67 protein-coding genes (2 of these 67 only partly in view) are annotated in these 55,568 nt (G+C 51.2%); 56 read left to right on the top strand and 11 right to left on the bottom strand.

The window, feature by feature from the left end:
* From HMPREF9162_RS05145 to HMPREF9162_RS05035, 23 genes are all read left to right on the top strand, one after another.
* Positions 1–1,230 carry the 3' portion of a DEAD/DEAH box helicase gene (locus HMPREF9162_RS05145; RefSeq protein ID WP_009438361.1) on the top strand. The gene continues 135 nt to the left of window position 1, outside the view, so only the last 1,230 of its 1,365 coding nucleotides appear in the window; its start codon lies beyond the left edge, outside the window; its stop codon occupies positions 1,228–1,230.
* A complete protein-coding gene (locus HMPREF9162_RS05140; RefSeq protein ID WP_037350275.1) occupies positions 1,220–1,432 on the top strand; it encodes a hypothetical protein in 213 nt (70 codons plus the stop codon). Before HMPREF9162_RS05145 ends, HMPREF9162_RS05140 begins: the two co-directional genes overlap by 11 nt.
* Positions 1,429–1,845: a hypothetical protein gene (locus HMPREF9162_RS05135; protein WP_037350250.1), complete on the top strand. Its 417-nt coding sequence runs from the start codon at positions 1,429–1,431 to the stop codon at positions 1,843–1,845. Before HMPREF9162_RS05140 ends, HMPREF9162_RS05135 begins: the two co-directional genes overlap by 4 nt.
* A 147-nt stretch (positions 1,846–1,992) precedes the next feature.
* Positions 1,993–2,349: an HNH endonuclease signature motif containing protein gene (locus HMPREF9162_RS11910; RefSeq protein ID WP_037350248.1), complete on the top strand. Its 357-nt coding sequence runs from the start codon at positions 1,993–1,995 to the stop codon at positions 2,347–2,349.
* A 111-nt stretch (positions 2,350–2,460) separates the two neighbouring features.
* Positions 2,461–3,021, top strand: coding sequence for a P27 family phage terminase small subunit (locus HMPREF9162_RS05125; protein WP_009438345.1), 561 nt, complete (start codon positions 2,461–2,463; stop codon positions 3,019–3,021).
* Positions 3,022–3,034: 13 nt separating this feature from the next.
* Entirely contained in the window at positions 3,035–4,300 is a 1,266-nt protein-coding gene (locus tag HMPREF9162_RS05120) for a site-specific DNA-methyltransferase (RefSeq protein WP_009438414.1), read from the top strand.
* Positions 4,300–4,839 carry an N-acetylmuramoyl-L-alanine amidase gene (locus HMPREF9162_RS05115; RefSeq protein WP_009438400.1) on the top strand — a complete coding sequence of 180 codons (540 nt, stop codon included), beginning with the start codon at positions 4,300–4,302 and terminating at the stop codon, positions 4,837–4,839. Before HMPREF9162_RS05120 ends, HMPREF9162_RS05115 begins: the two co-directional genes overlap by 1 nt.
* A gap of 2 nt (positions 4,840–4,841) precedes the next feature.
* Positions 4,842–5,123 (top strand): hypothetical protein, encoded by a 282-nt coding sequence (locus HMPREF9162_RS05110; RefSeq protein ID WP_009438578.1) that lies wholly within the window; start codon positions 4,842–4,844, stop codon positions 5,121–5,123.
* A 117-nt stretch (positions 5,124–5,240) separates the two neighbouring features.
* Positions 5,241–6,074 (top strand): hypothetical protein, encoded by an 834-nt coding sequence (locus HMPREF9162_RS05105; protein WP_009438392.1) that lies wholly within the window; start codon positions 5,241–5,243, stop codon positions 6,072–6,074.
* Complete coding sequence (locus tag HMPREF9162_RS05100; protein ID WP_009438455.1) at positions 6,058–6,294, top strand: DUF4314 domain-containing protein; 237 nt, start codon at positions 6,058–6,060, stop codon at positions 6,292–6,294. The genes HMPREF9162_RS05105 and HMPREF9162_RS05100 overlap by 17 nt, the downstream gene beginning before the upstream one ends.
* Positions 6,291–6,467, top strand: a complete 177-nt coding sequence (locus HMPREF9162_RS05095; protein ID WP_006306644.1) for a DUF5049 domain-containing protein — start codon at positions 6,291–6,293, stop codon at positions 6,465–6,467. Before HMPREF9162_RS05100 ends, HMPREF9162_RS05095 begins: the two co-directional genes overlap by 4 nt.
* Before the next feature lie 160 nt (positions 6,468–6,627).
* The gene (locus tag HMPREF9162_RS05090; protein WP_037350273.1) at positions 6,628–6,906 is read left to right on the top strand and encodes a hypothetical protein; all 279 of its coding nucleotides are present in this window, start codon (positions 6,628–6,630) and stop codon (positions 6,904–6,906) included.
* 95 nt (positions 6,907–7,001) lie between these two features.
* On the top strand, positions 7,002–9,110 hold the full coding sequence (locus tag HMPREF9162_RS05085) for a terminase TerL endonuclease subunit (RefSeq protein WP_009438459.1): 2,109 nt from the start codon (positions 7,002–7,004) through the stop codon (positions 9,108–9,110).
* Positions 9,111–9,225: 115 nt separating this feature from the next.
* On the top strand, positions 9,226–9,552 hold the full coding sequence (locus tag HMPREF9162_RS05080; protein ID WP_009438373.1) for a hypothetical protein: 327 nt from the start codon (positions 9,226–9,228) through the stop codon (positions 9,550–9,552).
* A gap of 99 nt (positions 9,553–9,651) precedes the next feature.
* Positions 9,652–10,905, top strand: coding sequence for a phage portal protein (locus HMPREF9162_RS05075; protein WP_009438391.1), 1,254 nt, complete (start codon positions 9,652–9,654; stop codon positions 10,903–10,905).
* Positions 10,895–11,590 (top strand): head maturation protease, ClpP-related, encoded by a 696-nt coding sequence (locus HMPREF9162_RS05070; protein WP_009438505.1) that lies wholly within the window; start codon positions 10,895–10,897, stop codon positions 11,588–11,590. Before HMPREF9162_RS05075 ends, HMPREF9162_RS05070 begins: the two co-directional genes overlap by 11 nt.
* A gap of 16 nt (positions 11,591–11,606) precedes the next feature.
* On the top strand, positions 11,607–12,782 hold the full coding sequence (locus HMPREF9162_RS05065; protein ID WP_009438550.1) for a phage major capsid protein: 1,176 nt from the start codon (positions 11,607–11,609) through the stop codon (positions 12,780–12,782).
* A gap of 75 nt (positions 12,783–12,857) precedes the next feature.
* On the top strand, positions 12,858–13,133 hold the full coding sequence (locus HMPREF9162_RS05060; RefSeq protein WP_006306686.1) for a head-tail connector protein: 276 nt from the start codon (positions 12,858–12,860) through the stop codon (positions 13,131–13,133).
* Complete coding sequence (locus HMPREF9162_RS05055) at positions 13,134–13,472, top strand: phage head closure protein (protein ID WP_009438503.1); 339 nt, start codon at positions 13,134–13,136, stop codon at positions 13,470–13,472.
* Positions 13,465–13,863 (top strand): HK97 gp10 family phage protein, encoded by a 399-nt coding sequence (locus tag HMPREF9162_RS05050; RefSeq protein WP_037350244.1) that lies wholly within the window; start codon positions 13,465–13,467, stop codon positions 13,861–13,863. Before HMPREF9162_RS05055 ends, HMPREF9162_RS05050 begins: the two co-directional genes overlap by 8 nt.
* Positions 13,860–14,222 (top strand): DUF3168 domain-containing protein, encoded by a 363-nt coding sequence (locus HMPREF9162_RS05045; RefSeq protein WP_009438352.1) that lies wholly within the window; start codon positions 13,860–13,862, stop codon positions 14,220–14,222. The genes HMPREF9162_RS05050 and HMPREF9162_RS05045 overlap by 4 nt, the downstream gene beginning before the upstream one ends.
* Before the next feature lies 1 nt (position 14,223).
* Positions 14,224–14,823: a major tail protein gene (locus tag HMPREF9162_RS05040; RefSeq protein ID WP_009438504.1), complete on the top strand. Its 600-nt coding sequence runs from the start codon at positions 14,224–14,226 to the stop codon at positions 14,821–14,823.
* Positions 14,824–14,834: 11 nt separating this feature from the next.
* Entirely contained in the window at positions 14,835–15,149 is a 315-nt protein-coding gene (locus HMPREF9162_RS05035; RefSeq protein WP_009438328.1) for a hypothetical protein, read from the top strand.
* A 20-nt stretch (positions 15,150–15,169) separates the two neighbouring features.
* On the opposite strand, the gene HMPREF9162_RS12865 is transcribed toward HMPREF9162_RS05035, so the two are convergent.
* On the bottom strand, positions 15,170–15,292 hold the full coding sequence (locus tag HMPREF9162_RS12865) for a hypothetical protein (protein WP_256359070.1): 123 nt from the start codon (positions 15,290–15,292) through the stop codon (positions 15,170–15,172).
* Between the two features lie 43 nt (positions 15,293–15,335).
* Between HMPREF9162_RS12865 and HMPREF9162_RS05030 the strand changes: the two genes are divergently transcribed.
* The 14 genes from HMPREF9162_RS05030 (at position 15,336) to HMPREF9162_RS04965 (ending at position 28,295) form a co-directional block, all read left to right on the top strand.
* Positions 15,336–17,888, top strand: a complete 2,553-nt coding sequence (locus HMPREF9162_RS05030; RefSeq protein ID WP_009438399.1) for a hypothetical protein — start codon at positions 15,336–15,338, stop codon at positions 17,886–17,888.
* Positions 17,860–18,201, top strand: a complete 342-nt coding sequence (locus HMPREF9162_RS05025) for a hypothetical protein (RefSeq protein WP_009438470.1) — start codon at positions 17,860–17,862, stop codon at positions 18,199–18,201. The genes HMPREF9162_RS05030 and HMPREF9162_RS05025 overlap by 29 nt, the downstream gene beginning before the upstream one ends.
* A gap of 2 nt (positions 18,202–18,203) precedes the next feature.
* The gene (locus HMPREF9162_RS05020; protein WP_009438552.1) at positions 18,204–18,617 is read left to right on the top strand and encodes a hypothetical protein; all 414 of its coding nucleotides are present in this window, start codon (positions 18,204–18,206) and stop codon (positions 18,615–18,617) included.
* A gap of 10 nt (positions 18,618–18,627) precedes the next feature.
* Positions 18,628–19,536, top strand: coding sequence for a hypothetical protein (locus HMPREF9162_RS05015; protein ID WP_009438356.1), 909 nt, complete (start codon positions 18,628–18,630; stop codon positions 19,534–19,536).
* Positions 19,533–21,224, top strand: a complete 1,692-nt coding sequence (locus HMPREF9162_RS05010; RefSeq protein WP_009438427.1) for a hypothetical protein — start codon at positions 19,533–19,535, stop codon at positions 21,222–21,224. Before HMPREF9162_RS05015 ends, HMPREF9162_RS05010 begins: the two co-directional genes overlap by 4 nt.
* Entirely contained in the window at positions 21,221–21,442 is a 222-nt protein-coding gene (locus HMPREF9162_RS05005) for a hypothetical protein (protein ID WP_037350243.1), read from the top strand. Before HMPREF9162_RS05010 ends, HMPREF9162_RS05005 begins: the two co-directional genes overlap by 4 nt.
* A gap of 4 nt (positions 21,443–21,446) precedes the next feature.
* The gene (locus HMPREF9162_RS05000; RefSeq protein WP_037350241.1) at positions 21,447–22,520 is read left to right on the top strand and encodes a hypothetical protein; all 1,074 of its coding nucleotides are present in this window, start codon (positions 21,447–21,449) and stop codon (positions 22,518–22,520) included.
* A gap of 2 nt (positions 22,521–22,522) precedes the next feature.
* Positions 22,523–22,915, top strand: a complete 393-nt coding sequence (locus tag HMPREF9162_RS04995; RefSeq protein WP_037350271.1) for a holin family protein — start codon at positions 22,523–22,525, stop codon at positions 22,913–22,915.
* 108 nt (positions 22,916–23,023) lie between these two features.
* Positions 23,024–23,209: an SHOCT domain-containing protein gene (locus HMPREF9162_RS04990; protein WP_009438368.1), complete on the top strand. Its 186-nt coding sequence runs from the start codon at positions 23,024–23,026 to the stop codon at positions 23,207–23,209.
* Positions 23,210–23,243: 34 nt separating this feature from the next.
* The gene (locus HMPREF9162_RS04985; protein ID WP_009438493.1) at positions 23,244–24,737 is read left to right on the top strand and encodes a recombinase family protein; all 1,494 of its coding nucleotides are present in this window, start codon (positions 23,244–23,246) and stop codon (positions 24,735–24,737) included.
* Positions 24,722–26,293 (top strand): recombinase family protein, encoded by a 1,572-nt coding sequence (locus HMPREF9162_RS04980; RefSeq protein WP_009438423.1) that lies wholly within the window; start codon positions 24,722–24,724, stop codon positions 26,291–26,293. The genes HMPREF9162_RS04985 and HMPREF9162_RS04980 overlap by 16 nt, the downstream gene beginning before the upstream one ends.
* Before the next feature lie 111 nt (positions 26,294–26,404).
* Positions 26,405–27,520: an IS30 family transposase gene (locus HMPREF9162_RS04975; protein WP_315305524.1), complete on the top strand. Its 1,116-nt coding sequence runs from the start codon at positions 26,405–26,407 to the stop codon at positions 27,518–27,520.
* A 148-nt stretch (positions 27,521–27,668) separates the two neighbouring features.
* On the top strand, positions 27,669–28,040 hold the full coding sequence (locus HMPREF9162_RS04970) for a cupin domain-containing protein (protein ID WP_009438478.1): 372 nt from the start codon (positions 27,669–27,671) through the stop codon (positions 28,038–28,040).
* 27 nt (positions 28,041–28,067) lie between these two features.
* Positions 28,068–28,295 (top strand): hypothetical protein, encoded by a 228-nt coding sequence (locus HMPREF9162_RS04965; protein ID WP_009438430.1) that lies wholly within the window; start codon positions 28,068–28,070, stop codon positions 28,293–28,295.
* Between the two features lie 179 nt (positions 28,296–28,474).
* Here HMPREF9162_RS04965 and HMPREF9162_RS12935 read toward each other — a convergent pair whose 3' ends face one another.
* Positions 28,475–29,035 (bottom strand): IS5 family transposase, encoded by a 561-nt coding sequence (locus tag HMPREF9162_RS12935; protein WP_371067611.1) that lies wholly within the window; start codon positions 29,033–29,035, stop codon positions 28,475–28,477.
* A 61-nt stretch (positions 29,036–29,096) separates the two neighbouring features.
* Positions 29,097–29,471: an IS5/IS1182 family transposase gene (locus HMPREF9162_RS12930; RefSeq protein WP_009438579.1), complete on the bottom strand. Its 375-nt coding sequence runs from the start codon at positions 29,469–29,471 to the stop codon at positions 29,097–29,099.
* A gap of 171 nt (positions 29,472–29,642) precedes the next feature.
* Here HMPREF9162_RS12930 and HMPREF9162_RS11905 point away from each other — a divergent pair, with 171 nt between their 5' ends.
* The 3 genes from HMPREF9162_RS11905 (at position 29,643) to HMPREF9162_RS11900 (ending at position 31,651) form a co-directional block, all read left to right on the top strand.
* A complete protein-coding gene (locus tag HMPREF9162_RS11905) occupies positions 29,643–29,960 on the top strand; it encodes a helix-turn-helix transcriptional regulator (RefSeq protein WP_009440323.1) in 318 nt (105 codons plus the stop codon).
* 82 nt (positions 29,961–30,042) lie between these two features.
* Positions 30,043–31,056: a permease gene (locus HMPREF9162_RS04955; protein ID WP_009438537.1), complete on the top strand. Its 1,014-nt coding sequence runs from the start codon at positions 30,043–30,045 to the stop codon at positions 31,054–31,056.
* 223 nt (positions 31,057–31,279) lie between these two features.
* Entirely contained in the window at positions 31,280–31,651 is a 372-nt protein-coding gene (locus HMPREF9162_RS11900; protein ID WP_071586902.1) for a thioredoxin family protein, read from the top strand.
* Between the two features lie 247 nt (positions 31,652–31,898).
* Here the strand turns inward: HMPREF9162_RS11900 and HMPREF9162_RS04940 are convergent, their stop codons facing one another.
* Positions 31,899–32,834 (bottom strand): LysR family transcriptional regulator, encoded by a 936-nt coding sequence (locus tag HMPREF9162_RS04940; protein WP_037350233.1) that lies wholly within the window; start codon positions 32,832–32,834, stop codon positions 31,899–31,901.
* 122 nt (positions 32,835–32,956) lie between these two features.
* Between HMPREF9162_RS04940 and HMPREF9162_RS04935 the strand changes: the two genes are divergently transcribed.
* Positions 32,957–33,769: an MBL fold metallo-hydrolase gene (locus HMPREF9162_RS04935; protein ID WP_009438464.1), complete on the top strand. Its 813-nt coding sequence runs from the start codon at positions 32,957–32,959 to the stop codon at positions 33,767–33,769.
* 152 nt (positions 33,770–33,921) lie between these two features.
* Positions 33,922–35,019: a YifB family Mg chelatase-like AAA ATPase gene (locus tag HMPREF9162_RS04930; RefSeq protein WP_009438388.1), complete on the top strand. Its 1,098-nt coding sequence runs from the start codon at positions 33,922–33,924 to the stop codon at positions 35,017–35,019.
* A 247-nt stretch (positions 35,020–35,266) separates the two neighbouring features.
* Here HMPREF9162_RS04930 and HMPREF9162_RS04925 read toward each other — a convergent pair whose 3' ends face one another.
* The 7 genes from HMPREF9162_RS04925 to HMPREF9162_RS04890 all read right to left on the bottom strand — a co-directional run bounded on the left by HMPREF9162_RS04925 (position 35,267) and on the right by HMPREF9162_RS04890 (position 44,191).
* On the bottom strand, positions 35,267–36,172 hold the full coding sequence (locus HMPREF9162_RS04925) for an ORF6N domain-containing protein (protein WP_009438456.1): 906 nt from the start codon (positions 36,170–36,172) through the stop codon (positions 35,267–35,269).
* 59 nt (positions 36,173–36,231) lie between these two features.
* On the bottom strand, positions 36,232–38,742 hold the full coding sequence (locus tag HMPREF9162_RS04920) for a DEAD/DEAH box helicase (protein WP_009438541.1): 2,511 nt from the start codon (positions 38,740–38,742) through the stop codon (positions 36,232–36,234).
* On the bottom strand, positions 38,739–40,745 hold the full coding sequence (locus tag HMPREF9162_RS04915; RefSeq protein ID WP_217490384.1) for a site-specific DNA-methyltransferase: 2,007 nt from the start codon (positions 40,743–40,745) through the stop codon (positions 38,739–38,741). Before HMPREF9162_RS04915 ends, HMPREF9162_RS04920 begins: the two co-directional genes overlap by 4 nt.
* Before the next feature lie 112 nt (positions 40,746–40,857).
* Positions 40,858–42,510 carry a DUF2326 domain-containing protein gene (locus HMPREF9162_RS11735; protein ID WP_009438463.1) on the bottom strand — a complete coding sequence of 551 codons (1,653 nt, stop codon included), beginning with the start codon at positions 42,508–42,510 and terminating at the stop codon, positions 40,858–40,860.
* Positions 42,494–42,727 (bottom strand): ABC-three component system middle component 7, encoded by a 234-nt coding sequence (locus HMPREF9162_RS04905; RefSeq protein ID WP_037350231.1) that lies wholly within the window; start codon positions 42,725–42,727, stop codon positions 42,494–42,496. The genes HMPREF9162_RS11735 and HMPREF9162_RS04905 overlap by 17 nt, the downstream gene beginning before the upstream one ends.
* Positions 42,711–43,733, bottom strand: coding sequence for an ABC-three component system protein (locus HMPREF9162_RS04900; RefSeq protein WP_009438393.1), 1,023 nt, complete (start codon positions 43,731–43,733; stop codon positions 42,711–42,713). Before HMPREF9162_RS04900 ends, HMPREF9162_RS04905 begins: the two co-directional genes overlap by 17 nt.
* A gap of 242 nt (positions 43,734–43,975) precedes the next feature.
* Positions 43,976–44,191 (bottom strand): helix-turn-helix transcriptional regulator, encoded by a 216-nt coding sequence (locus tag HMPREF9162_RS04890; RefSeq protein WP_037350230.1) that lies wholly within the window; start codon positions 44,189–44,191, stop codon positions 43,976–43,978.
* 644 nt (positions 44,192–44,835) lie between these two features.
* Between HMPREF9162_RS04890 and HMPREF9162_RS04885 the strand changes: the two genes are divergently transcribed.
* From HMPREF9162_RS04885 to HMPREF9162_RS04825, 14 genes are all read left to right on the top strand, one after another.
* Positions 44,836–45,399, top strand: coding sequence for a sigma-70 family RNA polymerase sigma factor (locus tag HMPREF9162_RS04885; RefSeq protein WP_037350229.1), 564 nt, complete (start codon positions 44,836–44,838; stop codon positions 45,397–45,399).
* A 79-nt stretch (positions 45,400–45,478) separates the two neighbouring features.
* On the top strand, positions 45,479–46,690 hold the full coding sequence (locus tag HMPREF9162_RS04880; protein WP_009438489.1) for a DEAD/DEAH box helicase: 1,212 nt from the start codon (positions 45,479–45,481) through the stop codon (positions 46,688–46,690).
* A complete protein-coding gene (locus tag HMPREF9162_RS12700) occupies positions 46,597–46,926 on the top strand; it encodes a helicase-related protein (RefSeq protein WP_371067610.1) in 330 nt (109 codons plus the stop codon). Before HMPREF9162_RS04880 ends, HMPREF9162_RS12700 begins: the two co-directional genes overlap by 94 nt.
* Positions 46,927–46,938: 12 nt before the next feature.
* The gene (locus HMPREF9162_RS04875) at positions 46,939–47,373 is read left to right on the top strand and encodes a hypothetical protein (RefSeq protein ID WP_009438324.1); all 435 of its coding nucleotides are present in this window, start codon (positions 46,939–46,941) and stop codon (positions 47,371–47,373) included.
* Between the two features lie 17 nt (positions 47,374–47,390).
* Entirely contained in the window at positions 47,391–48,158 is a 768-nt protein-coding gene (locus HMPREF9162_RS04870; RefSeq protein ID WP_009438527.1) for a hypothetical protein, read from the top strand.
* A gap of 92 nt (positions 48,159–48,250) precedes the next feature.
* On the top strand, positions 48,251–50,155 hold the full coding sequence (locus HMPREF9162_RS04865; protein ID WP_254655353.1) for a bifunctional 3'-5' exonuclease/DNA polymerase: 1,905 nt from the start codon (positions 48,251–48,253) through the stop codon (positions 50,153–50,155).
* A 2-nt stretch (positions 50,156–50,157) separates the two neighbouring features.
* Positions 50,158–50,586: a DUF4406 domain-containing protein gene (locus HMPREF9162_RS04860; protein WP_037350227.1), complete on the top strand. Its 429-nt coding sequence runs from the start codon at positions 50,158–50,160 to the stop codon at positions 50,584–50,586.
* Position 50,587: 1 nt separating this feature from the next.
* Complete coding sequence (locus HMPREF9162_RS04855) at positions 50,588–53,080, top strand: phage/plasmid primase, P4 family (RefSeq protein ID WP_009438444.1); 2,493 nt, start codon at positions 50,588–50,590, stop codon at positions 53,078–53,080.
* A gap of 209 nt (positions 53,081–53,289) precedes the next feature.
* Positions 53,290–53,553, top strand: coding sequence for a VRR-NUC domain-containing protein (locus HMPREF9162_RS04850; protein ID WP_217490383.1), 264 nt, complete (start codon positions 53,290–53,292; stop codon positions 53,551–53,553).
* Positions 53,554–53,557: 4 nt separating this feature from the next.
* Positions 53,558–53,908 (top strand): hypothetical protein, encoded by a 351-nt coding sequence (locus tag HMPREF9162_RS04845; protein ID WP_009438432.1) that lies wholly within the window; start codon positions 53,558–53,560, stop codon positions 53,906–53,908.
* A gap of 1 nt (position 53,909) precedes the next feature.
* Positions 53,910–54,314 carry a DUF1492 domain-containing protein gene (locus tag HMPREF9162_RS04840; protein ID WP_009438487.1) on the top strand — a complete coding sequence of 135 codons (405 nt, stop codon included), beginning with the start codon at positions 53,910–53,912 and terminating at the stop codon, positions 54,312–54,314.
* 158 nt (positions 54,315–54,472) lie between these two features.
* Positions 54,473–54,829: an HNH endonuclease gene (locus HMPREF9162_RS11895; RefSeq protein WP_037350225.1), complete on the top strand. Its 357-nt coding sequence runs from the start codon at positions 54,473–54,475 to the stop codon at positions 54,827–54,829.
* A gap of 112 nt (positions 54,830–54,941) precedes the next feature.
* Positions 54,942–55,502, top strand: a complete 561-nt coding sequence (locus HMPREF9162_RS04830; RefSeq protein ID WP_009438332.1) for a P27 family phage terminase small subunit — start codon at positions 54,942–54,944, stop codon at positions 55,500–55,502.
* Between the two features lie 13 nt (positions 55,503–55,515).
* Positions 55,516–55,568: the start of a site-specific DNA-methyltransferase gene (locus tag HMPREF9162_RS04825; protein WP_009438546.1), read on the top strand. The gene runs 1,213 nt beyond the window's last position; the window shows 53 of its 1,266 coding nt (coding positions 1–53); its start codon is at positions 55,516–55,518; the stop codon falls past the right edge of the window.

Raw genomic sequence — 55,568 nt, 5'->3', positions numbered from 1 at the left:
GACTTCTTCGAGATCGGAAAGGTACTTGTTATCGCTCCTCTGCGCGTGGCGCGTGACACATGGCCGTCGGAGATCGCAAAGTGGGAGCATACGAGAAATATCTGCGTCTCTGTGGTTATGGGAACACCGAGGGAACGGACGGCCGCACTCATGCAACATGCGGATGTGTATATTATCAACCGAGAAAATGTAAAGTGGCTCATCGAAGAAAGCGGCGCATCAATGAATTTTGATATGATCGTCATTGATGAACTCTCATCGTTCAAATCTCATCAGGCGAAAAGGTTCCGTGCACTCTTGAAGCTGCGTCCCACGGTCAAGCGGATCGTAGGGCTTACGGGAACACCGTCGGCAAATGGGCTTATGGATCTCTGGGCTGAGTTTCGTCTTCTGGATATGGGCAAGCGGCTCGGCAGATTCATCTCCCATTACCGCAATGACTTTTTCCTTCCCGACAAACGGAATCAACAGATGGTGTTCAGCTATAAGCCACGCGAGGGTGCGGAGGATGAAATCTACCGTCGGATTGAGGATATCACGATTTCCATGCGTTCAAAGGATTATCTCAAAATGCCGCAGATCATTTCAAATAGCGTGTGTGTCGCTATGGAGGAGCATGAGCGGGATCTCTATGATCGGATGAAGCAGGACATGGTGGTTGCCCTTGGTGGTACGGAGATTGATGCCGTTAGTGCGGCGGCACTTTCCGGAAAACTCCTCCAGATGGCAAACGGAGCGGTTTATACGGAGAACGGGAAGTCCGTGCATTTGCATGACCGCAAACTGGATGCATTGGAAGACCTCGTTGAGAGTGCGAATGGAAAGCCCGTACTCGTTGCGTATTGGTATCGGCATGACCTTGAGCGTATCAAGGAGCGGCTGCCCGTTCAAGAGATTCGCTCGAGCGCAGATATTGAGAATTGGAACGCAGAAAAAATCTCTGTCGCCGTGATTCACCCAGCATCGGCGGGACACGGACTGAATCTTCAATTCGGCGGCTCGACGCTCATCTGGTTTGGGCTTACATGGAGTCTGGAACTCTATCAGCAGACCAATGCACGGATCTATCGGCAGGGACAAAAAGGAACTGTGGTCATCCACCACATCATAACGGTGGGAACAATTGATGAGAATGTCATGCAGGCTCTCGGGCGAAAGAACAAAACGCAGACGGCACTCATTGATGCCGTCAAAGCAAATCTGGAGGTGGCTTCCCATGATGAACTGTGAGGTTCTTGCCAATGCAATCATCGAACAGACGGCGAAAGACTATCGGTGGGCGCGGACGGCTCTCGGCAAAGACCCGGAGAATGTTGCAGCGGCAGCGATGCGCTCTGAGACGGAGCGGTTTTTTCGCTCCGCATGGTTTGGTCAGTTGACGAGTATAAACGGAGAGTGGCTTCTTCAACAGTTAGAGAGGGAATTTGCATGACCGCAAAGGAATATCTCAGTCAGGCATATCGTATTGATCAACGGGTCAACAGCAAGCTCCGCCAAGTGAACTCCCTGCGTGATCTTGCTACCAGAGCCACGTCCACAATGGGAACGGAGCCTGTCAGTGGCACGAGAAATGTTCATCGCTTGGCGGATACCATCGACAAGATTGTCGACTTGGAGAATGAGATCAACGATGACATCGACCATTTGGTAGATTTGAAACGTGAGGTTATGGCGACCATTAGCAAGGTGCAGGACACCAATGCGCTCATGCTGTTGGAGCTTCGGTATCTCAGCTTTATGTCGTGGGACGAAATTGCGGGCGAGATGCACTATACTTCCCGCTGGGTGCATATTCTCCATTCCAAAGCGCTCACTGCTGTGGATAAGATTCTTGCAGGGAAATGAAATCACGTAAAAAGACTTCACTATAATTCTCTTGAGTTCCGGTGTTGACATGGTAAAATGGTGTCATGAAAAGTATGCTTAAAGGCTCGACCTCCAATGGGAGCAATCCCGGCGGAGGTTTTTTCATGCCGCAATGGAGGTGAAGCGATGCCGAGAAAGCCGAAACGTCCCTGCCGCATGACGGGCTGCCCGAACCTGACGGATCGAAAAAGCTGTTACTGTGAGGCCCACGAGAAAGTCGTGCAGCGACATTACGAGCATTTTTCCCGTGGCTACGATCAGCACGAGAGGTACGGCGGAGCATGGCGCAGGATTCGTGATCGACACTTGGCGGGGGATCCGTTCTGCGAGCAATGCAAAGAGCAGGGCAGATACGTTCTCGCGGCACTCGTGCATCATATTCGACCTCTCGCCGACGGCGGCACGCACGATGAGAGCAACTTGATGTCGCTCTGCGTATCCTGTCATGAGCGGATTCATCAGCGCGGCAGAGGCGACCACTAGCCCCCTAGGGGGCGGTCAAGTCTCTAAAACCGCGCCGTTACTGGACCGGGGAGGGGGCGCACGCACAAAAACGTCGGTTCAAACGGGGTATTAAAGGAAGGGGGCGGGAAGATGGCGCGTGACGGTACAAATCGCGGCGGACGGCGCATCCGGGCGGGAGACAAACCCGAAGCACTCGCAGATAAAATCGCGGGCGGGCGCACAGCACACATGATGGAGTTCCCGATGATGGAACTGGGCGGCACAGACCTTGTGGATGCCGCCGACCTCTACGGCGAGGAGATGCCGAATCCGAGCGAGTACCTGTCGGCGCGTCAGCGGAATGGAAAGCCGCTCGGTGCAGACGAGATTTTCCGCGAGACGTGGCTGTGGCTCAAGGAGCGCGGCTGTGAGCGTCTCGTGAATCCTCGCCTCATTGAAAGCTACGCGCAGGCATTTGCCCGCTTCATCCAGTGTGAGGAAGCAATGAGTCAATACGGGCTCATTGGCAAGCATCCGACGACAGGTGGAGCGATTGCAAGCCCCTTTGTTCAAATGGGACAGGCGTTTCAGAAGCAGTCCAATCTGCTCTGGTATGAGATATTTGACATCGTAAAGCAGAACTGCACCACCACATTCAGCGGATCGCCGCAGGAGGATCGGATGGAGCGGCTGTTGCGCTCGAGGAAGTAAGGAGGGAAGTCATTTGAACAAAACAACATCGGAGATGAAGCTCGTTCCAATTGAGAGACTCGTTCCGTATGCCAACAACGCACGGACGCATTCGCCGGAGCAGATCAACAAGCTGCGCGGCAGTCTGCGTGAGTTTGGATTCGTCAGTCCCGTCATCATTGACAAGGACTACGGCATCCTCGCAGGACATGGGCGCGTTATGGCCGCACGGGCAGAGAACATCGAGCAAGTTCCGTGCGTATTCGTCGACCATCTGACCGAGGCGCAGAAGAAGGCATACATCCTCGCAGACAACCGTTTTGCACTAGATGCAGGATGGGATGAAGATATGCTGCGCGTTGAGATGGAAGCGTTGCAGGGGATGGACTTCGACATCTCACTCACGGGCTTTGACGAATTCGAGATTGCCGACCTGCTCTCACTGGATGACGGTGAAGCACAGGAAGATGACTTCGATGTGGATGCAGAACTGGAAAAGCCGTGTATCGCTCGGTTGGGCGATGTCTGGCATCTCGGCAAGCACCGTGTCATCTGCGGAGATTCCACTCTGCCGGGGACATACGAGCGACTGCTCGGTAGTGAGAAGGTCAATCTCGTCTGCACGGACCCGCCGTATTTTGTGGCTCTGGAAAGTTCCTCCGGGAAGATCAAGAACGACGATCTGAATGACAAGGACGCCTACGAGTTCCTCAAATCTGCCTTTATCGCCTTTCACTCGGCGATGGCGACGGACGCATCCATCTACGTTTTCTACGCAACAGCAAAAGCCCGCATCTTTCATGACGCTTATGAGGATGCGGGCTTTAAAGTTGGTGCGGGACTCGTTTGGAAGAAAGACCGCCTTGTCCTCACACGGACGGACTGGAAATACATCCACGAGCCAATCATCTGGGGATGGAGGAAGGACGGACGGCATAGGTGGTACGGCGATCAGAAGCAGACCACTGTCTTTGCATTCGATCGCATCAAGGACTCGAAGAAGGACGGATGCGGACATCCGTCCTCGAAGCCCGTTCCGCTCATCGCGTATCTCGTCAAGCAGTGTACACAGACGAATGGTATCGTTCTCGACGGATTCCTTGGTTCGGCATCGACACTGATTGCCTGTGAGCAGTTGAACCGTATCTGCTACGGCGTGGAACTTGAGCCGAAATTCGTGGATGTCGCTGTCGAGCGATACATTCAGAGCAAAGGCGGGAATGCCGAGGATGTGTTTTTGGAACGTGACGGTGAGCGCATTCCGTATGCGGATGTGTTAAAAGCGAAGGAGGAATCGTGATGCGTGTGTTTTTGAATCCGGGTCATGCACCGAACGGGAATCCAGATCCCGGTGCGTTTGGGTATGGGCTGCGAGAGTGTGATGTGGCAAAGAACGTCGCTGACCTTGTTGCGGGCTATCTGAGTGCCGCAGGTGTCGAGGTGGTCGGCAACTTGCAGTCCGATAGTCTGCATGAGGTCGTATCGGCCTCCAACCGTGTGGATGCCGATGTGTTTGTCTCCATTCACTGCAACGCCTGTAACGGCACGGCAAACGGAACGGAGGTCTGGCACTACTACGGAAGCGGAGAGGGAGAGAAACTGGCACAGTGCATCCAGAATCAGATTGTGGATGCACTCGGAACCGTGGATCGCGGCGTGAAGGGGGCAAAGCCCGGTGTCAACGGTCTGTACGTTCTGAGCAACACCGATGCGGTCGCTGTGCTCGTGGAACTTGCGTTTATCGACCATGCGGGTGACGCAGAGCTTCTGCGTTCGCAGCAGGATGAATTTGCCCGCGCCATTGCGCGTGGGGTAACGGACTATGAAGGAGAGTGTTGAAGATGAAACTGGAACACATTCAAAACGAACTGAAGAATCATGTGGGAGATTTCGTGCGGACGGAGGCGAAGGAAGCGACCGTCCTATGGCTGCATGAGAAGGGGCTTCCTGCGGCGCGTGAAGTGTCGGCGGCGTATACGGCGGCACTGAAAGAGAGTGCCGAGAAGGAGTCAGGATGGTGCAGATTCCGTGACCGCATCTTCCTGCCGCTTGTCATTGACGGGGCGATCTGGATGACGGGCAAGATGCTCGAGCGGATGACTGCTCCTCATTCTGTGAAATGATAATACTCTGTGGTTTATCTCACTGAGGCTATGGTGTATACAACACAATCCGCTTGCTAATTCTTCCCATACGAGTGATGAATGTAATGACCAAAGTTCATAAAGGAGGTTTTCAAAATGAAGGTCAATTACAACATCCAGAAGGAAGAGCGCAAGGCGATGGTCGGGATCGTCGGCAAGGTGCTTGAGACGAAGCCCACATACTGCGGCGCACCGAGCTTTTCCTACAAGGTCGGTGCGTTCGAAATCACGAAGGACGGCATCCTTTGCTTCGATGATGCCGCAGACGAAGCGACTGTTACGCGTGTGCGCACGGCACTACGCGAGGCAGGTTTCACGTCCGAGGATGGGGAGAACGAGGCTTTCTGCGGGGACACAGGGGCGAATGAGCCGAGCCGACCGGAAGCGGCGGTGGAAGAGCCTAGCGAAGTTGATCCGGCAGAGGATAAGCTGACACCAACAGAAACGCCGGCAGAAGTTACTGCGATGGAGGAAGCTGTCGTTGCAGCAACCGATGAGGACAACCTTTCCATCAGTCTCCCACGCAGCCTTTTCACCGAGACGGCACTGAAGAATCTGGACGCACTCCTTCGGAGCAAGGGGCGGCTGATTCGCCACGCCTTTGACATCAAAGAGGCAACCTACACACTCATCGATGACCGCATCACCTTTGCATGGCTACACGGCACAATCACCGACGAGACGGCAAAGGCATACGCCGAGTTTATCAGTAAGCTCTGCGAGATGGCACGGACGCAGAAGCGCGTCACGGCAAAGGAGAAGATCGTGGACAACGAGAAATACGCATTCCGCTGTTTCCTCCTGCGCCTCGGCATGATCGGCAGCGCCTACAAGGAGAGCCGCAAGATCCTCCTGCAGAACCTCATCGGCAGCAGCGCGTTCAAGAGCGGACATCGGAAGGAGGCTGAAGATCATGCGGTTTCCGAGTAGAGAGCAGATTGCCGCACTTCGAGAGCGGTACCCGCACGGGACGAGAGTGGAACTCCTCTCGATGGACGATCCGCAAGCCCCGCCGACGGGGACGAGGGGCGAGGTCATGGGCGTCGATGACGCGGGACAGCTTCTCGTTCGGTGGGAGACAGGATCGTCACTGAGCCTGATCCCCGGTGTGGACTCTTTCCACATCGTGCAGAAAGGCGACAGATCATGAACGAGAAGGTTGTTTCCCAGATCATGGACATCCGCAACTCCGGGCGGGTGAATATGTTCGACGTCCCCAGAGTTCAGCGGATGGCGTTCGAGATGGGGTTCTACGAACTGGTCTGCTTCATCGAGGAAGACCGTGCGACGTATGTACGATTTATCCTCACGGGTGAAAAATAGCTTACGATTCTAGGGATTTAGCACAGCCTTTCGGGGCTGTGTTTCTCTCGAAAAATAAGTGTAGTTTATTCAAAATACGACTTGCTATATTCTGCGTTTAGAGGCATATATGTACATGACCAAAGGGAACAACCTACACACAGAAAGCGAGGAACACAAAATGAGAAACGCAGAAGCAAGATGGCCGAAGACCACCACGATGGAGCACCTCGATGAGATGCGGTTCGGAACGAGCGGCGCGATCCTTCGCTACGGCGAGCAGATCCTTGTCGTCGGGATGGAATGCTGGGGCTTCCACGCAGCCGTCTACGAGATGGTCGAAACGCCAGAGGAGACAGGCTTCGCGGACATTGAATGCCGCTTGAACCTTGTCGAAGCCGCCACCGAGCTTTTCGAGGACGGCGGTCACGCGATGGCTTGGTGCATGAAGCGCATCTAAGCCACGCCGAACAACAAAACAGCCCTTCGGGGCTGCTTCTCGTTTCTGTGTTTTTGAGTCGCTGACGGCGGCTCTTTTTTGATGGGGGTGATTGCTTGCGGAAACTGACGGACTACAAGCCGACAAAGTTCATGGCAGAGGAATCGCACTATGACAAAGCCGCTGCGGACTATGCTGTGGGCTTTATCGAGTGCCTGTGCCATACGAAGGGGACGTGGGCAGGAAAGCCCTTCGAACTCATCGACTGGCAGGAGCGCATTATCCGAGACATTTTCGGAATTTTGAAGCCGAGCGGGTATCGCCAGTTCAACACGGCGTATGTTGAGATTCCCAAGAAACAGGGAAAACAGTTGGCACTCAATACGAAAATCCCGACACCGAACGGATTCACTACAATGGGTGATATTCGTGTGGGAGATACCGTTTTTGACGAAAACGGACAGCCCTGCCGAGTTGTCGCCAAGAGCGATGTGGATGATACGGAGCAAGCCTATCGATTGACCTTCCGCGACGGATCGTCCATCGTGGCAGGGGAGCGGCATCTCTGGAATGTGGATTACATCATCGGTGAGCCGCGCTCCGTACTTTGGACAACGGGCGAAATCTACCGTCGGACGATGGAATATCGCGAGCGATATAGGGGGAATGCAAAAGATGTGCATCGCTCTGTTATCCGTATCCCTGCGGCAAAGACGCTGCAGATCGAGAAAAGAAACCTGCCCGTCACTCGCTCCTGTTTTCATTATCTGGCAGACATTGTGCCGCTCTCAGAGAGAGTCCCCATGCAGTGCATTCAAGTGGACAGCAGAAGCCATTGTTATCTGGTAGGGGAATCCTTCGTTCCAACGCACAACAGCGAACTTGCCGCCGCCGTTGCACTTCTTCTTTGCTGCGGCGATGGGGAGGAGCGTGCCGAGGTGTATGGCTGTGCTGCTGATCGTCAGCAAGCAAGCATCGTATTCGAGGTCGCAGCAGATATGGTGCGGATGTGTCCCGCACTCGGCAAGCGGGTGAAGATCCTCGCCTCCCAGAAGCGGATGGTGTATCTGCCGACGAACAGCTTCTATCAGGTGCTTTCGGCAGAGGCGTACTCGAAACACGGCTTCAATATACACGGGGTTGTGTTTGACGAGCTGCATACACAGCCGAACCGCAAGCTCTTTGACGTTATGACGAAAGGCTCCGGCGATGCGCGTATGCAGCCGCTCTACTTCCTCATCACTACGGCGGGGACGGATACGCAGTCCATCTGCTACGAGACACACCAGAAAGCAAAGGATATTCTCGAAGGGCGAAAGATTGATCCGACCTTCTATCCCGTGATCTACGGAGCGAAGGAGGATGAGGATTGGACAGACCCGGAGGTCTGGAAACGATCGAATCCGTCGCTCGGGATTACAGTCGGCATCGACAAGGTACAGGCAGCCTGTGACTCTGCACGGCAGAATCCCGCCGAGGAGAACAGCTTCCGTCAGCTGCGTTTGAATCAGTGGGTGAAGCAGTCTGTACGGTGGATGCCGATGGATAAGTGGGATGCGTGCGCCACACCTGTGGATGCCGAGTCCTTGGAGGGGCGCGTCTGCTACGGCGGTCTTGACCTTTCCTCCACGATGGATATTACGGCATTTGTTCTTGTATTCCCTCCGACGGAGGAAAATGAGCCGTTTGCCGTGCTTCCGTATTTCTGGATTCCCGAGGAGAACATTGACCTGCGTGTGCGGCGTGATCATGTGCCGTATGACGTGTGGGAGAGGCAAGGTTTCCTGCAAACGACAGAGGGAAATGTGGTTCACTACGGATTCATCGAGATGTTCATCGAGAAACTGGGTGAGAAGTACAATATCCGCGAGATTGCCTTCGACCGATGGGGCGCGGTGCAGATGGTGCAGAACCTTGAGGGCATGGGATTCATCGTTGTTCCATTCGGGCAGGGCTTCAAGGATATGAGCCCGCCGACCAAGGAACTGATGAAGCTGACCTTGGAAAAGACAATAGCGCACGGCGGGCATCCCGTCATGCGCTGGATGGCAGACAACATCTTCATTCGCACCGACCCTGCGGGGAACATCAAGGCAGATAAGGAGAAATCTATGGAGAAGATCGACGGTGTGATCGCACTTATCATGGCACTGGATCGTGCGATCCGTTGCGGGAATGATACGTCGGAATCGGTGTATGAGAGCCGTGGTGTGTGGGTGTTTTAGGGCGATCGTATACACTCTTTATCTTCACATATGGCCTTGCTATTTTGCCGATAGTACGGGAATATACACATACCGAAAGGGAAAACCGAAGAACCAAGAAACGGAGGAAAAGAAAATGACGAAGAAGGAAATTGCCGAGATCATCGAGAGCAAGGCCGCCGCATACGGATTCGCGATGCAGGAAAACACGATGGGCTGGGCGAACGAAAGCGACCGCGACACCTGCATCCGCATCGAGATTCGCAAAGAAACGGATTACGAGAAGACGGATTGGGAAGCCCGCAAGGTTTTCCGAGACATCAAAGCCAATGCCAGCATTTGCCAGATGGGTGGAAATCCCACGCCGGAGGAGCTTTTGAAAGCCGCCGACGAGATTGCGCGGGGCGCGAAATTCACAGCCGACATCAACAGCATGGGGCTTTCCTGCATCGAAAACTTCTAAACCGAAATGAGGGAGTGCCGCTCGGAAGGGCGGTGCTCTTACTCTCATCATCTTCTGTGGCGAGATTTTTTACATGCCGTTTTGGAAATGGAGGATTCCATGAACCTATTTAGCAAACTCTTCCGTTCGCGGGACAAGCCTACGAATCATCTTGGCGGCTTGTCCTTTTTGTTTGGGCAGACGGCGGCGGGCAAGGCAGTCAACGAACGGACGGCAATGCAGACGACGGCAGTATACGCCTGTGTCCGCATCCTCGCTGAATCCATCGCGGGACTGCCGCTCCACGTATATAAATATAAAGGGCAGGGCAAAGAGCGCGTGCCGGAACATCCGCTGTACTTCCTGCTCCACGATGCACCGAATCCCGAGATGACCTCCTTTATATTTCGCGAAACATTGATGAGTCACCTTCTTTTGTGGGGAAATGCCTATGCACAAATTTTGCGGGATGGCAGGGGGTGTGTTCTCGGACTCTATCCGCTGCTCCCGGACAAGATGGAGGTCAGCCGTGACAGCCACACGGGGGAACTCTACTACACCTATATGCGAAGCACGGAGGAGAATCCGAATTTTGCGGACAAGGGGCAGATTCGTCTGCGACGTGAGGATGTGCTGCATATTCCGGGACTCGGCTTTGACGGACTTGTCGGCTATAGCCCAATCGCTATGGCAAAGAACGCCATCGGCATCGCTCTTGCAACGGAAGAGTATGGCGCGGCATTCTTCAAGAATGGAGCGCGTCCGGGTGGCGTACTCGAACATCCGGGGGTGCTCAAAGACCCGTCAAAGCTGCGAGAGAGTTGGCACGCCGTCTACGGCGGTACGATGAACACGGGCAGGATCGCCGTCCTCGAGGAGGGCGTGAAGTATCAGCAGATTGCCATACCGCCCGAGGAGGCGCAGTTCCTTGAAACGAGGAAGTTCCAGATTGACGAGATTGCACGGCTCTACCGTGTACCGCCGCATATGGTCGGAGACTTGGAGAAATCCTCGTTTTCGAACATCGAGCAGCAGTCCTTGGAGTTCGTCAAATACACCTTGAATCCGTGGGTAATGCGATGGGAGCAGTCGCTTCAAAAAGCATTGCTGACGGAGAAGGAGCGGAAGGATTACTTCATTCGTTTCAATGTGGATGGGTTGCTGCGCGGGGATTACAAGAGCCGTATGGAAGGCTATGCCATCGGGCGGCAGAACGGATGGCTCTCGGCGAACGACATCCGCAGTCTTGAGGACATGAACCCCATCGAAGCGGACGAGGGTGGCGATCTCTATCTCATCAACGGGAATATGACGAAACTGAGGGACGCAGGGTTGTTTGCCGCTAGGCAGAAGGGAGTAAGTGATGAAACGTAAATTTTGGAACTGGGTACGGAACGAAGGAGAGAAGCGAATCTTGCTTCTTGATGGTGAAATCTCGGACGAAACGTGGTGGGGCGATGAAGTCACACCTCAGATGTTCCGCTCCGAGCTTCACGCTGCCGAGGGAGATGTTGACCTTTGGATCAACTCACCGGGCGGGGATTGTTATGCGGCAGCACAGATCTACAATATGCTCATGGAGTATAAGGGGAATGTCGCCGTCAAGATTGACGGGATTGCCGCCTCTGCTGCTTCCGTCGTTGCGATGGCAGGATCAACGGTTGAGATGTCGCCCGTAGCCACCATTATGATTCACAATCCGATGACCGTTTCCATCGGAGACACACATGAGATGGAGCGGACAATCACGTTCCTCTCTGAAATCAAGGAGAGTATCATCAACGCCTACGAACTCAAGACGGGACTTTCCCGTGCAAAGATTTCACGGCTGATGGATGCCGAGACGTGGATGAATGCAAAGAAAGCAGTGGAACTTGGATTTGCAGATGCCGTTCTCTATGCGGACGCACAGCGCCCTGTGACCGATACGGCAGACGGGCTGATCTTCTCCCGTGCCGCCGTCACGAACTCTCTGCTCTCGAAATTCGGGCAGGGAACACCATCAAACAATGTCGATGTAGAGCCTCTGAAAAGACGGCTCTTTTCTATTTCACACTAACGGAGGGAAAAAGATCATGGATAAGATCATGGCAATGCGCGAGAAGCGTGCAGAAATGTGGGAACAGGCAAAGCAGTTTCTGGATTCTCACGAAAAGGACGGGCATCTCACAGCCGAAGATGCCAAGGCGTATGAGCAGATGGAGAACGAGGTGCTTGCGCTCGGGAAGGACATCGAGCGCATGGAACGTCAGGCGATTCTCGACGCGCAGCTCGCAAAGCCTGTGACAGCGGCGATCACCAACACTCCGGGGGCAGGATTGTCTTCTGAAAAGACGGGACGTGCAAGCGAGGCATACCGTGCGGCAATGCTCAAGGCACTGCGTACGAATTTCCGGCAGGTGGAGAACGTCCTGCAGGAAGGCGTGGATGCAAACGGCGGCTATCTCGTACCCGAGGAATACGATCAGCGTCTCATTGACGTTCTGAATGAGGAGAACGTCCTGCGCCCGCTTGCGACGGTAATCACCACGAGCGGGGAGCATAAGATCAACATTGCCGCCACAAAGCCCGCCGCATCGTGGGTTGAGGAGGGCGCACCTCTGACTTTCGGTGAGGCGACCTTCGACCAGATCGTCCTCGACGCGCACAAGCTCCACGTTGCGGTCAAGGTGACGGAGGAGCTGCTCTATGACAACGCCTTCAAGCTTGAAAACTATCTCATCGAACAGTTCGGCAAAGCACTCGGCAACGCCGAGGAGGACGCGTTCCTGAATGGCGACGGGACGCACAAGCCGAAGGGACTCCTTGCCTCCGCAAAGACATCCGTCACCACAGCGGCGGCAGACCTCAAAGCGGATGAACTTGTGACACTCGTCTACAGCCTCAAGCGTCCCTACCGCAAGAATGCGGCGTTCATCGTCAACGACCAGACGCTTGCAAGCATCCGCAAACTCAAGGATGCCAACGGAGCGTATTTCTGGCAGCCATCCTACCAGATGGGCGAACCGGACCGTCTGCTCGGCTATCCCGTGTACTCTTCGGCATATATGCCTGCTGTCGAGGCGGGCAAGACTGTCATCGCATTCGGAGACTACTCCTACTACAACATCGGCGACCGTGGGACACGTTCCCTGCAGGAACTCAAGGAGCTGTTTGCAGGCAACGGCATGGTCGGCTACGTCATGAAGGAGCGCGTGGACGGCAAACTCGTTCTTGAGGAAGCCGTGCAGACGCTCAAGATGAAGGGTTGATGTATGGAATCCCTGATAAATTCAGCAACAATTTGACGGAATTTCGTTTTTGCGGCAAAGAGGGGAGGTGGTTCTATGCTTGTGCCGCTTGCAGCAGTCAAGCAGTATCTTAGGATTGACGGCGATGAGGAAGATGATCTCCTCACACACTTTACGGAGACAGCAGAACAGATTTGTACTGCATTACTGCGCGTGAAGAAACTGTCCAAGGTCGAAGATCAGGCGATTGTGCGCGTTGCAATCCTCTATGCCGTATCCTATCTCTATGAACACAGAGAGGAAGCGGATCACAGAGGGCTTGCGCTGACACTGCGCTCTCTGCTCTTCGGTGTGCGGAAGGAGGTCTTTTAGGTGAGAGTGTCGATGAGTGAACTGCGTCATCGAATCTCCATCCTGCGCCCTGTGACAGATACGGATGATGAGGGGAATATCTGCTCCTCTTCTGTGCAGGAGATTTCAAAGGCCTGGGCACTCGTTCTGCCCTTTGCGGAAAAAATCTCCGATGGCTATGCGGAGAAGGTGCAGGAGGTGGATTACCGCATTGTGATCCGCTACCGCACGGATGTCCGAGTGACGGATCGTATCCATTGGGATGATAAAACGCTCATACCTATCGCGCCGCCGTATCCGCTTGGTGGAAAGAAACGGTGGCTTGTCATAGAATGCAGGGAGTTGGTGGAAGATGGCTAGATACCGAGGATTCGTCTCTGCCGAGAAGATATTGTCCGAGCTTGGCGCAGAGGCGACGGCTGCAGCAAAGGCAGCACTCGCACATGGCGCGGATGATGTGGTCGCGGAGGCAAAGAACCGCTGTCCCGTCTATACGGGAACAGATAAGCGCGTGGTCAAAGGTGCGCTGCGCGACTCCATCCATAAGCGACTGCGACGCAAGGATGGCTCTGTTTGGAGGATCGCAGCAGATGCGGAATCCAGTGACGGCGTATTCTACGGTACACTCGTTGAGTTCAGCCCACGCATCAACCGTCCGTTTCTCTATCCCGCGCTTGATGCCAAGAAGGACGGGATCCGTTCTGCTATCGTCGATGCCGTAAGGTCTGCCATTCGGAGGAGGGGGAAATGAGTACGGCACGGATGGTGTATCAGGCACTTGTGCGCTCGAAGGAGCTGACACAGCTTCTCGCACACGGGAAGAAGGGCATCTACCACGGACGCAGCCCCGATGCTGGGACATATCCGATCATCGTCTATTCGGTGATCTCCGATGTCCCAGCACTCTCGGCAGACGGCACGGAACTGGAGCGGCGCGTGACAGTGCGTATCCACATTCTGACAAAGGATGGACGCTTTCCGGAGATTCATAAAGCCGTGCAGAATGTGCTTCTGCCGCTCGGATTTGTCCGTGCGCAGACACAGGAGCTTGTTGAGAAAGATATTTTTGTGGAAATTACGGATTACAGAACAGCAATGGAGGGAGAATAATATGCCAAGTCCAACACCAACAGGAAAGCCCGCAGGGAATCTTACGAGCGGGCAATTCATCAACATCCAGAAACTTCATATCGCAAAAATGCTCACCGACGAGTCGGGCGGCACGGCGACCTACGAGAAGCCCATCCCACTTGGGAAGCTCTTACGCAAGGTGGACATCAAGCCGCAGACGAATCAGGCGGAGCTTTTTGCCGACGGGCAGTCCGTGGATACGGTATCCAATACCGCATCTTACGACCTTACCTTCGACACTGCCGCATTGCCGCTCGAATATACGGCTTACCTTCTGGGGCACAGTATCGAGAACGGCGTGATGAAGGCGGGCAAGGACGATGTCGCTCCGTACTTCGCCGTCCTCTTCCAGTCGGATAAGAGGAACGGGAAGAAACGCTTCACTAAATTCTACAAAGTCCAATTCACGGAACCCTCCGAGAGCGGCAACTCGAAGCAGGAGAGCATTCAGTTCGACACACCGACGCTGACGGCAAAGGCGATCTACCGTCTCTCGGACGGGCTGTCCTACGCCAAGGCAGACGAAGAGGCGGCAGGCTTTGCCGCTGAGACTGGGACGAAGTGGTACGAGCAGGTCTGAGGGAGGACACGATGGAAACGCCGAAACTGCATATTGCGGGCAGGGAGATAACGCCGAACCCTCCGAAGATGAAGGTCTGGCGTGAGTTCCTTGCCTTTTTTGATGCCGACAAACAGGACATGAATCTTGAGGCCTTTTTGGACGAGCACGTCCGACTGATTGTCCTTGGATTCGGACGGGAGGAAGTGACGAAGGAAGTCATCGACGAAAACGTGGACGTTGCGGACATCGTACCGTTGACGCGCTCCCTTTTTCGATGGATTCAGTCGTTGACGTTCTCCAAACTGGTGAACCTCCCAAACGAGGAGACGGGGAAAGAGGCGTAGTTCTTTCTCCGTACCAGAATCTACTGCGCTACTACGAGCGACTGCAGTCCGCCTACGGATGGACGATGCAGGAAATCGACAGGCACGAGATTGCGTTCCTGCTCGATCAGCTTGTGGTAACGGCACTGTGCGAACAGCAGCAATGTGAACGCTTTATTGACGACGTGATGTAGGGAGGGAGATGGAGTGGCAAAGCGCGGACAGAAGATCGACGAACTCTATCTCGACATCGGTCTCAACATCGCACAGCTGCAGTTGGATTTCGACACGGCGGGGAAAACTGTCTCGGATTCCATTGCGCGGCTCAACAGCAAGGCAAACAACATCCATCTGAAATTGGATGCTGATCTTGCCAAACTCGACGGTGTGGGGACGGAACTCGACAAGATCAGGGTACGCCATCAGGCGATCAATCGCGAACTGGATATTCAGCGGCAGAAAGAACAGATTCTTGCCGCTGTCCTCCAATCCGCAAAGAAGAATGACGGCGCGGATAGTGCGTCCTATCGGCGTGCTGAAAGTAACCTGTTACGTCAGCAACGGACAGTTGCGCAGACCGAAGCCGAGGTGCGAAAGCTGAATAACCGCCTAAAAGAAAGTGCCGTTCTCTCAGGAACGCTCGGCGGGCGTATCACTGCAGGGATGACGGCGGCACAGGCAGGTGTCAAGAATCTCACGAGCGGATTCAATGTGCTGTCTGCAAAGATGGCCGCAGTTATGGCAGTTGCAGCGACGGGTGCGGGGCTGTTCAATATCACGAAAGATGCGATGCTTGCGGGCGAGAATGTCTATAAGCTGACGCAGAGGCTTCACGTCTCTGCGGGTGAGGCGGCGACGCTCAATCGGGTGTTTCAGCTTGCGGATACGGATATCAAGAGCGTCATACCTCTGATCGCACGTCTCGACAAGCAGGTATCTGCAGCGGGCAATTCTGGCAATGACACGTCTCGCGCACTCTCACGCTTCGGCATCGTACTCAAGGATCAGCAGGGCAATCTCCTGCCGCTCAATGAGCAGCTGGCGCAGCTTGCCAAGGGATACAAGACGGCAAGCGAAGCAGGAATGGAGGAAGCATATACCGCCGAAGTCCTCGGTGTGCGTGGTGCGGCGCTTATCCCGATTCTCGAACAGTATGACGATTTAATGACGATTTCCTCTCGCGTCAAGACCACGGGACTGCTCGACCCCGAACAGGCGCATGAGACATACCTCAAATGGCGCGAAATGGAGATGGAAGCAGGGCAGCTGAAACTTGCTCTCGGTGCGGCACTCCTTCCTGCCGCCGAGGAGCTGATGCCGGAGATCAACGATGGGTTTGAATCTCTGGTTGAAACGATTCGGGACAACAAGGACGAAATCAAGGATGCCGTCCTCGGATGGGGCGAAGCACTCAAGACCGTCGCGGAGCTTGCAGGTTTTGTCGGGGAGCAAATTCATAAGGTCAATGAACACGCCGAGGCGAACAGCTGGCTTGTGAAAAATCACCCCGTGGCATCTCCGCTGATTGCTGTTCCGTTCCTCGGCGGCAGCGTTCTCGATGCTCTCTACGGGGACGAATACAAGCAATACCAAGAACAGCAGAAGATTGCCAAAGAGAAAGCAGCGGCAGAGGAGAGCGCCCGTGTCGAGGCGGAGCAGAATGCCAAGGCGCAGGAGCAGAATGCCAAAGCTGCGGCGATCCGTGCAGCTGCGGAAAAGGATGCCGCAAAGACGGTCAGCGAATCTGCAAAAGCGACCACACAGCTGACGGACAGTCTATATACACTGACACACACGGACATCCAGAACAGCCTTCACGCTCTGGATCGTGAGGCATTTCAGTTCTTTCAGAAGGGCGCAGATCCGCATCTCATTGACGAATACCGTCTTGCGAAGGAAGCAAAGATTTACGCTGACTTTCAGCGCGACGTTGTGGATAAGGCGAATGCACTCTACAAAACTGACCTGCAGAACAAGTTGGACTCCATCGCCCGTGAAGCTGATGCATTTCGTCAGAAGGGCTTGGACGAGGTACAGACGCAGAACTGGCTCAGTGAGAGCAAGGCGCGGGTAATGGAGCAGTGGGAGCGGGATGTCGCTTCTAACATCAGTGCCATCTGGAAGACCGAACTCGAAAATCGCCTTGCGGAGATTGAGCGTGAGAAGGAAGCGTGGGTGCAGAAGGGATTGGACGAGGTCGAGGCGACGCGGTGGGCAGAGAAGCAGAAACTCGATGTCAAGCGCAACGCCGCCTTGGAAGTTCTCCGCTCCCAGAAAGAGGAACTGAAGGTATTCAAGGAGTCCGGGCAGGTCGGATTGATGCAGTACCTTCGCAAAAAGAACAAGTTTACGGCAGAGGACTTGGGGCTGACACCGGAGCTTCTCCAACAGTTTCAGTCCGGGCGTAAATGGGCGATGGAGAATCTCCTGCCGAATTTTGCCCCCGAGAAGCGTGAGGACAATTCACGCATTCGTGTCAATGGACAGGAATTCTCGTATGTGCAGATGATGGCAGGATTGGGGAAACAGGCGCAGAGCATTCAAACTGCGGGGCAGGGCGCAAATGCTTCGTCGGGAGCTGCTCAGTCCGCTCCCTCCATGACGGACAATCGCCAGATTCACATACAGGTGCAAATCGAGAACGCCGTTACGGAGGACAACGAGGGAATGCGTATGCTTGCCGATCATGTCGCCGACCGCATCCGTCCTGCCGTTGAAAATGCCCTAGGGGGTGATTCCAATTCATATTCACATTGGTGAGGTACGGACATTTTCCGTTGAAAACTGGCAGACCATTCCCGACGACCGTCAACAGCTTTTGGAAATTGTCGGCGGAGCAGTCGTGCAGGATTTCGGACACATCACGGAGGGCGACCGTATTTCCTGTACAGTCACAATCACTGCTGCCGACTGGGAAAAGATCAAGGGCTACTGGGACAGCCGCACGATGGTATCTGTAACGGATGAGGGTGGGAATGTTCTGCCCTCCATGCGTGTCGTGGTGAAATCCTACGAGTATATGGCTCATTTTCCGAAGGTATATAAACTGTCTCTGGAATTTTGGAGGGTGTGACAATGGCAGAACTGCTGCATATCTATATGAACAATCCAACCGAGGGCGGCAAAGACGGGACGGAGGTCAGCTCCGGGACGGAACTAGCTCCCATCTCTGTTTTGCTCGATGCGGGCAAGGGCGAGCAGAAAGCCGTCAAATGTGCCGTGCGCTGCGAGAGTGAATTCCATATTGACGGAACACTTACAATCAAATTCGTCGGCGGCCATGCGGATAAGTGGAAGGTCGCGACGGATAACAAATACACTGCCGAAACGGCATTGGAGTCTGCCGAATGGAAAGACAGTATCTCATTATCCAATGTTGCAGACAGGAATACGATTTTCTGGGTAAAGGCAATCAGCACAGCGGACGAGAAACCGCAGCAGGATACGAGCGTGGACATTCAAGCAGAGGGGCTGCTTGTGTCGAATTGAGGAGGTTCGTATGGCGTTCAAATACATCAATCCGGGCTATGCGGAGCTGCTCTCGGCTCGTGGAGGCACGACGGTAACAGGGGAGCAGTACAGTAAGACAGGCGTATCCTTCTGGCAGCCGACTGGTGATAAAGGTCTGACGATTTCAGAATTCCCTGCAGAGCTTTACGGGAAACTGGATCTGTACTTCAAAGCACCGGAGAATGCAGACCGTGCCAAACTTACCCTTGCAATTGGAGGCTACATCATCGTTAGTGCGGAAACGTCCTGGAGCAGGTGGCGCATGAAGGGAGACAACAATAACGATACCATTGCCACTTCCGACAGCATTCGCGTAAATGCAGTCAATACCTTGTGGTTCCACGTCAAACCGGGGCAGAACAATGACGGTATCTTTCGGGCACTCCTGAACGAACGCGAGGTTTATAACAAGCAGGACTGCTCTTTTTGGTACGCCTACAGTTCCAGTGAAAAGACCATTACGGTTTACAGTAGAACAGAGGACATTCTCGTCTCGAACCTCATCCTCTCGGATGAGGAAATCAGCCCACGGGAGCAGGTTATCATGCTGCCCGTCCAAGCGACACAGACGGATATGACCGATTGCGGTGATGGAAGCTATGAGGCGACGGCTACGAATCAGGAGATTCTGCAATCTGTGGATACCGCATCACTTATTACGCAGTATGGCGCAGACTCGCGTGTGACGGGGATTTCCCTCATCGGGAATCCTGCCTACCGCACGGCAGAAGGGCTGTGTGCTTTGACGGCGATTGAAAAGAGCGGTGGGACGGTCACTGAATATGGAAGGCATATCGTCGAGCAGAATCTAACTTCCACCGTTATGGACACGCGCGCCGTCTCCATGACGATTGCGGAACTCACGGGACGGCAGTTCGGATGGAGAGCGGGAACATGAGCATCAAGCTGAAACCAAGCGTCTGCATTGCGTGGCTGCCGTTTGGCAGGATTCACCTCAAACAAATTATATATGCCACGGTGATTCCAGTATTTCGTCAGCCCGTGCAGGTGCGCGGAGATACGTCGCGCAGTCTCAACAGATCCATCGCTACGCATGCGGATACCCTGCGCGATATTCGGATCGTCAAGCAGATCAGTGTAAAGGCAGATATGTTGCGACGTATCGGTCGCTGCGATGTGGCTCTTGGAGATACAAAGCGCAGACTCATTAGGCAGTTGCGGATTCTTGCAGATACGAGAATTGAGATACCGCATACAATCAGATATGCAGAGTTTAGAGAGCGCGGCATTCGCTCGTTCTCCGTGACGCTCGGCGAACTCAGTCTCTCGGATAACATTCAACTCGAAACCGTGAATCCTCTTTCCATTGGTGCGAACGTCCAAGGTCGTGTAATGGACTACGACTTCCGCTTCCTCGTCGAGGAAACAAGTCAGCGCGGCATCGTGCAGTCTGTCAAGGGAACGTACAGTAAGGACACGCTTCTCTACACCCCCATCCATATCTATGTGGAGCGGGCGAAGGTGTCGCGCTATGCGGCGGAGATTGCATCGGCACTCGGGCTTCAGCTTCATCGTCTGACGGACGACTTTACACCGTCGCAGAACTTTGAGGGCAGCGGTATGACCTACCATGACTTCATCTCCTCTCTCTTTGGATGGACGGCAAAACTCCCGCAGCGTCAGATCAACGTCTTTATTCGCGGTGATACGCTCCACATCATTCAGCGCGGCATGGAGGAGTCTGTCATTGACATTACGAACTGGCCGCACGCACAGCCGACCGTAGAGCGGAAGCTCCTGCGCTCCGTCTGGCACAGCTCTCACAACGATTCCACCGGAGCGCACAACGAGGAGGACACGTCTCCCGTTCCTTTTACGGGCACGATTTCCTTCAAAGAGATCAGCCGCACTTACTCCAACGGTTTTCTTGTCCGTGAGACGAACGAAAACGGCTACAGTACCTATTCCTATGACGGGGAGTATCTCGCCGAAAAGCGCACGCACAACACGGACGGCTCGACCAGCCGCACGGATTATGCATACGCCTCCACAGGTCGCGACGTTTACCTCTTCAAGGAGTGGGAACGTACCACCGAGGCGGTCAATGATGGGAAGAAGCACAATGAATATGACTGGGAGGACTGGAACAGAGAAAAGGGAACGGAACGCATCACCTACCACGCGCCGCTCGGCTATGGATGGTATGCGACCACCGTCTATGTGGACGGCGTATTGGAGGGCAGCAGCTTGTCGCAGGGAAAGCCCGGCGGCAAGGCGAGTCAGTTCACCGTCGAGCAGTCGAATCTCAGCCTTGGTGCAAGTTACGCGAGTGACGATGCGCTTCCGTATTCTTCCCTCATCGACACGGAGTTTCCCGTTGTGGGGACGGACTATCTTCGTGCCTTGACACGAGAAATCGAGTGGCTTAACCGCAAGACGCAGGAGACGGTCACGGTGGAAATTCGCGCACGGATTCAAAACGGCGTTCCCGACATTGACCACATCGTCGATTTCACCGAGCGCATCCGTTTTGAGGGGCACGAATACTTCTTGCAGTCCAATACGGTGGAACTTACGCCGCGCCTTCTGCGGCAGACGATCAAGATGGTGAGATGGTATGGATGAATGGCGTTATGGGGCTCGCAGCGGCGATACGGGCAGGGATAAAGAACTCGAAGGTGGTTGAGTCACAGGCTCAGCGCGGAAGGATTCAGAATGGACGTGTTCATATCGGCGAGCGATCCTATCCATTTCGTGCGGCAGTGGACTGTAACACGGCAGACGGCAGTTTGGTGTGGGTACAGATTTCTAGGGGCGGTACTGCCGTAATCGTGGGAGCGTGAGACGATGCACAGGGCTAGAGTGAAAGATGTGAGCGGAAATCGGGTGCTTGCGAATGGTACGTGGCTGATCTGCATTGGAAATCGAACAGTCTATCCAGGCGAATGGATCTGGACGGACGGTCATTGCGTCTACGGGCATGAATCCGAGGGCGGCGGCAGCTACGTTCCGACGAATGATCATTCCGGCATACCTCTCCTCCAGATAAAGTGGAAGGATCAAAAAAACCAGATGCTCCATTCGTACTATGCGAAAGGAAAAATTCATCCGCTCGGCTTTTCCAAAGAGGATATATGGATGGTCAACAGCAGCCGCCACTTCGCGTATGTCTCAGGCTATGGAATGCTCGATGCCGAAATGGATGAGCGGGGAAATCTCTATACCCTCGAAGCCGTGAATGTCCTCGTGTTCCCGCTCATCGGGGCAGATCAGCGTGACAGTATTCTCTCTGTCAAACGCAACGGCGAGATCATCGCCGCATACGATCTTGTGCAGATGTTTGGTGCTCCCGCCGTATCCGGTCCCACTGACCTCTATAGCTGTCAAACAGAAGGCGGGCGGGTGGATAAAGCTGGAAACTTCAAAGTGATGATATGGCACTCCATATCAGAGCATAGGGGAGACGGAAGCCATGTCAGCACCGACCGTTATGTGTTCTTCGATGGCAGCAATCTTGAGCCTTGGATGGAGAAAACCAAAACAACGTCAAGAGACTCTGTTACAGGGGAATCCCATACTTCGGAAAGCAAATGGAGCGCACCGAATTACAGTGTCCGCTATCCAATCCATGACGGAATGTATATGCGTTTTCCCGCAAATCTGGATTACCTTATCTCCGGGAAAAAATATATTTCAAAGATTTACAGTGCAAAGGATGAACTGCTCATGGAGATTCCAACAAATCCAACGGCTCGTACCAGTCTCTGCCCTCTGGGACAGGGGAAATATCTGGTCAGCACGGGATCGCCCTTATATTTATGGAAGGACGGTCAGCTTACAGAGCTTCTGCGCGGATGCTATAACTACCGTCTGCGCAGGATGAGCAATCTCAATAAATGGAAAAAGGCAGGAGGTTTTTGATGATGGATCAGATTTTGACAATACGCCTGTATGCGGCGGGCATTGGCATCGTAGTCGGGGAGTTCCTTGGCAGCTTTGACGATCTGCTCTATGCCCTTGTCGCATTTGTGGCGACGGATTACATCACTGGTGTTCTCCGTGCGATTGTGGAAAAGAAACTGTCCAGTGCGATAGGGTTCAAGGGAATCTGCAAGAAAGTCTGCATCTTCACCCTTGTCGGCGTGGCGAATGTGTTAGATGTTCACATCATCGGAAGCGGATGCGTCCTGCGTTCTGCCGTGATCTTCTTCTACATCTCGAATGAAGGAATCTCGATCATCGAGAACGCAGCACGGATGGGGCTTCCCGTTCCACAGAAATTGCAGGACATGATGCACAGCCTCAAAGATAAATAACTGCTTTAACCTCAATGCCCGGCGGCTTACCGTCGGGTTATTTTTATGCCCGAACAGGTGACCACAAGAGCCGTTTTTGTCCGCTGCTTCATGAAGGGAGATGTTGAAATGAGCAAGGAAGAAGGCCTTCGGGAAATGACGTATCAGATGGTGATGCGTGCTTCATGGAAAATGCTGCAGAGCGGGCTTTTGTCAGAGGACGAGTATCTTGCGTTTGAAGCGAAAATGCGCGAGAAATATCGTCCCGTCATCGGACTTTTATTTTCAGATATTGACTTGCTATCGTGCGGATAGTACGGGAACATGGGAGTGGAAAGGAGGGAGCACCATGAAGATACGAAGAGTTCAACCAAGCCATATATTGCAGAAAAAGCTGCGTGTGGCTGCCTACGCCCGCGTCTCTGTGGATACGCTCCACCACTCCCTTGCGGCGCAGGTCAGTTACTACAGCAGTCTCATCCAGAAAAATCTCGCATGGGAATACGCAGGCGTGTATGCGGACGAAGGTATCACAGGGACAAGCACTACACACAGAGATGAGTTCAAGCGCCTGATCGCCGATTGCAACGCCGGAAAGATTGATCTGGTACTGGTTAAAAGCATCAGCCGTTTTGCCCGTGACACCGTAGATTGCCTTCATACCGTTCGACGGTTGAAAGAGAAGGGGATCGCCGTCCGCTTCGAGCGTGAGAACATTGATTCCATGTCCGAGGACGGAGAGCTGCTCTTGACGCTGCTCGCATCTTTTGCCCAAGAGGAGAGCAGAAGCATCGGCGACAACATTCGGTGGGGTGTGCGGAGGCGTTTTAGACAGGGGATCCCGAACGGGCATAAACCGCCTTATGGCTACACTTGGGACGGCGAGATGTTCCGCATCGTTCCTTCCGAGGGCGAGATCGTCAAGGAAATTTTCCGCAGATACCTTGCCGGAGAATCTGCCTACGCCATCGCCAATACACTTGCGGGGCGCGGAATCACAGGACGGCAGGGGAGACCAATAGAGCAGACCACGGTAAAGGACATCCTCTCCAACATCTCCTACACGGGTACGATGGCATTGCAGAAGAACTACATCACAGAAGGTCATATCCGCAAGCGGAATAAAGGAGAACTTCCCATGTATCTGGTGGAGGGGATGTTCGAGCAACTCGTGTCAAAGGTAGATTTCGACAAGGCACAGGAGATACGGAAACGGAGAGCCGCGCAGTCTAGCAATCGGAATCCTGTGCTGATGCCGTTTTCCGGAATGGTGAAATGCGGATGCTGCGGCGGCGGCTTCAGCAGAAGAACCGCCGGGAAGTACAGGCGGTGGGCATGCAACACGAGAGAGCGGAAAGGTAGGGAATCCTGTGACAGCCGTCCGATCAAAGAGGAGGAGCTTGTGGCTGCGGTCAGAGACGTCATGGAGAAGGATGATTTCGATACCGCAGAACTCAGACGAAAAGTCTCTAAGATCGTCATTCACAATGACTGTGTGGAATTTCACCTAATCAACGGTCACATAAAAAAGACTGCCCGAATATACACAGGGCAGCGCGGCAGTAATCCCTTCATGAACAAAGTGTACTGTGGCTCCTGCGGCAGCAAGTGTGAGCGTGACACTTGGACGAAGGGGATTAAGGTGTGGGCTTGCAGTCAGCCGCGCACAAAGTGCCGACTGAAACGGCTGCCCGAATCCGAACTAAAGGAAGCGGCAGAATCTTTCTTCGGTGACTGCTACGAGGGCAAGATTGTGCAGAACGTCGAGCGGATCATCATATCCGATGATGAGGTCATATTTCAACTCAAAGAAGGAGGCGCGTACCGATGGCAAAGACAGTGAGGGTCATCCCTGCAAGCCCTAAAATCTTTCGCTCTGAGGTTACGGCAGAACCAAGACGGCGCAGGACGGCAGGATATGCCAGAGTTTCGACCGATCATGAAGAACAGGCTTCCAGTTACGAAATGCAGATGGCTCATTACAAGAACTACATCGAAAGCCGTGCAGACTGGGATTTCGTCGGCATGTATTCGGACGAGGGGATCAGCGGCACCAACACAAAGAAGCGTGACGGCTTCAACCAGATGATTGAGGATGCCCTTGCCGGCAAGATCGACCTCATCATTACAAAGTCGGTCAGCCGTTTCGCAAGAAACACCGTGGACTCGCTGCAGAATGTCCGTAAGCTCAAGGAACATGGTGTAGAGATTTACTTCGAGAAGGAGAACATATGGACGTTCGACACGCGCGGAGAACTCCTTATCACGATTATGTCGAGCCTAGCGCAGGAGGAGAGCCGCAGTATCTCGGAGAACACCACATGGGGCAAGCGGAAGCAGTTCGCCGAGGGCAAAACCAGTGTGGGCTACAGTGCATTTCTCGGCTATGACAAGGATTTCAAAATCAACGAGGAACAGGCGAAAGTGGTGAAGCTCATCTACAAACTCTTCCTTGGCGGGCGATCCTTCTATGCGATTACAAAGGAACTGGAGAAGCGGGGCATCAAATCCCCGTCGGGAAAGGAAAAGTGGTACATTTCTACGGTGCGCTCCATCCTTACAAATGAGAAGTACCGTGGCGATGCACTGATCCAGAAAGAGTATACGGCAGACTTCCTCGATAAGACGCGACGGAAGAACACGGGCGAGATTCCACAGTACTATGTGGAAGAGCACCACGAGGCGATTATCCCGCCAGACTTATTCGACTTTGTGCAATTGGAGATAAAACGCAGAGAGCAGAACGGCAAGCACAGTGGTGTGAGTATCTTCGCGAACAAAATCAAATGCGGCTGCTGCGGCGGTTACTACGGTGCGAAGGTATGGCACTCCACGGACAAGTACCGCAGGGTGATCTACCGCTGCAACAAGAAATATGCCCACAAGGGCAAGCCGTGCAGTACGAGGCACTTGACGGAGGAGGAAATCAAACAGATTTTCGTGAAAGCACTGAACTCCTTGATGGAAGTCAAAGAGAACGTGATTGCAGAACTTCGCGCTCTGATTGATAGCGTTTGCCAAACAGGGGAGCTTGTCGAGGAACACGGTAGAGTAGAGCAAGAACTCACTCTTTTGACAGAACGGCTTGAAAAACTGATTCGCGAGAATGCACGCGTGGCACAGGATCAGACGACGTATCTGAAACAGGAGAATGAGATTCGCGCTCTCTATCTGGAAAAGCAGGGAGCTTTGGAGAAGCTAGACAAGCAAATTGCCGAGAGGGAGAGTAAGAGAAATATCCTAGAGGGCATGATTCAAGTGGTATGTGGTATCAACGGGGAGCAGGTTGCATTCGATGAGGAGCTATGGGGCGGGCTGCTTGATCACATCGTGGTCAAAGAGGATGGCGCGGTAGTTGTTGTTTTCAAGGGTGGGATTGAGACTGCAATTGAGGGATGAAGATATAAATTCAAGAGATCACCTTTCACGCAAAAGATTCCATCGGTTCGTTGTAAAATGAAGTTGAACAGCTAAACAAAAACAAAATCCATAGTGACATCCCGTGCTATAATGGTTCCGCTACAAAACATCAGCAAAGGAGCAATCACTATGGATTACGCCTATTCTACCACAACGGAGGCCATTCGTAAATCGGGAAAGCACCTTACCCTTGATGAAAGAGGGCAAATACAGGCACTCCACCGTGAGGGATTCTCGCTTCGCGCCATAGCCGCACGGATTGGATGCTCGCATACAACGATCCACTATGAGATTACACGTGGGACGCCTGAACGCCGATCTGCTCGCGGGCGGTCTCCACAATATACGGCAAGGCGTGGGCAACGGGCTTACCTCGAACATCGAAAGAACTCCAAACGACCGTATAAGGTTGACAGCGCAGGCTGTGCGCCATTCCTGCGTTGGATGACCGAAAGAATCCGTAAGAACAAGTGGTCGATCGACATGTGCGTCGGGGATGCTAGGGCGAACAAACGGTTCGACGAGGATGGTATCCCTTGCACCAAGACGCTTGACAATATGCTGTGGGCGGGTAGGATTCCGCTGACGCTGTTCGATGTCCCGCAAGCGCTCGGACGAAAGTGCAAGCGCAAGCGAAACCGCAAGAACAAGCGCCTGAAAGGGCGTAGTATAGAGGAGCGTTCTGCCCTTGTGGACGAAGGCACGGAAATCGGACACTGGGAAGCCGACACCGTTGTCGGATCGCGGAAAGGGCGCGGCGCAGCCGTATTTACCGCTGTGGAAAAGGTGACGCACGACTACATCGCAATCCGCATCTCGGGTCGCACGTGCGCCGGCATTGAAGAAGCCATCGCCCATTTGAAATCGGAATATGGAGAGGACCGTTTCAGCCAAGTGTTCAAGACGATTACCGTTGACAACGGGACAGAGTTCGAGACGTTCACGCAGCTTGAGAGCCTCGGCACGAAGGTGTACTTCGCTCACCCCTACAGCTCATGGGAACGCCCGCAGAACGAGCGTCACAACGGCATCCTCCGCCAATATATCCCCAAAGGAACGGGCATCGATGGATACAGTGACGAGGACATCCTAAACATAGCGGATGAGATAAACAGCCGCCCTCGCCGAGTTTTCGGCTATCAAACACCGGCAGAACTGTTTAACACCTTCTTGGATGAAGTATACGCTATTGAAAACGTTTCTTAATTAAATCACTGTTCAACTTGCTCTTGCAATTCACGCGGATGATCTATATAATGATTGGAACGACTACGGCGAAGGATATGACGATGATTACTTTGACTGAGCGCCCTAAAACGATATAAAATACGAAGTTCCGAAAGGAGAAAACATCATGGCAAATGAAATCACAAACGATTTTGCAACGCGCCGTTTTCGCGTGGCAGATGTGGCAAAGGCGGGCAATGTCGCAACGCGCACGCCAATCTACAGCACGGAGTCAACGAGCGGCGTCGTCTGGGTCATAAAGCCCGGGCAGATGATTCAGCCGCACGGTCACGCCAATGCAGATGATATATGGATCTGCATTGAGGGAGAGGGCGTCTTTTACCCTGCCCCCGGAGAGGAGCACCCCATCGCGAAGGGCGATGTCATCGTCTCAGCGAAGGGCATGTGCCACGGGATGAAAAATACAGGCGCGAAGGACTTTGTCTTTGTCGGCATCCTCGCCCCCGTCCCTGCGGATTATTTCCCCATCGAGCCGTAAAGTGTCTGTAGGCAGTAGGAGCCCATCATGAAACGAATCCTGCCTCGCATCCTCACTGCCACAGCGCTCGTCTGCACCTCTTTTCTCTCTGGCTGCTCGTTCATACTGGCAACGGAAAACAGCGCCCCTTATACGCCCGATGACGTAATCGCGATGGTGGAGAAAGAATTCGCTGCCTGTCATCCTCACATCGTCCTGCAAGAGATGCAAATTGAAAAAGAAAAGCGTGAATTGCAAGAGCAAGTTGAACAGTGATTTAATTAAGAAACATTTTCAAGGAATCACTGATAAATAGTGGATAATCACAGCCAGCTGATCCGCAGACACAAATTTCACAAATTGCAATACAAAAGAGCGTGCAATACTGCTCTCATTGCCCCTTTTTCTTCCCCGAATCGCCCGTTTCACCGGGAAATTTGGGAAAAAGGGCGCACTTATCCCATTGTCATGCAGAACGCCCTCTGCCTTCCTGCCCTCAAACACATGACGAGGTTCGCCGATGCAAAGAGCAGATAGTAACGGAGCAGGTTCTTCTTGATGCCACGATACCTTGTCCTGCCCGCTTGGAACAGCCGCTTCACAATGAGGAACGGATGCTCCACCTTGCAGCGGATGGAAGTTTTCTCGTGTTCGATCTTCTTGTCCCAGTTGACTCCTGCATACGCCTTTGTTGTGCGGTTCTGTGAAGGTCTTTTTGCAATACGGTGATCCACGCTCGATAGATGAGGATCTTCAAGGATTTCTGCGCGCTTTTCCACGCCGAGATACCCAGAGTCCCCATAGACGCTGTGGTCATCCGCTCGGATCAATGCGTGCGCCTGCACGATGTCATGCACGTTGGCTGCTGTCCCTGTGATTGTATGAACGTAGCCTGTTGCCGCATCCGTACCGGAATGAATCTTCATGCCGAAGAACCATTGATTCCCTTTCCTGACGGAGTGCATTTCAGGGTCGCGGGTCTTCGTGGCGTTCTTGGTCGAGCTTGGTGCATGAATGATGGTGGCGTCAACGATGTACCGCCGTGCATGATGAGTCCTGCGGCGTCCAGCCGCTCTTTCACGTCATCGAACATCTTGCGGTGATGTCATGCTTTTCCAGCAGGTGTCGAAACTGCAGGAGTGTCGTAGCATCCGGTGTCCGTTCGATGGAGAAGTCGATCTTCAGGAAGCGCTTCATGGCATAGCTGTCATAGATTGCATCCTCGATTCCCTCGTCCGAGAGACCGAACCAGTTCTGCATGAGATACATGCGCAGCATCGTTTCGAGCGGGATTAACTTTCTGCCACGCTCTTTCTGGACGTAGAACGGCGCAATGAGTTCCATCCATTCTTTCCAAGGGATGATGGATTCCATGGCATCCAGGAAGGCTTCACGCTTTGTTGTTCTGTTACGGTTTGCGTATTCCATGTCTGTAAATGTTTGCTGCACCATTTTTGTCTCTCCCTCATCGTTTATTGTCTTTCTCTATTGTAATCTTTCGAGGTAAAGTTGCGCAACATAAGAATTTATCAGTGTTTCCTTAGAAAAACTATAATTTCATATTGACTTTTTTCGATTTGAAGCATATGCTTAAATCAAGAAATTTGGATTTGAGGTGAGAGCATGGCAACTATTTATGAGGAAAGAGCAAAAATCTTTAAAGCTTTAAGTGATGAGCGTAGATTACGCATTTTAGAACTTTTGCGGAATGGAGAAAAGTGTACTTGCACTTTAACCGATGAAGTGAATATGCCTCAATCTTCGCTTTCCTATCACATGAAAATCCTATGTGAAGCAGGTATTGTGACAGGTCGTGAGGACGGTAAATGGACACATTACCAAATCAGCAAGCAAGGCAGTGAAAAGGTACTGGCTTTATTGAAAGATACGATTGCTATTGACGAAACAAATATGAGTTGTAATAAATGTTCAAACACCTAAAAGCCGTTCCAATATGGCAACGGTTTTTTTTAGGAATATCAAATCGAAAATTCTTGATTTATTAAGAAAGAGAGGTTAGGATATGCAGGCACTAAAAAGTGTTTGGGATTTCTTTCAGAATGAAATCCTCGGTATGAAATGGCTAAACCAACTGATAGGAAATCTGTTAGAAGCGTGTGGTCTATCTACTGAAACTCGGTTCGGGGGAAGCGTTCAGTTTTTCATCTACGACACCATAAAAATTATGCTATTGCTGGGTGTTTTAATTTTGATAATTTCGTATATTCAAAGTTATTTCCCGCCGGAGAGAACCAAAAAGATATTAGGGAGATTTCGAGGAATAGGGGCAAATATGATAGCTGCCCTTTTGGGAACAGTTACGCCGTTTTGTTCTTGTTCGTCCATTCCAATATTTATCGGTTTTACCAGTGCCGGGCTGCCGCTGGGTGTTACGTTTTCTTTTTTAATTTCTTCTCCTATGGTAGACCTCGGCTCTCTTGTACTCCTTATGAGCATATTCGGCTGGAAAGTGGCAATCGTGTATGTTCTGCTCGGACTTATAATTGCTGTTGCAGGAGGGAGTTTAATCGAAAAACTACACCTTGAAAATGAAGTAGAGGAATACATTAAAAATGGAAAATCCGTTGATATTCCGCAGGAAGAATTGCACTTTAAGGATAGACTTCATTTTGCATGGGAACAGGATGTATCTACTGCGAAAAAGGTTGCACCTTATGTCTTGATCGGTGTAGGTATCGGGGCTATTATTCATAACTGGATACCGGAAGAAATCATTGTTAATATACTCGGAGCTAATAACCCATTTGGTGTAATTATCGCAACTATTGCCGGAGTACCTATGTATGCAGATATTTTTGGAACAATTCCGATTGCAGAAGCACTACTGGCAAAGGGAGCATTGTTGGGCGTTGTTTTATCTTTTATGATGGGCGTTACCACTTTGTCCCTGCCTTCAATGATTATGCTTCGTAAAGCTGTAAAACCTAAACTTTTATGGATTTTTATCGCAATCTGTACTGTAGGAATTATACTGGTTGGCTATCTCTTTAACGCCATTCAGCCAATACTAATTTGAAATGAGGCAGAAAAACACACTGCTAAAATGTAAAAGAATGTATTTGTCCTAAAATATCGTGCCAAAATCATGGGAGGTGTTGTGCTTGCGTCATAAAGCACCGTACAACGGATAGTTTGCCTTATTGCTTGTTCCCGGATAATGGTGGGGATAAAAGCAATCGAAATCATTATGAGGTTTTGAAAAACGCTTTGAAAGCGAAAAATAAATGGAGGTATTCATTATGTCATTATTTAACAGAAAAAACAAAGAAGAAAAATCGCCTGCGTGTGCTTGTAATGCCGGCTGCCCGACAAGCGAGGCAACAGAAATCAAGCTGGAAAAAGAGTGTTGCGGAAAAACAGTGGACGGAATTTGCTGTATTAAGGTTTTAGGTTCTGGTTGCAAAAGCTGTCATGCACTGTTAGAAGCAACTCAGGAAGCGGTTCATTCAATGGGACTTACTATTGAGATTGAATATGTTACAGACATGGAAAAAATCATGCAGTATGGAGTAATGAGTATGCCAGCTCTTGTTGTAAATGAGCAGGTTGCTTCTATGGGAAAGGTGTTGAAATCAAAAGAAGTAGAAAAACTTTTGAAAAAATTGATTTAGCAAATCCAGCCGAGCCGATCAACGGCAAGTGAATGGGCTGCGCCCACCGTTGACAGCCCCGTCTGTCCTTGCTGGTGGGTAATCAAAGGGGGCTGTTGCACGAAACAAACGTGCAGCAGCCTCAAATTTTGTGCAAAAAACACAGAAGGAGGTGTTGCCCCATGAGTGACCGACTTCTCCCCTATGAAACCATTGTAAAGGCACATGAGGGCGACCCCCATAGCAATAGAATGGTTCTGTTCATCAGTTACCATATGATACGATCCTTTCTCGTTTTTTTCAGCCAATCCAAGAGGAATTGACGGAATGTACGCGCCGCTTCGGTGAGGATGACGGTCTTGTCCTGTATGAGGCATACCTCCTGCCCCGCATCTTTTCCGTCGCCAAGTTCTCGCATGACAATGTCCGGCTGTCTGTTCACGACGGCTGCGTAGTCGTAGCCGAGATTGATCGCAGGATTATGACGCAGCAGATCAACAATGAGGGATTCATCGGCAGTTTCGGCTAGAATCTCGATTTTGAGACCTGGCAGGAGGATGTGTTTGTCGATATTATGACGGAAACAGTGATAGGCGCGTCCTTTACTGATGATCATTTGCCCGTCGAGATCTGTGTAGGTGATACGGCTCTTTTCTGCCAAGGGATGATGCGCAGAGAGACGAGCACAGTAGCGGGAGAAAAAGAGTACGTCCCCTTGAAAGCGTGTCTGATCAAAAGGGGCGGTGACAATGGAAAAATGACATCGCTTTGTTAGAAGTCCCTCCATTGCATCGTCGTCCGTTGTATCGACAATGCTCAAAATAATGCTCGGATGGGCGGCATGAAAATCCTGTAGAAATTGCGCTCCGAGATAAGAAAAGACGTGATCCAGTGCAAAAATGGTAACGACACTTTTTGAATGAGTGGCGAGGGATTTCATGCTTTCGATGGATTGATATTCATCCAGCATACGTTGAACGTGGGGCAGTAGCGCTGCTGCATAATCGGTCGGAATAATTCCGCGTGGGGTACGGGTGAAAAGCGGCTGCCCAAGCTCCGCCTCCAATGATCTCATCGCTCTGCTGAGACCTTGTCTTGCAACATAAAGATGATCTGCTGCCGTCTGGATATTGCCGCAGCGATAGACCTCAATGAAATACTCCATCTGTTTTCGATTCATCTTCATACCTCCCAGCTTTTTCATCGTTATCTATTTTACTGCAACAATATTGTTGCGGCAAGCCCCGTTGTTTTTCTTGTTATCATTTGGGAAGTTCGATATACTGCTGAAACAGATCAACCAAATGATGAACAGGAGGAACACTTATGAAACTCACACAGATTCGCAATGCAACGAACCGTTTGAATTATGCGGGGAAGGTATTTCTGATTGACCCGTGGCTTGCGCCGAAACATCAGCTGTCATTTGTCGATATTCCAGACATGCCGTTCCACATCCCCGATCCGATGAAGGAGCATCTTCCGATGCCGTTCTACAATTTGCCGATGGATATGGGGCAGATTTTGAGCGGTGTCGACTACTACATCGTTACGCATCTGCATCCCGATCATATTGATATGGCACCGGACGGGACGATCGGTGCGCCGCTTGATAAGGCGGTGCCAGTCATCTGTCAGTCGGAGGAGGATGCCTCTGTTCTGCGGAGTTCCGGGTTTTCAGAGGTAATCGTCCTGCCGACAAGCGGTATGGAGTTCGGTGCGGCGAGACTGACCCGCGTCCCTGCCCTGCACGGTACCGTTGTTCCGTGTGGTGACGCGATGGGGATTGTGTTTGAGGCACCGGAGGAGAACACCTTCTATTTGGCAGGGGATACGGTCTGGTATTCCGGCGTAGCTGAGACACTGCGGAACTATCAGCCTGAGGTGATTGCCCTGAACTGTTGTGCCGCAGAGACCGTGGAAAACGGACGCCTCATCATGAACGATGAGGATGTTCACTGCGTTGCAATGACTGCGCCTAACGCCCGTCTTTATCTGACGCACTTGGACAACGTCGCACATGCTGCGCTTACGAGGCATATACTGCGAGGTTGTTTGGCACGTCGCGGCGTGGTGAATTATGATATGCCGTCCGATGGTGCGTCGGTTGAATATAAAGCCGCAACAGTCGGAGCTTAATTCCTGTCATACGGTAAATTCCACACACAACACAGATTCCATTCGCTCTACCTAGCGTTTGGAATCTTTTTTCTTTTGCAAAGAATCATTAGGCAACATACCCTATCCTGTGTTATAATTTTCTTATATTTGAAACGTAGGAGGGAAGGCCGTTGTTTGCAAAGACTTATGGTGCGACGACCCTCGGGATTGATGGACGGATTATCGACGTTGAGGTGGATGTGTCACCGGGGCTGCCGGGCTTTGAGTTGGTCGGGCTTCCCGATACGTCGGTGAAGGAGTCAAAGGAGCGGGTACGCACGGCGATTCGGAACTCCGGCATTCAGCTGCGGCAGGAGCGTGTGACGGTGAATCTTGCGCCTGCCGATGTGCGAAAGGACAGTTCCGGGCTTGATCTGCCGATTGCCGTTGGTCTGCTTGCATCCTACGGTATGGTTCCCGAGACGGCAGTGCAGAACGCACTTTTCTCAGCGGAGCTTTCTCTTGACGGGAACTGTCGTCCGATCAGCGGTATCCTTCCAATGGCGATTACGGCACGGGAACACGGTTTGACGGAGTTCTACGTTGCGCCGTCCAATGCAGACGAGGCACTCCTCATTGATGGGCTGAAGGTCTATGCGGTCGATAACTTGGCACAGCTTGTGCGCCATCTGACGGGAACGGAGATGCTGACCCCCGCCGCGCAAAAACAAATCAAAGACACAAAAGACAATGCCTTTACCGATGATTTTGCAGACGTACAGGGGCAGTATCAGGCGAAGCGTGCACTTGAGATTGCAGCGGCAGGAGGGCACAATGTCCTCATGGTCGGTGTACCCGGTTCGGGTAAGACGATGCTGGCACGTCGGATGCCTTCGATTCTGCCGGAGCTGACGAAGGAAGAAGCCATCGAGATCACGAAGATTTACAGCATCTCGGGGCTGCTCGGCAAGGATACGGGGCTTGTGACGACGCGTCCCTTCCGCAGTCCGCATCATACCTCCTCGACGGTGGCGATGATCGGAGGTGGGAGCATTCCGCGTCCTGGCGAGGTTACACTCGCGCATCACGGCGTGCTCTTTCTCGACGAGCTGCCGGAGTTCAGCAAGAAGACGCTTGAGGTGCTGCGTGAACCGATTGAGGATCGTCAGATTACGGTGTCGCGTGCGAACGCGACGCTGACCTTTCCCTCTAGTATCATTTTGGTAGCGGCAATGAACGAAGTAACGTCGATAACGATACAATGCAATGATGAACGAGAGGCAGCTTGATATTCTACAAAATTATACCAATTGGTGGGGGGCACTACAGGAAACTGTAGGGGCGAGTACATAGAAGTTCCTTTACAGATTTTTATTTCTTGGGGAAATTATAGGACGATTTATGGGAAACAATTTACGCATAGACTTCACACTCAAAAACGGCGCGTAGCTTTTAGCTGCACGCCGTTCGGTTTATCTTCTGATTTTCTTCATGGTTTTTGCTGCATAGCCTCCTCACCATGCTGTGAATGCCTTTTCACAAATGTGCCAGTAGTTCTCGCAACAGTGACTCATCTTGCAAAAGTGTGATGGCAAAACATTTCTTTCCGGCATCTTTGAGCGATGCGCCGATGTGATATGCCTCTTGGTGGTCAAGAATCAGAAAGCGGTCGTGAAAGGCATTGGTGTGATTGATGGTAAGCGTTGGATATTGACTGTTGAAGGTCGTAACATCTGCTGCCGTCAATCTCGTATTACGGAACGTGTGGATTTCTACACTGACATTGACTTGCTTTTTTGCCAGTAGATTGAGGGTTCCTATATCCACATAGCCGTCAATGAGAATGATGTCCTTGGTAGCCTTTTGAATCAAGCTCGCCAACAAGCTGAAGGCATCGTAAATTTGTCCGTTGAAGAATATCTTTTGGCTGGAGTCTGTATGAGTGTGTATGAAATCAAATATCTGCTCGAATTTTTCATCGGCTTCTTTTTGATAGGTGAGCTGCTTTAACTCCACACGCTCTATTCGCTCGAAAAGGTGAGCGTTGCCCGAGATAAAATGCCGCATCTCTACGAAAGCATCCATGATACGGATGCTGACATCAATGGCAACATCGCTGCGGAGAACTGCCGACAACATAGCTATGCCCTGTTCGGTAAAGGCGTAAGGAGGAATGCGCCGCCCGCCATGTAAGGAACTTGACATCACAATTTGTGATGTCAAGTTTTCCGCTTCCTCTTTGGTTAACTGGAAACAGTATCTTTCGGGAAATCTTTTCTGATTCCGCTTCACGGCCTGATTCAGGACCCGTGTTTCCACTTGGTAGAGCATAGCAAGGTCGCTGGCAAGCATTACCTGTTGATTGCGTATGGTGTAAATAAGTCGGCTGATATTTGGAGTGTCCGTGGTCGGCGAGATGGACACAGGCTGAATTTCATTCATATTACTTTATCTCCTCTTGAGATTCCAATTTGGCACCTCAAGTTTTGTTGCTGAAAGGACTAGTCCTTCCGCTCGGCATATTCCTCGAAAATCAGGTCAAGCTCCTGATTGGAGTGGATGGCCTTCACCTTCTTGCGGACGAGGACGTTTGCTATATTGAGCCGGAAGAAATGCTCCTTGCCGTCCGGCGCTTTTTGCTTGCGGATCAGCTCGATGCGTCCGTAGATATGGGCATGTTCCTCGGCAAATCTTGCCAAGCCGACGGCCTTCGGGTAATTATCCTTGCGGCTGGCATCATGCGGCTCCAAAATATCGAACACATAGCCATGATCGCCCATGCGGACAATTAGTAAATCGGGATACATGGGGAGCGTCGAGCCATTTATCTCGTAGGGAATAGCCAATGCCCATTTCTTTCGGTCGAGATTGCGAAGCCAAGCGATTGCGCCGTTATCCATTTCCTCTCGCAAAACGTCGTTTTCCCACGGGTTAAGATTTGCCGTGAATGGCGTTCCTTCGGGCAGGTAGAGGTGTTTGTCATAGGTTTCAGCACACTCGGACACATTGAAATCAATGGACAGTGGAAATTTCCAAGGCACTGAGACGGGTTTAGCCGAGGCACCAATAAGGCGGTCGTAAAAATTTCGTCTATGCTCCGGCAAATTGCTGATGGCTTCATTGTATTTGTGATAGGTCTTGTAAAAACCATCCTCGGACAGCTTTGTCAGCTTTTCCATCAAGTCTGTGTCGTTTGCCATGACAATGATGGAGAGTTTTATCTCGGAGGAGTCTTCCTTGCTGTGTCTGCGCCAGTATTCGAGGTGCAAACCCTCGCCGAAGAGCCGTCCCGCCTGATCGAAATGATGTCTGATATCAAAGGGAGAAAGCTCCATCCGTTGCGTTTCGGGATTCACCGTGAAGGATTGCTCTCCGTATTCATAAGTTGCGACTCCTACGGCAAATCCCGTCATTTTCGCCACACGGCGGTCATATTCTCCGCTTTCTTTGAGTTTTTCCAAATGCTCGTCCATGATGCCAATGAGCGTCCTTAGAGCATCCTCTTTCGTTCCATGGCTGATGCGGTCGATCTCCAACATTTTGGATAACAGGACATAGAGCTTGATAGATGGCTGCTTTCGTACGGAGTCCAGCCGATATGTGACGAGTTTTTCTGCCGCGGCAAAGATGTCAGCAAAGGAATCATTTCGTTTGAGTGTGACAAGTTCCCGGTTTGACCCGGTTTCTGTCGGAGCAATGGCTTCGTTTTCATTGAGCGCCTTAATGACAGCCTCAACGGTATTCTCGTTATAGAAGGGAAGGTACAGAGACACATCATTAAGTTCCGCACGAACGGCAATGCGTCGTGCCAACGGCGTCCTTATCATGCGTCCCAATAGTTGGGCAATATAGGTAAAATCTTGTGCGCTACGAAATGACATCATGGTTTCCGCACGCGGGCAATCCCAGCCCGTAGAGAGGTTCATTTTGAAAAAGACTACGCCGATATCCTCGTCGTCTTCAATGCGGGACGGCTCCACATAGGGGATATCCAAGCCGCGCACAGTAAGAGGCCTGGGGGAGTCAAATGTGTGTGTCACCTCGCCCTTCTTGAGCTTTCTGCCCAATACGCTCTCCAAGGCATCAATGCAAGAACCAATGTCTGTGCGCGTGATGTCTTTCCCTGCGGCATCCTCAACTTGCACCACTAAAACAGGACGTACGAGACGCTCATTTTCCTCGCGGCAATAATTCTCCCATTGGCGGCATTTCTCTTGCCAGTTCTTGGCCGCCTCGGAAAACATGGTGATGTCCGCATTGATGGCGATATCGGGATAACGAATGATGACTCTGTCCTTCAATAGCCCTGAGTCTCTCACATCGGCAGGGGATACAGCCACCTTGCGAACCACGGTCTTGTCAGCCTTCTCCAAAAGCGTAAGGAAACGCTGAGGAGTAGCCGTCATGCCAATGACGAGAGGAAGGATGGAAAGTCCGTCATCAGGACTGCCCAAGATAAATTTCTGCATGATGGACCTAGCAACTCCCGAGGCCTTCCCATTTGTAAGGCTGCCGCGATGTGCTTCGTCAATAATGATATACAGATGTTCCGGGTAACGCTTCGCCGTATTGGTCAGCGTCTCCCAGATGGTGTAAGTGCGTGCATCTGAGTGTTGTGTCAAGAGCTTGTCGCTCCCAATTTTCTGCGTGTTGAGAAAATAAATTTTCCCCCTAGCAAAATGCTCCCTGTCATAGGTTCCGTCCACCATCACCACATTGCGTACGAGAATTTTATCGGACTTGGCCTCTATTTTGCGGCGCGTCTGCTCGTTCAGTTCCGGGGAATCAGAGAGCCAGACGAAAATAGCGTCAGGGTCTTCAAAGGCCTCACCCGTGCCGTACCAAATCTCTTCAAAGAGTGCCGTCATGATGATGGTCTTGCCGGATCCCGTGGGCGCGGAAAAGCAGATGGCTTGGGACTCGCCCTCATGCCAGTCGGCATGGGCACTTTTTATTTTTGCGTGAAGCTCGGAAAGAGCCGCCTCTTGGAAAGAAAATAACTGTGATCTCATGCTTCGTTTCCTCTGTTTCTTGCTCCAAGGACAAAATTATCAATGTAATCACGATAAAGCTGATAAGCATCCACTTCGCCAAGCTGCCCTGCCATACTGCGGAACAGATCTTCGGAGTCCGTGACAAGGTAAATGGTGGACAGTTTCGGTATTTCGCCCAGCTTATCCATAAATTCGCCAAAGCAGCCCTCGTCCAAGAGAACGGCAAAATCGTTCTTTGGCAGGATGAGCATAGACAGTTCGTCTTCTCCCGGCAGTTCCGGGCGTTCACCTACGGCTCCGGCTTTGAGCCATAGGAGCGGCAAGATTTCTCGAAACTGTGCGCCGAGGGACACGGAGTCTTTGTCAAGAAAACCCAACTTGAAATATTCCGCATTGGCGGGGAACCCTTCATTCATAGGACGGTCACTGCCGAGATAATTGCCTTTCAGCGGATTGCCGTTTACATCATGCCCTTTAATGCTGCACACCGTGCGTGGCCAAGTGACATAGCGGGCAATGCCCAAGTGCTCCCATTTCTCATCGCCGGGCTGATGACCTTCCTTGGTTAGCTTCTTTGCTTCACTCTCGGAGACTTCGTTGTTGGTGACGAGGATGCAGCGACGGTTGCCACCGTCCTCAGCATTGAGGAGATTTACGGCGTGAAGTGTCGTGCCGCTACCGGCAAAGAAATCGACGATTAGGGCATTGGGTTTATTGGCTACGAAAAAGCGTACGGTGTCATGTACGGCATAGAGGGATTTGGGAAAGGAAAACCTTTTTCCGATAATTTTATTTAATTCCTTGCTACCAAATTCTGTGGCATCATGTGATGGAATCCACCATTGATTTCCAGGAATGAAGCTTTTCTGATATTCATCATCATCAAAAAGTAAAGAGCCGTCATCAGCTTTTCCTATTACTTTTATGGTTCCATCCTCTACTTTTTTTTGCCATCCTTCGGAAATATATCTTAAAGTTGCCTCGCCTCTATTTGTTTGGGTACTTATTCTAACATACCCCTTGTTTTTTATAACTTCAAAATTGTCTTTTCCATATTGCCACCGACCTTCTTTTCCATCGGCATGAACAGGCCAAAGTGCAATTTGTCCTGGTGGAGTTTTTACAGTATATCTACTAACTCCAATAGGAAGCGGTTCACCTACGCCCATGAATTTCGTTTTATCATCAGAAATGTAAATGGGATAAAAACAGCCTGGTGAATCTTCGCGGGCAGAGCCTGTACCGCTCCTCATTAGACTACCCCAACGGACTTTATTTGTAGTGGTTGTCTTTATATTTCCCGTCCATTCTGGAGACAATTGCATCGCATTTACGCTACATTTACCAATGCGAACTATAAATGCGTATTCATTGACACGAGCAAACTCATTTCCTCGCGACACACCTTTTCCGTTAATTGCGGAACTAACCATTTGCATTTCGGTTTCAGGAAATAATTCCTCTAATAAACATCCTAAATGAAGATATTCTTTTTCATCAATCATTACAATTAAAACGGAGTCAACAGGATTGAGGAGCTTCTTTGCCAACTCCAAACGCTTCTGCATCATGGAGAGCCACTTGCTGTGCCGATAGGCATCGCTGCCGTCCACATAGTCGTTGTTGTATTTCCAGTCCTTTGCCCCGGTGTTATAGGGGGGGTCAATATAAATACAGTCCACCTTCTGCGGGTACAGATACTCCAAAAGCTGCAATGCATGATAATTGTCCGCCTCGATGAGCGTGTGCCAAAGACCGCTCTCTGGGGCGTTTTTTACTTTGCCGAGAGATTCCAAGGAGGGGAAAATGGCATCACCAAATGTAGCTACCATCACAAGTTCCTGCAAAGGAATAATCTCGGACTCGTTTGCCGCAATGGGCTGGCAAACGGCGTTCTTTCCCATGACGGACACCACGGTGTATATGTCAACGATACGACCTGTTTTTTTTGCCACATGGGAGCCGACACGGATGGGCCGTTGGTGTAGGGGAGTACATTCCGGCAGGTGTTCCTCGAACACCAAACCGAACTTCTTTTTTGCTCCAGTTTTTTATCTCATTCGCTAAACGATTCCGAAGAGTATCATCCGAAATTTGACGGAGCAACTCATGAATAGCAGCCATGAAAAATCCTCACTTCTTCCTATTTGTTGTTTTCGTCTTGCTCCAAGAGCGCCCGAATAGCTCCTTTCCATCAGCCAATGCCACAATCTGATGATCGCGGATGATTTTACGGGCTTCCTCGGGAGTGGATTCAATGCGGTCAAAAGCTATAAATACCTGCTTGCCGATCTTCGTATAGGCATCCAAAACTCGTGGGAACTGTACATTGTCAATATTCCGCAGGATATTGGAATCGTGAATCAATATGGGAATCGGGGTCAGCAGGAACATAGCTAGGTCGTATATCACCAGATTTTTGAAGGACGTTCCTTCGCTGGTGTTATTCGGCGTGGAAAAGGATATCTCCTTATCTTCCTTAATGGTTAGATGCGGCGGTTGTTCTGTCCCTGCGGTTACTTGTTCATTGATATCGTACATGGCACGGTTGACGTCATCTGCTACAGCCGCCATCCGCTTGGCCTGTGCATGGTAAAGATCCTCTAATTCTTGTCGCATCTCCAGGATTTTGTCGTATCGATCTTTTTCGATCCGTAGGTCTTCGTTTTCTCGGTTCAATTTGTCAATTTGGAGAGAAATGGAGATACATTGATGAAGAATCCGCTCCGCGTATCTCTGAGCCAATTTATTTTCTTGTAATTTTTCCTTTGTGCGCTGGAACTCCTTTTCATAATAAGCGGCAAGGATCTGGAGCTGGTTCATCTCTGCTTGGATTTTCATTTGCAGCATTTGGTTGATACGCTTATGAAAATGCTCGATGTCCTCAAAGAGTTTCACATTGCAGTGAGGGAAGAATTGTTCTAGAGCAGAAAATTCCTCGGCATATTCCTTGGAGGCAATATTCCTGTCGGATGAGATGGCGGCCATCTGTGCCTTGGTTCTGTCTAAAACACGGGCGGTTTCTCTGAGTTTGGTACTTGCTTCCAACATCTGGCTGCGTTCCTGGTCACTAATGTCCTCAAGCATGTTGATTTGAGTCTCGGGGTTATTTGCCACCAAATTGTCTAATCGTGTCTGCAATAATGCCATCGTGGTTTCGTTTCTCGCTATTTGCTCCACATAATTTTTCTCTTTGACCTTAACGTCCTGTCCGGCTTTGAATCCAAGATGTTCTTCGGCGTTTTTCAAGGCCAAAGAAGCATCATAAGCATTCATCAGTTGGAGAATAATATCTACAGATGTTGCAATCTTCTCGTTCTTGAACCGCATCGGCAAACGTGCGGATGTGTTATCACGGATGTAGATACGAAAAAAATGCTCGGATATCTCAGCGAATCGTAGTGGCGCACAGTCAATACGATATTGTTGAGCCAGTTCCTCCTGATATTCTCCCACAGTTATCGTATTGATGACTTCGTATTTTGAGGTACACATCGCAACTTGATTGGGTGTATCCGTTGATCGGCTATAAAAATAAGAATCCCCGTCAAAGAGAAATTCAAAATAAAACGTGTGTACGCCTATGTTCTCCATGATATCTTTGGCTAATTTCGTATAGCTGTTGCCGCCAAAGACAAAATCAATGATCAGGAGAAACGTAGACTTGCCGATAGCGTTGCTTCCTTTGTCATCGCCGCATACGACATTTAAGCCTTCGTGAAAGGAAATGGTGTGCTCCTTGCTGATATGCGCGGAGAATTTTTCGCACCTAAGTTTTACCAACATAACGAAGCGCCAGTCCCTTCTCGTTAAAATCAATCTGCCTTAGTGCATAAAGACAATCCAAGGCACTGATAAAATCTCCTAAAGTCTGCGCCTCAATCTGAAGCTCATCTAGCAATTCAGCGGGCGTTCTGTCACGTTCATTAAGCAAGGAGAGGATTTTTGGAAAGTAGATAAAGATGCTGTTGGCATAAGGCGTAAACTTACTTGGAAATCGCATCGAAGATAGCACATCCTTGGATGAAATAGGCAATCAGCCATTCGCAAACAGTACGGCTTAATTGGTGGCTTCGGGCGTGAACTTCGGTAACCATGCCCTCAAAAACTGCTTCCTGCATGGGGATGTCGGTTCCCTTGCAATTCAAACTTTCTTCTACGTCTTCATACAAGCGACGCATTACCTTTCCCATTTTTGTGGCGGTTATCATATTCGCCGTTGCCATGTTATTGAGTATGTCATTTACATAGTAATAATGATTTGCCACGTACGAACTGATCTTGTCCTGGATAATGGCGTTTTTAATTTTCTCCTCCACCTCGGATGGATCATATTTTTGAGGTGTGTCGCTTAATCGATTTGAATCATGCAAGGTTTTTATCGTCATTGCAATCAAATTATTGGTTTTCTCATTATCGGTGATATAAAACGGAATTTGTGCCGTTTTCTTGGCTTGAAAAAAAGCACGGATCAATTCATTTTTCTGTTTCTGGTTTAATTGCGAATACTTTGTCGCACAGTTTGGGCATAAAGAAATTTCCACCACTTGCCCGTTAGATGTGGTAGTCAATTCCACTACTTGCTGTGATTGGAAGAACTCACCTTCATTATCTCGTTGGATTAAGGATTTTCCGCAAGACAAACATCTTCCACCCATCAAAAGGGGGAGGAGTAACTGTTCCGGCAAAATCTGCGGTTCACTTATTGGTACATAACTCGAACTTTTAACAGTATTAGATGCAAGACTAGAGAGTGTTTCCTCATTTAATGAGCGTGCAAAATCTTCGCCTTCTTTGACGTTATTAGGAACAGCCAATGTGTAAAGAAAAACATTCGCCAAGAAAGGGGCGAGGTTTTCTTCTTTCAATATCTGTTTTCGACCTAATTTCCCCACATATCGTGACTTAAAATCGGAACTGATGATGATATTTTGCAATGCTCGAAGAACGATATTTTCTTTTTCCGGGTTGATTAGCGGGCGAACCTCACGCTCAAAATATTTTATCAAGTCATCTTGCTCGATCTTTCGTAGAATTTTTTATTCGTAACATTTTCGGTAAGGTTTTTCTTGCATCTAATTAAAGTGGAGGCGAGATGGTCATCGGTACGGACATCATAGGTGTTATTAACGGACATCAGTAATGTCCCGTTAATATTTTTTTGTGTCTCATTTGCCGCTTTGCAGAGAACCAATATCTTCAATAACACACCGTAACACAGTATCATCCCATCATCTCCCCACAACTAAAATCATTGCTCTGTTTTTACGACCTCCACAATATCGCCTATCTGACAATCAAGTGCCTCACATATTCGACCTATGATTTCCATGCTGACAGGCTTTTCTTTGCTCATTTTTGCCATCGTGGCTGAGGTTATGTGCGTCATATCGGCTAAATCCTTTCGTTTCATCTTTCTGTCTATAAGCAATTTCCATAAACCGTCATAGTTGTAGCATACGCTCAAGCGTAATCCCTCCTGTCGATAAAATCAACAGTTTTAGTGTACTATAATTTTTTGCGATTATCAATGCGATTTTTGAGAAAACAAAAAAATCTTCAAGTTCTAAAATGTTTTTACTATTTTATCTCGTGAAAAGTGTAAGTAAAAAGTAAGTATTGGTAAAGTCTCAATCATGTCAATCTGCTTCGCGTCAATGTAAACTAATGCCATATCAATTGAGAGGAGGTGATTCGGATGACTGAAAATAAGAAACAGACCAGTGCACGCGTAGCCCAAATTGCAAGCCGCATTCTTCGCAGCAGCAACTACAGCAAGGCTGCCAAATCAGTGGCTGGGAGTGCTTTGGCGCAGGCTAAGTCAAGGACGAGAAAGTGATGCCACTGAGTTTTATCTGATTTTGGCTACTCTGGATCGGGGTAGCTTTCCTGTTAGAAAATAAAGACAACAAAATATCTGCGCCTGAATTACGTAATACGGCGAAGGATACGAATATTGACACTTTTTCATCACTCCGGTGATGGGAGTGTCAATATACGGTAGCCTTTATCGCCATGTGTAATTTAGGCAGCGCGGGTCGGCTACCGAAAGGCAGCCGACCTTTTTCGTTCGTGTCCTTTGCCCTGCGTATTGGCAGAAAGGACACGAAAATGAAACAGAAAATCCGCAAGACTCCCACCAGTCGGCGTGATACGTACAACTATTACGATGCCAAGGGACAGTTGGTCATCACGCTTCGTCCCGATGCGGCAACCCAAGTGACCGACATCCATATCAAGTTCCTGCATAGCCTTGATGACGCCAAGGTTTACAACAATCACAAGAACTGCACTTCGGGGATGGTCAATCATAAGACGGCAGATATGGAACTGAGCATTGGTTTAAGGAAAAAGTCTCAGTGGGTGCTGTCGTTCAATCAGTTGACGGACGAATCCGACGGTTCGTATCGGGAGAACACGAGGCTGCTTGAAGAAGCGTATCGTAACGAGGAAGAGCAGCGGCGCGATGTCAGGAAGGAGCTTCTCTACGAAGCGGTCAGTTATTTGGAGACGAGTCTGCAGGAACTTTTTTGGCAGTATTACATTGAGGAGATGACTCAGTCGGAGATTGCAAAGCTGGCGGGCGTGTCTGTACCGGCAATCCAAAAGCGTCGCATGAAACTGGAAAAGTTGTTGAAGGAAATTATCTTCAAAAAAATTTTGCCGGATGGTTAATTTTTGACGGAAATCTGTTGCCTGTGAATTGAGGGGATATTTTTCGTATCCCCATCTCAGAGGAAAGGAAGAGAGACATTTGGATGAGCTTATAAAAATCTCCACCATGCCAATTCGGGCAAAGCCGTATCAGCACCAAGTCAGAACCTACGAGTTTGCTTGCCGTCTGTTCGGACTGGAGGGTGGGGGTATCAAAAGCCGTGGTGCGGCACTCCTCCTCGAAATGGGCTGCGGCAAAACACTATGCAGCGTTGCCATCACCGGAGCCTTGCGCAGGGCAGATAAAGTCAAGCGTGTTCTTGTGGTAGCTCCGCTCAGTATTCTCGGTGTTTGGGAAGAGGAATTTTCCCGCTTTGCAGATTTTCCCCATACGGTGACTGTCCTAAAAGGAACAAGTGTCAAGAAGAAGGAGCAGCTGCTGACGGCAGCCGTCCAGGGGGAACATCTCCAAATTGTTGTTGTGAACTACGAAAGCGCATGGCGGTTGGAGAACGAGCTCAAGGCTTACGATGCCGATCTCATCATAGCGGATGAGGCGCACAAACTCAAAGAGGGACGCACGGCGCAGTCTAAGGCAATGCATCATTTGGGCGATGCTGCACGGTACAAACTGCTCCTGACGGGGACGGTCATCACCAATAAAGAACTGGACGTGTTCAGTCAGTATCGCTTTCTCAACAAGGAGATTTTCGGCACGAGCTTCTTCGCCTTTCGGAATTGTTTTTTCGATATGGCGGGCTACGGAGGGTATGTTCCCGTTTTCAAAGAGTCTATGCGAGATGATTTCCTGCAGCGGCTTCATGCCATTGCATACCGGGTAACAAAAACGGAGTGCTTGGATTTGCCGGAGATCACCGAAGAAGTCCGTTCTGTTGCATTGGAGGAAAAGGCTGTCAAAGTCTACAAAAACTTGGAACGGGAATCCTACGCAGAACTGGCTTGCGGCGAGGTTTCGACGGTGAATGTGCTGACGAAACTATTGCGGCTCTCGCAATTGACGGGCGGATTTATCACGGACGACGACGGCAGCGCACATCCCATCAGTACGGCCAAGTTGGATGCCTTATCCGACATCATCGACACGGTGATGTCGGATGGAAAAAAGTTGGTCATTATGGCGCGGTTCGTAGCGGAGCTTGATGCGATCCAAGACCTGCTGGACAAGAAAACATCGGCTACGCCTCCGTCCGTGGCGGCATCAAAAACAGAGAAGAGGAAATACGGCACTTTCAGGAGGATAAGATTTGCCGTGTGTTTGTTGGTCAGATCGCGGCAGCGGGACTCGGCATAACGCTGATCGCCGCCGCAACGATGGTGTTTTTCAGCATGGACTACAGCATGAGCAATTTTGAGCAGGCGAAGGCACGGATTCACCGTGTCTCCCAAAAGGAGAACTGCCATTACATCTACATCGTAGCAGCGGGGACGGTTGACCGCAAGGTGCTGAAGGCACTCCGAGATAAAGCCGACCTTGCCAAACTGCTCGTGGACGATTACCGCAAGGGGCGCAACCCCTATGCAGAATAGGAGGTTATCTCAGTGGAAGATACACAAAAGAAAAACGTGGACATATCGCATCTTTTCAGTTTGGCGGATAAACTCCGTGCCTGCCGTGAGGAGAAGAAAGATCATGAGAGCTGCGTCAAGGAACTGAACGCTGCGATTGAAACGCTCGATAGGGAACTCTCCTCCGGCATGGTGGAGGCCGAATGCACCAAGTTTTCTCGAGGCGGAAAGCTGTTCTACTTGCATACGGGCGTTCATGCCTCGGCACAGGCCGGGAAGAAAGCTGCGATGTGTGCTGCACTCAAAAAAGCCGGGTACGGTTCGCTCGTCAAGGAAGATGTGAACGTTCGGACACTGTCCTCTTTCTGCAAAGAGCAGATGGCACTTAATGACGGCAATCTTCCCGACTGGCTGGCGGCAGTGGTAAACGCGCACGAGGAAGTCAATGTCAATATCCGCAAAGGTTAAGATTGGAGGAATTTATCATGACAACCAAGACCAATAACGAAGTAGCAACGGTGGAGACGGGCGGATTTTCCAATATTGCCCGACTGACCGATCTCAAGAGCGAATTGATGGAATGTTGCGTGGGCATGGAGTTTTCCATGGATCGCATCAAGATGCCATCCGGCGTTTCCAAGTTTTTCACTGTTCCCGCCGATGGCGAGGAGGAACAGCAGGTAGCGGAGATTGTGGGGATCATCCTCCACAGCCATCCGTCCTTTTCCTATTACACCACGACATATCAAGGCGGAAGCAATCCTCCGGATTGCGGCTCCTTTGACGGCAGACAAGGTATCGGCAGCCCCGGCGGCGACTGCCGCAAGTGTCCTCATAACCGTTTTGGCAGCGGTACGGAGGGGCAGGGAAAAGCGTGTCAGAACCGCAAGATGCTGTATATCTTGCAGGAAGGTGAACTGCTCCCCATGATGCTCTCCCTTCCCGTCGGCTCTGTCCGCAAGTTTGAGGACTTTGTTAAGCTGTGGTTCGCCAAGCATATGAAGCTGCCGCATCAGATGGTGGTAAAAATATCTCTCAAGAAGGCACACAGTAATGCGACCAATCGCGATTTCTCTCAAGCCGTCTTTCAGCGTGTACGTGACCTCACCGACGGGGAAAAAGCGGCAACCGCTCCCTATGTTCAGCAGATGAGGGAGTATGCCCAAAATCTCACCACGGCTGCCCTTATTCCGGTGGATGAGGAAATCTTTGTTGACACTGAGACAGGCGAGATTATCCCGGCTTTGAAATAGGTTCTATATGTACTGCCCATGCGCCGGGGATACCATTCCTCGGCGTTACGGTAAGTGAGGTGAGTGAAATGAAACCGACAGTTTACAAATGCGTGACTACGGTTCAGGGCATTCGTGATTACTTGGGGGATGCAGAGATTATCGCTTTTGACTTTGAAACTGCACCGGACGAGGCCTATCGGGCTGAGGAGAAAGCCGCGCTTGATCCTGCAAGGGCGCATATTGTCGGCTGCGCTTTCTCCGCTTCGGAGAGAACGGGCATTTATGTTCCTGTTGCGCATAAAATTGGCGCAAATATTGACCGAACCGCGTTTTTCTTGTTTCTTGCCGATCTCCTTGCCAATCCCCACATCACCAAGGTCGCCCACAACATCGCCTTTGAATCCTCGATGGCATACGCGAGGGGCATCGTGATACAGCCGCCCGTCTATGACACAATAGCGGCGGCACAGATGACCTCGAGATCTGCATATGAGTTCCGCAGACTGAATGAAAGCGGGCTGAAACATTTAGCGGGAGAACTCTTGGAAGAGTCTCTTCCCACCTTCGCCGAGACGACGGGGGGAAAACACTTTGACGAACTTCCCGCACAGGACAAAGAAACTGTCCGCTATGGTGCAGCCGACGCAGATTTTTCTCTGCGTCTCTATCATACGTTCAACGGCTGGTTTGACCGTTATCTTCCCCGTCATCGGTGGATTGTGGAACACATGGAATCTCCCACGGCTATTTACTTGGGAGTGATGAAAAACAACGGCGTACCCATTGACCAATCTCTGATGCAGAAGCGAAAAGCCGAATCGGAAATGGAGATGGAGCGGATTCGGCAGGAAATCACGTTTCTCATTGGGGATGTGAACATCGGAGCCAACTGCTCAACCGCCGATTTCAAGAAATATCTCTTCGAGAGTCAAGGGCTGCCCGTCCTCAAGGTTACCAACAAATCCCAAGCCGCTCTGGACGATATGGCGATGGTTCTCCTCGGTGAATGGTGCGAGGAACATAAGCCGGAACTCGTGCCGCTCTTCAAGCTGGTGCAGGAATATCGGAGGTGGGGAAAGATACAGTCCACCTACATCGACGGTTACTTGAAATTCCTCAACCCCGTGACCAAAAGGTTGCATCCCGACATTTTCGCTCTTTCCACGGATACGGGCAGAATGAACTGCCGAAAGCCGAACTGCCAGAATATGCCGAGAAAGTCCAATGATCCCATCGGCGTTCGGAACTTTATCAAAGCACCGAGCGGTCACCTGATTTTATCCTTGGATTTTTCACAGATCGAATTGCGTGTCGGTGCGTTCTACTGCCGGGATGAGCGCATGATGGAGACCTACCGTGCGGGCGGCGATATTCACGCCGCCACGACCTGCGTCATTTTCGGCGTGACCGATGAGGAAGCCCAAGATAAGCATCGAGCCGACTACAAGGAGCGGCGCACCATCGCCAAAAATGTCAACTTCGGCACCTTCTACGGACTGTTCCCCCGCGGGCTGCAGAATACCCTCAAGTTCAAAGCGGGGGTGGAAAAGACGCTCCCGGAATGCGAGTCCGTCATTGCCAACCTCAAAGCCGGGTATCGTGAACTTTCCACGTGGCAGGAAGAGACGAAAGTACAGGCCGCGCGCAGGCTGTATTCGGAGACATGGCTCGGACGCAGGCGTTACCTTCCCGATATCCGCAGCAAGGAATGGGCAAGGAAGTCCTTTGCAGAGCGCTGCGCTCTGAACACTCCCATCCAAGGGACGGCGGCCGATATTTTGAAGCTGGCGATTGTCCGCATCTTAAAGGGATTGCCGGACAGACCCTGGCTGAAGCCGATCCTGCAGATTCATGACGAATTGACCTTCATTATCCCTGCCGGACGGCTCGATGAGGCGGTAGCGTTTATCCGTGCGTGCATGGAAGAACAGCCTTTCCCGGAATTTGACTTGCCTCTTATCGCCAAAGCCTCTGCCGGAGAAAACTTTGGCGCTATGGAGGAACTGGAGGTGTGATTATGTTCAAAAACACTGAGGGCTATCCAGACCCTACGGCAGGGACGGCCATGAGCCGGGTGCTGAAGGAGTATAAACAGAGACAGCGGCGGCGCTTTGCCGCCAAGAATCGCAGGAAGATTTACGTGGTGTCAAAGTACGCCGGAGACGTCGCGACCAACAAAGAGAATGCCGTCCGGTTCTGCCGTTATGTCATAGGTCGGGGGAATATGCCCGTGGCGAGCCATCTTCTCTATCCGCAGATTTTGAATGACAGCTCCCCGCATGAACGGGAAATGGGCTTGATGTTCGGGCTTGCCCTTCTTGCGCTGTGTGACGAGGTATGGATCTTTACGGAAAACGGCGAAATTTCCTCCGGCATGAAGAGGGAAATCGAGGAAGCCAAGCGACTGGGGATTCCTGTACGGCAGCCGGATATGGGAGAGTGTTGATATGAACGTCACGGCGATGGATGTCCTCGGCTGCCTGTTCAATCCCGCTGAAACCGTTTGCTTCCGTGTCTTTGAGGACAGGAAGGACGGCGTGTTCCACGGAGCAAAACTGGAATGTGAGTGCGGGAAATACATGGGCATCGAGGAAACGCTCAAAAAGCACAACGCGCAGAATCGCGGCGTTTTCTTCGTGGTGAACTACGGCGGTCACGACGATGGGGCAATCACCCGCATCAACGCCCAGTTTTTCGAGATGGACGACGGCACTTTCGAGGAGCAGCAAGCAAAGATTGACGCATTCCCTTTGCCGCCGTCGATGGTGATAAAGACCAGAAAATCCCTGCACGTCTACTACTTTATGGACGGCACGGCACGGGTGGAGCGTTTTCGCACGATCCAGCAACAGCTGGTGAAGCAGTTTGACGGCGATCCGGTCTGTGTCAACGAATCCCGCGTCATGCGCCTTCCCGGTTTCCTTCACTGCAAGAAAGAGCCGGTCAGCGTGGAGTGCATCAGCTTTCACCCGGAACGGAAATACACACAGGATCAGTTGTCCGATGCATTGCCGGAGATGGATGAGCAGACGGTAGAGAAGAAGTCCGGCAATGACCGGGGACTGGACATTGTCATGCGCTCCTGCGATTTTTTGAAGCATTGCCGGGATGATGCGGCGAACCTTTCCGAGCATGACTGGTATGCCATGATTACGAACCTTGCGCCCTTTGACGGCGGGACGGCGCTGATTCATGCTCTTTCCGCGCCGTACCCGGGGTACAGCGAGAACGGTACGCAGAAGAAAATCAATCACTTCTTGGAGAGCGGTACAAAGCCAATCACCTGCAAGGTTATCTTCGAGAAGGGATTCAAGTGTCCCAAATTTCTCGCAGGAGTGTGTTCGGTGAAGTCTCCGGCAGCACTATGTTTTCAGCCCCTGAATACGGACGCTTTGATGGCCGTTTTGGCAGAAATTCCCGTAACCGGGGACACGCTGAAGGACTTGCAGGCGGCAAAGGACTTTGTGACGGACTATCTCTACAATCAGGACGTCGTCGTCGCCGATGTGATGATCAACGCCGAAATTCGCGAGCACTTCAAACTCCGTGCGAACTTCTTGAAATCGCTGAATGCGGCGTACAAAGAAGTCAGCCGTCAATATCAATCCGGCAAGGAAGCAAAACGCGCTCAAGCGGGAAGCTTCGTGCCGGACTGGTACGAGCCGACCAAGAGCGGGCTACGTTTCCTGCCGGGCGTCCTGGCAAAGGAAATGGCGGGAGCGCAGCAGGTGTTCTATGCAGCGGAGCAACATTTCTGCTATCGGGCGGGCGTCTATCATGAAATGCCCGAGATGGAAGCCCAGCGGATGGTGCAGGAAAAACTCCTGCTCCGTGAGTCGCGGATGCGCCATATCGTTGATGCCGAAAAACAGTGGCGGCTGCTTGTGCAGCGGGATGTGCGGGAACTCAATGCAAATTCCTTTATCATCAACGTGAAAAACGGTCTCTATAACGTGTTGGAGGATACCCTATCTGTGCATACCCCGGATTATTGCTCCACGGTGCAGCTGAATGTCGCCTATGACAAGGGAGCGGACTGTCCCCGTTTCAAGCAGTTTCTTGCCGAATCCATGGGCGGCGATATGGCACAGGTGGCACTCTTGCAGGAGATGTTGGGCTACTTTCTCATTCCGGTGAATTCTGCCCAGAAATGTTTTGTCATCGTGGGTGTTGCGAGCGCCGGAAAGTCCGTCCTCCTGCGTGTCCTGAATGACGTCCTCCTCGGCAAGCAGAATGTGTCCAATGTGTCGTGGCAGGCGCTGAACGAGCGGTTCAAAACGGCGGAGCTGTTTGGGAAATTGGCAAACATTTTCGCCGACCTCCCCACGAAGAACATCGACGACAACGGCATTTTCAAGGCACTGGTGGGCGAGGACTATCTGACCGTGGAAAAGAAAAACAAGAATCCGTTTTCCTTCCAATCTACGGCGCGGCTGCTGTTTTCCTGCAACAGCATACCCAAGAACTATGGGGACAAGTCCGAGGGATTTTATCGCCGGCTTATCATCGTGCGGTTCAATCATTCTGTGCCAAAGGAAAAGCGCGACCCGGAGCTTTTGGAGAAGTTCCGCGCCGAGGCGGACGGGATTTTTCTCTTTGCCCTCCAAGGTCTGCGGCGGCTTATGGGAAATCACTATGTATTCTCCGAGACGGAAAAGAACCGGACGGAGCTTCAGCAATACCGGGAAGAATCCGACTCGGTGCTGTCCTTCGTCAAGGAGCACTGCATCGTTCTGTCGGAAGGAGACGGCTGCGTTGGATCTACGGAGCTGTGGAGTGCTTACAAAGGCTACTGCGAGGAGTGCGGTCTTAAACCTTACTCGCAGAAAACCTTTGTGCAGCAGATCATGACCGCCTTTCCCCATTTGGAGCGGAAGATTGACCGTATTGCCAAGCGACGTGTTCTCGTCGGCATCAAACTCGGGGAAATCCTTGCGTGACAAGGTTTCGAAAGGATTTTTATGAACGGAAAAGGAACGGTTCGGAACACGTGGAACACGAAAAGCCCTATTTCTATATATATTATAAAAAATACCACCCATTTATTTTTTATAGAAAATGTATATAGTAATCGCTTTTCTCGTGTTCTATGTGTTCCAACCCTTGAAAATAAAGGAAAGTGGTGGAACACATGAAAGAATCGTCAATCGTGAAATCCATTCTGACGTACTTGAAATCCCGCCCGGACTGCTTCTGCTGGAAGGCTCATGGAGGGCTGTACGGAACGGCGGGAATCCCGGACATCATCGCCTGTATTGGCGGTAAATTTTACGGATTTGAGGTCAAGACCGAGCGCGGCAAGCCTACGGCACTGCAAGAAGCGACCATACGAAAGATCAATGCGGTCGGCGGTATAGCCGCAGTGGTTCGTTCTGTGGCTGATGTCAAGGCTGTGTTGGAAGAGGGGAGATGATCCTGTGGATGCATACGAAGTTCTGGCAAACGCTATCATAACGCAGGCCGCCGACGACTATCGGAAAGCCGCAAAGTTCCTCAAAAAGAACCCTCGCACAAAGGAACTGGAGGATCGTGTCGCGGCGCGGCTTGCTAAAAAGAAAAAACTGCGCGAGGAGCATAAGAAAGGGCGTCTCCCCGTCGGGAAAGAGAAAAAGAGCAGGGAAGAGCGCCTGTTGGATTCCATTCGGGAGAGCGAGCAGATGGTTGCAGAGACGGTGCGGTTCTTCCACTCCAAGTGGTTTACGCAACTGACATCGATTGACGGACATCGGCTTTTTGAGCAGATCAAGAAAGATTTGGAGGATGATTGAGATGGCTGTAAAAGAATATTTGGGGCGGGCGTTACAATTGGATCAGCTGATTCACTCCAAGATGGAGGAAGTGAATCAATTCCGCAGACTTGCCGAGAGCATCAGCGCCGGCTGCTTGGAGGAGCACGTCAGCCGCAGCGCACCGGAGGAGGCCTCCTATACCAAGTGGGTAGAGCGCATCGTGGAGAAGGAAAAGGAACTGGATGCAGATATCGACCGATTGGTAAGCGTGAAGATGGAAATCAGCGGTTTTATCGGCAGAGTCCGCAATCCACAATGGCAGTGTCTTCTGCGTAGTCGTTACGTAATGGGAAAATCATGGGCGCAAATCGCCGAGGAGATGGATTGCAGTCTGCGCTCCGTCCATCGTCTTCACAAAAAAATCATAAAAAATCTCGAAAATTGACACACCGTGTCACTCGAATGGTATCTGTTGGCACTACTTGTCACATTGCGTGTCACACGCTTGACATGGTAATCTATATCATAGAAAAGTGTAAGCGACAGCCTCCAATGGGAGCAATCCCTGCGGAGGTTTTTTCATGCCGAGATGGAGGTGAAGCGATGCCGAGAAAGCCGAAGCGCCCCTGCCGTATGACAGGCTGTCCGAACCTCACAGACAGAAAAAGCTGTTACTGTGAGACGCATGAGAAAGTCGTGCAGCGACATTACGAGCATTTTTCCCGTGGCTACGATCAGCACGAGAGGTATGGTAGCGTATGGCGCAGGATTCGAGATAGACACTTGGCGGGGCATCCGCTCTGTGAGATGTGTAAAGAGCAGGGCAGATACGTCCTTGCGACACTCGTGCATCACATACGTCCACTCTCGGACGGCGGCACACATGAGGAGAGCAATTTGATGTCGCTCTGCGTGTCTTGTCATGAGCGGATTCATCAGCGTTGCAGTGGCGACCGCTAGATCCCCTAGGGGGCGGTCAAATCTCTAAAACCGCGCCGTTACTGGACCGGGGAGGGGGCGTACGCACAAAAACATCGGTTCAAACGGGGTATTAAAGGAAGGGGGCGATAAGATGGCGCGTGACGGTACAAATCGCGGCGGACGGCGCATCCGGGCGGGAGACAAACCCGAAGCACTGGCAGACAAAATTGCAGGCGGGCGAACGGCGCACATCATGGAGTTCCCCATGACGGAACTGGACGGCACAGATCTTGTGGATGCCGCCGACCTCTACGGCGAGGAGATGCCGACCCCGAGCGAGTTCCTGTCGGCACGGCAGAGGAACGGAAAACCGCTCGGTGCAGACGAGATTTTCCGCGAGACGTGGCTGTGGCTCAAGGAGCGCGGCTGTGAGCGTCTCGTGAATCCTCGCCTGATTGAAAGCTACGCGCAGGCATTTGCCCGCTTCATTCAGTGTGAGGAAGCAATGAGTCAATACGGGCTCATTGGCAAACATCCGACCACAGGCGGAGCGATTGCAAGCCCCTTTGTCCAGATGGGACAGGCATTCCAGAAGCAGTCCAATCTGCTCTGGTATGAGATATTTGACATCGTAAAGCAGAATTGCACGACTACATTCGTCGGCTCTCCGCAAGAGGATCGGATGGAGCAGCTGCTGCGCTCGAGGAAGTAAGGAGGGAAGTCATTTGAACAAAACAACATCGGAGATGAAGCTCGTTCCAATCGAGAGACTCGTTCC

The sequence above is a fragment of the Selenomonas sp. oral taxon 137 str. F0430 genome, from assembly GCF_000183625.1.
In the GTDB taxonomy this organism is placed as follows: domain Bacteria; phylum Bacillota; class Negativicutes; order Selenomonadales; family Selenomonadaceae; genus Centipeda; species Centipeda artemidis.
Note: the sequence above shows the minus strand (reverse complement) of the source record. Positions and strands in the feature narration are given on the sequence as shown.

Bases quoted from the DNA above. Each gene is read 5' to 3' on its own strand.
- HMPREF9162_RS05140 (WP_037350275.1), top strand. From the start codon at position 1,220: ATGAACTGTGAGGTTCTTGCCAATGCAATCATCGAACAGACGGCGAAA.
- HMPREF9162_RS05135 (WP_037350250.1), top strand. From the start codon at position 1,429: ATGACCGCAAAGGAATATCTCAGTCAGGCATATCGTATTGATCAACGG.
- HMPREF9162_RS11910 (WP_037350248.1), top strand. From the start codon at position 1,993: ATGCCGAGAAAGCCGAAACGTCCCTGCCGCATGACGGGCTGCCCGAAC.
- HMPREF9162_RS05125 (WP_009438345.1), top strand. From the start codon at position 2,461: ATGGCGCGTGACGGTACAAATCGCGGCGGACGGCGCATCCGGGCGGGA.
- HMPREF9162_RS05115 (WP_009438400.1), top strand. From the start codon at position 4,300: ATGCGTGTGTTTTTGAATCCGGGTCATGCACCGAACGGGAATCCAGAT.
- HMPREF9162_RS05110 (WP_009438578.1), top strand. From the start codon at position 4,842: ATGAAACTGGAACACATTCAAAACGAACTGAAGAATCATGTGGGAGAT.
- HMPREF9162_RS05105 (WP_009438392.1), top strand. From the start codon at position 5,241: ATGAAGGTCAATTACAACATCCAGAAGGAAGAGCGCAAGGCGATGGTC.
- HMPREF9162_RS05100 (WP_009438455.1), top strand. From the start codon at position 6,058: ATGCGGTTTCCGAGTAGAGAGCAGATTGCCGCACTTCGAGAGCGGTAC.
- HMPREF9162_RS05095 (WP_006306644.1), top strand. From the start codon at position 6,291: ATGAACGAGAAGGTTGTTTCCCAGATCATGGACATCCGCAACTCCGGG.
- HMPREF9162_RS05090 (WP_037350273.1), top strand. From the start codon at position 6,628: ATGAGAAACGCAGAAGCAAGATGGCCGAAGACCACCACGATGGAGCAC.
- HMPREF9162_RS05080 (WP_009438373.1), top strand. From the start codon at position 9,226: ATGACGAAGAAGGAAATTGCCGAGATCATCGAGAGCAAGGCCGCCGCA.
- HMPREF9162_RS05075 (WP_009438391.1), top strand. From the start codon at position 9,652: ATGAACCTATTTAGCAAACTCTTCCGTTCGCGGGACAAGCCTACGAAT.
- HMPREF9162_RS05070 (WP_009438505.1), top strand. From the start codon at position 10,895: ATGAAACGTAAATTTTGGAACTGGGTACGGAACGAAGGAGAGAAGCGA.
- HMPREF9162_RS05065 (WP_009438550.1), top strand. From the start codon at position 11,607: ATGGATAAGATCATGGCAATGCGCGAGAAGCGTGCAGAAATGTGGGAA.
- HMPREF9162_RS05060 (WP_006306686.1), top strand. From the start codon at position 12,858: ATGCTTGTGCCGCTTGCAGCAGTCAAGCAGTATCTTAGGATTGACGGC.
- HMPREF9162_RS05050 (WP_037350244.1), top strand. From the start codon at position 13,465: ATGGCTAGATACCGAGGATTCGTCTCTGCCGAGAAGATATTGTCCGAG.
- HMPREF9162_RS05045 (WP_009438352.1), top strand. From the start codon at position 13,860: ATGAGTACGGCACGGATGGTGTATCAGGCACTTGTGCGCTCGAAGGAG.
- HMPREF9162_RS05040 (WP_009438504.1), top strand. From the start codon at position 14,224: ATGCCAAGTCCAACACCAACAGGAAAGCCCGCAGGGAATCTTACGAGC.
- HMPREF9162_RS05035 (WP_009438328.1), top strand. From the start codon at position 14,835: ATGGAAACGCCGAAACTGCATATTGCGGGCAGGGAGATAACGCCGAAC.
- HMPREF9162_RS05020 (WP_009438552.1), top strand. From the start codon at position 18,204: ATGGCAGAACTGCTGCATATCTATATGAACAATCCAACCGAGGGCGGC.
- HMPREF9162_RS05015 (WP_009438356.1), top strand. From the start codon at position 18,628: ATGGCGTTCAAATACATCAATCCGGGCTATGCGGAGCTGCTCTCGGCT.
- HMPREF9162_RS05010 (WP_009438427.1), top strand. From the start codon at position 19,533: ATGAGCATCAAGCTGAAACCAAGCGTCTGCATTGCGTGGCTGCCGTTT.
- HMPREF9162_RS05005 (WP_037350243.1), top strand. From the start codon at position 21,221: ATGAATGGCGTTATGGGGCTCGCAGCGGCGATACGGGCAGGGATAAAG.
- HMPREF9162_RS05000 (WP_037350241.1), top strand. From the start codon at position 21,447: ATGCACAGGGCTAGAGTGAAAGATGTGAGCGGAAATCGGGTGCTTGCG.
- HMPREF9162_RS04995 (WP_037350271.1), top strand. From the start codon at position 22,523: ATGGATCAGATTTTGACAATACGCCTGTATGCGGCGGGCATTGGCATC.
- HMPREF9162_RS04990 (WP_009438368.1), top strand. From the start codon at position 23,024: ATGAGCAAGGAAGAAGGCCTTCGGGAAATGACGTATCAGATGGTGATG.
- HMPREF9162_RS04985 (WP_009438493.1), top strand. From the start codon at position 23,244: ATGAAGATACGAAGAGTTCAACCAAGCCATATATTGCAGAAAAAGCTG.
- HMPREF9162_RS04980 (WP_009438423.1), top strand. From the start codon at position 24,722: ATGGCAAAGACAGTGAGGGTCATCCCTGCAAGCCCTAAAATCTTTCGC.
- HMPREF9162_RS04975 (WP_315305524.1), top strand. From the start codon at position 26,405: ATGGTTCCGCTACAAAACATCAGCAAAGGAGCAATCACTATGGATTAC.
- HMPREF9162_RS04970 (WP_009438478.1), top strand. From the start codon at position 27,669: ATGGCAAATGAAATCACAAACGATTTTGCAACGCGCCGTTTTCGCGTG.
- HMPREF9162_RS04965 (WP_009438430.1), top strand. From the start codon at position 28,068: ATGAAACGAATCCTGCCTCGCATCCTCACTGCCACAGCGCTCGTCTGC.
- HMPREF9162_RS12930 (WP_009438579.1), bottom strand. From the start codon at position 29,471: ATGGTGCAGCAAACATTTACAGACATGGAATACGCAAACCGTAACAGA.
- HMPREF9162_RS11905 (WP_009440323.1), top strand. From the start codon at position 29,643: ATGGCAACTATTTATGAGGAAAGAGCAAAAATCTTTAAAGCTTTAAGT.
- HMPREF9162_RS04955 (WP_009438537.1), top strand. From the start codon at position 30,043: ATGCAGGCACTAAAAAGTGTTTGGGATTTCTTTCAGAATGAAATCCTC.
- HMPREF9162_RS11900 (WP_071586902.1), top strand. From the start codon at position 31,280: ATGTCATTATTTAACAGAAAAAACAAAGAAGAAAAATCGCCTGCGTGT.
- HMPREF9162_RS04940 (WP_037350233.1), bottom strand. From the start codon at position 32,834: ATGAAAAAGCTGGGAGGTATGAAGATGAATCGAAAACAGATGGAGTAT.
- HMPREF9162_RS04935 (WP_009438464.1), top strand. From the start codon at position 32,957: ATGAAACTCACACAGATTCGCAATGCAACGAACCGTTTGAATTATGCG.
- HMPREF9162_RS04925 (WP_009438456.1), bottom strand. From the start codon at position 36,172: ATGAATGAAATTCAGCCTGTGTCCATCTCGCCGACCACGGACACTCCA.
- HMPREF9162_RS04920 (WP_009438541.1), bottom strand. From the start codon at position 38,742: ATGAGATCACAGTTATTTTCTTTCCAAGAGGCGGCTCTTTCCGAGCTT.
- HMPREF9162_RS11735 (WP_009438463.1), bottom strand. From the start codon at position 42,510: ATGTTGGTAAAACTTAGGTGCGAAAAATTCTCCGCGCATATCAGCAAG.
- HMPREF9162_RS04905 (WP_037350231.1), bottom strand. From the start codon at position 42,727: ATGCGATTTCCAAGTAAGTTTACGCCTTATGCCAACAGCATCTTTATC.
- HMPREF9162_RS04885 (WP_037350229.1), top strand. From the start codon at position 44,836: ATGAAACAGAAAATCCGCAAGACTCCCACCAGTCGGCGTGATACGTAC.
- HMPREF9162_RS04870 (WP_009438527.1), top strand. From the start codon at position 47,391: ATGACAACCAAGACCAATAACGAAGTAGCAACGGTGGAGACGGGCGGA.
- HMPREF9162_RS04860 (WP_037350227.1), top strand. From the start codon at position 50,158: ATGTTCAAAAACACTGAGGGCTATCCAGACCCTACGGCAGGGACGGCC.
- HMPREF9162_RS04855 (WP_009438444.1), top strand. From the start codon at position 50,588: ATGAACGTCACGGCGATGGATGTCCTCGGCTGCCTGTTCAATCCCGCT.
- HMPREF9162_RS04840 (WP_009438487.1), top strand. From the start codon at position 53,910: ATGGCTGTAAAAGAATATTTGGGGCGGGCGTTACAATTGGATCAGCTG.
- HMPREF9162_RS11895 (WP_037350225.1), top strand. From the start codon at position 54,473: ATGCCGAGAAAGCCGAAGCGCCCCTGCCGTATGACAGGCTGTCCGAAC.
- HMPREF9162_RS04830 (WP_009438332.1), top strand. From the start codon at position 54,942: ATGGCGCGTGACGGTACAAATCGCGGCGGACGGCGCATCCGGGCGGGA.